The organism is Salipiger sp. PrR002, from assembly GCF_010500775.1.
In the GTDB taxonomy this organism is placed as follows: Bacteria; Pseudomonadota; Alphaproteobacteria; order Rhodobacterales; family Rhodobacteraceae; genus Salipiger.
The window spans coordinates 1-54,270 of the sequence record NZ_JAAGOU010000030.1; the positions used below are offsets into that span (position 1 = coordinate 1).

Here is a 54,270-nt window from a genome sequence, read left to right on the forward strand (position 1 = left end):
CGGGCGCGGGCGGCACTTCCTGCGGTGCGGGCGGGGTCTCCGGCGCGGGCGCGGGCGGCGTCTCGGGCACCGGCGGCGGCACATCCGGGCCCGGCGACGGCGGGGTCGGCGCGGGCGTCTCGGGAACGACCGGCGTTTGCGGGGGTTCGGGCGTTTCGGGGGCGTCTTCCGAGCCCCCCTCTTGGACGATCGCGTCCAGCCCTTCCTCGAGTTTCGAGGAGGATTTGAAAAGCTTGTTCTTGAGCTTGCCGAAGAAGGACATGGCTGGACCTCTCGCTGCCTTTTCCTTCACCTAATACGCGCCGCGCCGGGATAAAAGTGTGAGTTGACCTTTGCCGCGCCCGCAGCGTTGATGGGGCCATGTGGCGCGCCCTGCTTCTTCTCCTGCTTTGCCTTGCCGCAGCGCCGCTGCGGGCCGAACGCGGGCAGCCCGAACCCGGCACGCTCTGCTCGGCTGGGGCCTTCGGGCCGGTGCAATGCATAAGGCCCTCGCAGACGGTCTATGACACCTGTCAGGCAATCGAGCATTTCGCCCGCCGCAATGGGCTGTCGCCGGGGTTCTTTGCACGGCTGCTTTGGCAGGAAAGCCGGTTCGACCCGCATGCGCTCAGCCCGGCGAACGCGCAGGGCATCGCGCAGTTCATCCCCTCCACCGCCAAGCTGCGCGGCCTCAAGGACCCCTACAACCCCGCCGAAGCGCTGGAATATTCGGCGCAATACCTTGGCGAGCTGGCCCGGCACTACGGCAATCAGGGGCTCGCGGCGGTGGCCTATAATGGCGGCGAGGCGCGGGCCGACGGGCTGATCGCCCGCACCGGCGGACTGGCGCTGGAGACAATCAACTATGTCGCCATCATCACCGGGCTCGCCGCCGAGACATGGCGCGACACGCCGCCCGAGGATCATGACTTCCGCCTGCAGGGCGACATGCCCTTCCAGCAGGCCTGCTTCGAGTTGGCCCGCCACCGCAAGCTGACCAAATACCCCGAGGCGAGGCCCCCGCTGCACCCATGGGGCGTGCAGATGGCCTTCGGCACCACGCAGGACCGCGCGCTGTCGCAGTTCAACCGCCGCGCCAAATCCTGCGCCGCGGCAGTGGGCGGAGAGACCCCGGAAATGATCTGGCAGAAAAGCCGCGCCAGCCCCCGCGGCGGCTATTGGATGGCCCGCCTCGGGCGCGACGGACGCGGCGAGGCGCAGCAGCTTTGCGCAAAACTGAGGCAATCGGGATGTATCTGCGCGGTTTACAAGAACCGCTAGGCCCGCAGACGGCTTGCCCTAAAGCGATCACCAACGCAAATTTTCGCCATCATAGCGGCCAACCTCTGACACATTCACAACATTCACCGCCACATCCCCGCAATCCGCCACCCGCGCGGCCTTCGGCAACGGTCAGCCGAACAGGCCGCCCGACCCTTCCCCCGGCCGCCGCGCTCTGGCAGGCTGCTCACATGATCCGTCTCGCATGCCTCCTCGCCCTGCTGGCCAGCCCGCTCGCCGCCGCCCAACCGATGACCGGCGCCGAGTTCGAAGCCTATGTCACCGGCAAAACGCTCTACTTCGGGCGCGGCGGCACCGCCTATGGGGTGGAGGAATATCTGCCGGGCAGGCAGGTGCGCTGGTCCTTTCTCGACGGTCAGTGCAAGGACGGCAGCTGGTATCAGGAGGGGCAGATGATCTGCTTCGTCTATGAGGACGCGCCCATGCCGCAATGCTGGAGCTTCTACCGAGAAGGCAGCGGGCTGCGCGCGGTGTTCGAGAACGACCCCGGCAATACGGTGCTCTACGAGGCGCAGCAGAACGACGAGCCGATGCTCTGCCTCGGCCCCGACGTCGGCGCCTGACCCCCGCCGCTTCTTCTCTTTGAAAATACGCCGGGCCAAATACGCCGGGGGTGAGCCGCGCAGCGGCGAGGGGGCAGCGCCCCCTCTTGCTTGGGTTCAGAGCGCGCGCCAGCCGATATCGCGGCGACAGAAGCCCTCGGGCCAGTCGACCGCATCCACCAGCGCATAGGCGCGGGCCTGCGCCTCTGCCAGCGTCGCGCCGCGCGCGGTGGCGTTGAGCACACGCCCGCCGGTGGCGACAATCGCGCCATCTTTCTCGGCGGTGCCCGCGTGGAACATCTGGGTAAAGCTGTCCTCGGTGAGCCCTTCGAGCCCGCCAATCACCGTGCCCTTCTTGTAGCTGCCGGGATAGCCTTCGGCGGCCATCACCACGGTCATCGCGTGGTCTTCGGCCCAGGTCACCTGCGCTTCGGCCAGACGGCCCTCAGCGCAGGCATGGATCAGGTCGAGCGCCTGCGCGCCGAGCCGCATCATCAGCACCTGACATTCGGGATCGCCGAAGCGCACGTTGTATTCCACCAGCCGCGGCTGACCGTTCTCGATCATCAGCCCGACGTAGAGCACGCCTTGATAGGGCGTGCCGCGGCGGGCCATCTCGGCCATGGTCGGCTTGACGATCTCGTCGAGCGCCTTTTGCGCCACCGCGTCGGACAGCACCGGGGCGGGGGAATAGGCCCCCATGCCGCCGGTGTTGGGGCCGGTGTCGCCTTCGCCGACGCGCTTGTGATCCTGCGCGGTGCCGATGGGCAGCACGTCGATGCCATCGACCAGCACAAAGTAAGACGCTTCCTCGCCGGTCATGAACTCTTCGATCACCACCTCGGCGCCCGCACCGCCGAAGGCGCCGCCGAACATGTCGTCGATGGCCTCTTCGGCCTGCGCGACGGTCTCGGCGATGATCACGCCCTTGCCCGCGGCCAGCCCGTCAGCCTTGACCACGATCGGCGCGCCCTCGGCCCGCACATGCGCCTTGGCGCTTTCCGCGTCGGTGAAGTGGCCATAGCCCGCGGTGGGCGCCTTGGCGGCGTCGCAGATCTCCTTGGTGAAGCTCTTTGACGCCTCGAGACGCGCAGCTGCCTGACTGGGGCCGAACACCAGCAGACCCGCGTCGCGCAGCCGGTCGGCGACGCCAGCAGCCAGCGGCGCTTCGGGGCCGATGATCACCAGATCGATGGCATTGTCGCCCGCAAACTCGGCCACCGCGCCGCCGTCCTCGATGTCGAGCGTGGCGCATTCGGCGATCTGCGCGATCCCGGCGTTGCCCGGCGCGACGATCAGCTTGTCGCACTTGGGGTTCTGCATGACCGCCCAGGCCAGGGCATGTTCGCGACCGCCGCCGCCGAGGATGAGGATATTCATGAGCACCGCTCTGCTGTTTGAGGATCGCGGCTGTCCTAGCGGCGGCAGGGAGTTCTGGCAAGACGTGAGGGCAGGCTCGCGCGATGATCCTCCTTGCGTTGATCCCCCTACGTTGATCCCCGTCACTCCGGTGGCACTCCGCAGGTGCTAGCCTGCCTCTCCATCACGGCGGTCAGAGGTGGCGATCATGCGCAGGCTGGCAAAACATCGGTGGACCATGGCGCTTGCGCTCGGGGTGTCGGCGCTGCTGCCCATCACGCTCTGGGCCGAGCCCAAGCCCTGCAAAGATGCCGGATTCCGGGTCGAGGCCGAAACTGCGGCCACGCGCGCGCTGCTCTGCGAGCTCGCCGTCGCGGCGCGAGCGCAGCTTGGCACCTGCGGGCTGAGGCAGTCCCGGCCCATCGATCTCGTCACGGTCCCCACGCTCGAGCATGAGATCGGGCGCTGCCTTGCCTCCTACGATTGCGCGCAGGAGCGCATTCGGATCATCGAGCCCGACCTCTTGCGCGCGAACCTGCTGCCGGATGATCCCTATGCCGGGCTGCCCGACGATGTGATCTTCCGCTCACTGCTGACCCATGAGCTGGCCCATGCGCTGGTCGAGCAGCACACCTCAGGGCGCAAGATCGCGCTGGTCGATCACGAATATATCGCCAATGCGCTGGAGCTGATGGCGCTGCCGCCCGAGCATCGCGCAACGCTGCTGAACGCTGCGGGGCTCACGCCGCCGGTGACCGCGGGCGTCATCGACATCCTGATCTACGGGCTGGCGCCCCGCCGCTTCGCCGCCGCCGCGTACCTCTATCTCGAAGAGCACGGCTGCGAGACCGTCGGGGCGATCCTCGACGGCAGCGCCTCCTTCGACCGTGAGCCCTAGCTTCTCGCCGAGCATCGGGCAGCGGCTTTCCCTCGGCGGCGCGGGCCGTTACTCTGCGCCCAAGACGAGCAGGACGAGCAGCATGGATCTTTTCGAGGACGACGGCCCCGCGGGCACCCCGGGGGGCGACGGCGAGGGCAATACGCCGGAATTCACCGTTTCCGAGCTTTCGGGGGCGGTCAAACGGGTGATCGAGGGCGAGTTCGGCTTCGTCCGCGTGCGCGGCGAGTTGGGGCGAATCTCGCGCCCAAGGTCTGGGCATCTCTATCTCGACCTCAAGGACGACAAATCGGTGATCTCGGGGATCGTCTGGCGCGGCGTCGCCAGCAAGCTCGACATGCAGCCCGAGGAAGGCATGGAGGTCATCGCCACCGGGCGGCTGACCACCTACCCCGGCCAGTCGCGCTATCAGATCATCATCGAAGACATGCGGCCGGCAGGCCTTGGCGCTCTGATGGCCATGCTGGAAAAGCGCAAGGCGCAACTGCAGGCCGAGGGGCTCTTTGCCCCCGAGCGCAAGCGCCCGCTGCCCTTCCTGCCCGAGATCATCGGTGTGGTGACCTCGCCCTCGGGGGCGGTGATCCGCGACATCCTGCACCGCCTGCGCGAGCGTTTCCCGCGCAAGGTGCTGATCTGGCCGGTCGCGGTGCAGGGCAAAAACTGCGCGCCCGAGGTGGCCCGCGCCATCGAGGGCTTCAACGCGCTCACCCCCGGCGGCGCGCTGCCGCGGCCCGACCTGCTGATCGTGGCGCGTGGGGGCGGCTCGGTCGAGGATCTCTGGGGGTTCAACGAAGAGATCGTGGCGCGCGCCGCCGCCGCCTCGCAGATCCCGCTGATCTCCGCCGTGGGGCATGAGACCGACACCACACTGATCGATTTCGTCTCGGACAAGCGCGCGCCGACCCCCACCGCCGCCGCCGAGATCGCCGTGCCGGTGCGGATGGACCTTCTGGCCCGTGCCGCCGAGGCGCAGCTGCGGCTGACCCGGGCGCAGACCCACCGGCTGGAGGTGCGCGGCCAGCGGCTGCGCGATCTGGCACGCGGCCTGCCACGCCCCGAGATGCTGCTCGATCAGCCGCGCCAGAGGCTCGATCTGCTGGCCGACCGGCTGCCGCAGGCGCTGATCCGCGGCGTCGACCGGCGCCGTCTGGCGCTGTCGCAGCCCGCCGGGGCGCTGCGCCCCGGGCTGCTCACGCGGATGATGGCGACACGGGCCGAGGCGCTGGGGCGCCGCGCCGACCGGCTGTCGCTCCGGCCCATTCAGCGCGAGATCGCCCTGGGGGGCGACCGGCTCAAGGCTCTGGGCAAGCGGCTCGAAGATGCCGGTGCGCGCCGGGTCGAGGAGCCGCGGGCCAAGCTCGACGGGCTCGAGCGGCTGCTGCAGACGCTGAGCTACAAAGGCACGCTTGCGCGCGGCTACGCGGTGGTGCGCGGCGAGGGCGGGCAGGTGCTGACAACCTCCGCCGCCGCCAAAGAAGCCGCCGGGCTGGAGATCGAATTTGCCGACGGTCGGATGAAGATCGGCGGCGGCGCGGCCACGCCCGCCAAGGCCAAGAAAGCGGCGCAGAAGAAACCGGAGCAGGGCAGCCTGTTCTGAGGGCGTCAGGGGGCGCTGCCCCCTCGCCCTTCGGGCTCACTCCCAGTGTATTTGGCCCGGCGTATTTTCAAAGAGAAGAAGAAGAAGAAGAAGAAGAAGAAGAAGAAGAAGAAGAAGAAGCCATCAGGGCGTGACGGTCCTGCCTTCTTCTCTTTGAAAATACGCGCGCCGCAGGCGCTCACGGCGCAGCCGTGAATTTGCAGGCGTCACTCCGCGCTCAGGCTGACCGCGGCGTGATCACCTCCATCGGGGTGACAATCATGTCGAGCGGCGCGTCGGTGGGTTCGAGCGGGATGTCCTCGGCCTCTTGTTCGGCATAGGCAAAGCCAAGCGCGAAGGTCGGGCGCGCGGCGCGCAGCAGCGCCAGCGTGCGGTCATAAAAGCCGCCGCCATAGCCCAGCCGGTGGCCCGCGCGGGTGAAGGCCAGCAGCGGCACGATGAGGATCTCGGGCGTGATAAACTCGGGATCTGCCGGGATCGCAGCGCCGAAACGGCCCTCGACCAGCGCCATCTCGGGCTCCCAGCGGGCAAAGCGCAGCGGCTGGTGCAGATCGTCGATCACCGGGATCGCCACGGGCCCATGCGCCGCCGCCTCGGCCATCGCCGGGATCGGGTCGATCTCGGAGCGGATCGGCATGTAGCCCGCCAGCGGCACGCCGCGGTAGCCCGCCAGAACCGAGCTCAGCTGCCCTGCCCCGGCGCCGCTGTCGGCGGCATGGGCGGCCTTGCGCCGCGCGCTGGCGGCGGCCCGCGCCGCGCGTTTGGCCTCGGCAAGAGAGCCTGCCGCGCTCACAACAGCACCGCCTGCGCCAGTCCGAGGAAGGCGAAGAAGCCCACCACATCGGTCACCGTGGTGACGAATGTGCCCGAGGCCAGCGCCGGGTCGATCTTGAACTTGTCGAGCACCACCGGCACCGCGATGCCCGCGAGCCCCGCCACCACGAGGTTGATCACCATCGCCGCGGCGATCACCAGCGCCAGCATGTGACTGCCGAACCAGACGTATTCCAGCAGCCCCATCACCACGGCAAAGCTCGCGCCATTGATCAGCCCGACCATCAGTTCCCGGCGGATAACCCGCCAGACGTTGGAACTGGTCAGATCGCGCGTCGCCAGCGCCCGCACCGCAACGGTCAGCGACTGGGTGCCCGCGTTGCCGCCCATGGAGGCCACGATGGGCATCAGCACCGCCAGCGCCACCAGCGCGCCGATCGTCTCTTCGAACTGCGCGATCACCAGCGAGGCCAGCACCGCGGTCAGCAGGTTCACCCCAAGCCACGGCAGGCGCTGGCGCGTGGTTTCCAGCACGCTGTCGGAGATATGGCTGTCGTCACCGACACCTGCGAGGCGCAGGATGTCTTCTTCGTGCTCTTCGTCGAGCACGGTCATCGCGTCGTCGATGGTGATGACACCCACCAGCCGCTCGTTCTCGTCGACCACCGGCGCCGAGATCAGGTGGTACTGGTTGAACATATAGGCGACCTCGGCCTCGGGGCGGGTCACCGGGATCACGTTGAAGGTCTCTTCCACCAGCGACTTCAGCAACACCTCGCGGCGCGAGGCCATCAGCTTGCCCAAGGTGACATTGCCCACCGGGCGCAGCTTCGGATCGACCAAGATGATGTGATAGAACTGCTCGGGCAGATCCTCGGTGCTGCGCAGATAGTCGATGGCCTCCCCGACGTTCCAATATTCGGGCGCCATGACCACTTCGCGCTGCATCAGGCGGCCCGCGGAATACTCCGGGTAGGTCAGCGATTTCTCGACCGCGATCCGGTCGCTGTCCTCGAGCACCTCAAGGATCGCCGCCTGCTGGTCTTCCTCGAGATCCTCGAGCAGGTCGACCACATCGTCGCTGTCCAGCTCGCGCACGGCCTCGGCCAGAACCTCCGGCTTCAGCGCGCGGATCACCTCTTCGCGGATCGACTCGTCAAGCTCCGACAGGATGTCGCCGTCGAACTCCTTGTCGTAGAGCTTGATCAGCCGCATCCGGTCGAAGGCGTTGATCTGTTCGAGAAGGTCCGCGATGTCAGCCGGGTGCAAGGGCTCCATCAACTCGACGAGCTGTTCGCGGTCGCCCACGTCCACCGCGTAGAGGATCGAAGTCACCACCTTGCGCTCGAGCGGGTTGGTGTCGTCGTCCTGGGTCTCTTCCGCCGCCGGGTTTCCGGTCTCTTCGGTCATGCCCTGCCCCATTGAATGCCGTTCGCGCAGACTCTAGGGGATTGCGGGAACGAGCAACAGAGGCGCATTGCGCTTGACCCCGGCCCTCCGCATCCTAGGGCGGCCCTATCCACGAGGATCCGCATGGCAAGCACGCTTCATCTTGGTCAAACCCTGAGCTTCTCCGCCTCGCCTTTCAGCGAAGGCCCCGCTGCGGCCCGCCATGACAGCACCGGGGCGCTGCTGGTCGAGGGCGGCGTGATTCGCGAGATCGGCAGCGCCGAGGCGCTGCGCGCGGCGCATCCGGCGGCGCAGGTGGTGGATCATGGCAAGGCGCTGATCGTGCCGGGATTTGTCGACGCCCACGCGCATTACCCGCAGACCCCGATGATCGCCAGCTGGGGCAAGCGGCTGATCGACTGGCTGAACCACTACACCTTCCCCACCGAGGCGCGCTTTGAAGACCGCGCCTATGCCGATGAGATCGCCGGGCGCTACCTCGACCTTCTGCTCGCGCATGGCACCACATCGGTCTGCTCCTATTGCACAATCCATCCCGCATCGGTCGAGGCGCTGTTCGCCGCCGCCGAGGCGCGCGGCATGCGGGTCTTCGCAGGCAAGACCTGCATGGACCGCGACACCGCCCCCGAGTTCCTGCGCGACAGCGCGCAATCGGCCTATGACGACAGCAAGGCGCTGCTGGAGCGTTGGCACGGCAAGGGCCGCGCCGAATATGTGATCACCCCGCGCTTCTCGCCCACCTCCACGCCCGAGCAGCTGCAGGCGCTCGGCGCGCTTTGGGCGGAACACCCCGAGGTGCTGATGCAGACCCATCTGTCCGAGCAGACCGACGAGATCGCCTGGGTCAAATCGCTCTACCCGCAGGCGCGCGACTACCTCGACACCTACGAGGCCTACGGGCTGCTCGGGGAGCGCGGTCTTTACGGCCACGCCATCCATCTGGAGCCGCGCGAACATGCACGACTGAAAGAGGTGAACGCGGCGCTGGTGCATTGCCCGACCTCGAACACCTTCATCGGCTCGGGGCTATTCGACATGGACGGGCTGACCAAGGCCGGGATGCGCGTCGGGCTCGCCACCGACACCGGCGGCGGCTCGTCTTTCTCCATGCTGCGCACCATGGCGGCGGCCTATGAGGTCGCGCAACTGCGCCACCGCCCGCTGCATCCGGCGGAACTGCTGTGGCTGGCGACGCAGGGCTCGGCGATCGCGCTCATGGCTGAGGACCGGATCGGCAACCTCGCGCCCGGACTGGAGGCGGATTTCACCGTGCTCGATCTGGCCTCCACCCCCGCCATCGCGCAGCGCACGGTGAGTGCCGAGGATATCTGGGAGGCGCTCTTTCCCACCATCATGATGGGCGACGACCGTGCGATCACCGCCACCTATGTGGCCGGAACGCGCGCGCTCTGAGCGCGCGCGCCATAGCTGTTACTCGTGCCAGTTACTTGCGCAGACCGATTTACTTGCGCAGTCGCGTTTACTTGCGCAGTCCCATGACCAGCGTCCAATAGCGGCCGTTCTGCGCGAGGCCAAACTCGCGCAGGTCGCTGCGCGACATGGCGGCACGGTGCGAGGGGGATTTCGCCCAAAGCTCCATGGCGCTGTCGATGCCGAGCGGGGTCATGGCGACGTTTTCGGCCACCTCGCGATAGTCATAGCCCGCGGCGCGGGTCCGGGCACCGACGCGGCTGCCGTCGCTGCCCACGTGGCTCATCTTGTTCATCCGCGCCATGTCGTCCGAATGGGCCTGCGCGGCGCGCTGCAATTGCCCGGAGCGCGAAAGCGGTGCGAGCCCCTGCGCACGGCGCCAACTGTTGAGCGCGGCTGCCGCCTCGGACCCCGAGCTTTGCACCACCTGCCCCGGCGCGCGACGCAGTTCGACGATGCTGGCCCCCTCGATCTGGCCGCCGCTGCTACCGACCGTCTGCACCGTACTGCGCTGCACCGTACTACGCTCAACCGTGCTACGCTCAACCGTGCTGCGGCTGACGGACTGCGCGGTACTGGCGGTCGGCGTGCTGCGCACGTCGACGCAGGCGCTCAGCGACAGCGCGGCGATGGTTAGGCTCAAGGCGACAGGGGTGAGGCGCATGGGGGCAAAGCGCATGGGAAACTCCGTGAAAGAACGTATCCCCACGGTAAATGGCGCGATGGCACCATTTCGGCAAGGCAGATGATTTCGGCAAGGCAGATGCGCGGCCCAAGGCGGGTCACCGCCGCCGCCTCACTTGGTGCGCGCCACCACCATCGCCCAGTAATTGCCGCTTTGGGCCAGCCCGTATTCGGTGACGTCGCGCATCAGCATGTTGGACCGGTGCGGCGGCGAGTTGGTCCAGATCTCCATCGCCCCGTCGAGCCCGCGGCGGGTGACCGCGATATTCTCGGCCCCGCGCCGCAGATCATAGCCCGTGCGCTGGATGCGGTCGCCGATCTGGCTGCCGTCGCTGCCGGTGTGGGTCATCTTCTGCATCCGCGCCATGTCGCGCGCATGGCGCCGCGCCACCTTTTGCAACACCGGAGAATAGCTCAGCGGTGCCAGCCCGTTGCGCTGGCGCAGCGCGTTCAGCTGCGCGCCCTTGGGGTTTTCAACGAATTGCGCGGGCTGGCCGCCGCTGTCCTGTTGCGGCAGCGGCACCACCACGCAGGCTGAAAGCGCGGTGCAAAGGGCAAGCGGCAGGAGGCGGGTCAAAAAGAGGCGTCTCATGTCGGGCTCCGGTCGTGTCGGATATAGGCGGCGTCGGCTCAAACGAGCGTCGGCTGAAGGATAGCCAGACCACCCAAGAGATCAGCCCAGCCCCGCCAGCGTACGCGCCATTTCTTGATGACGTGTCAACGCAGCAACAATGTCTATGGTTGCAATCTGACCGTCACGCACAACCTGCCGCCCCTCCACAAACAGGTGGCGCACCTTCTGCGGCCCCGCCAGCAGCAGCGCCGCCGGATCCCAGCTGCCCGCGCTTTCCAGCCCGGTCACATCCCACAGCGCCAGATCCGCGCGCAGTCCCACGGCCACCTGCCCGCAATCGAAGCGGCCCAGCACCTCGGCCCCGCCGCGCGTCGCCACGCGCAGCGCCTCGCGGGCGCTCATCGCGTCGGCACCGTTCTGCACCCGCTGCAGCAGCATCGCCTGCCGCGCCTCGCCGATCAGGCTGGCCATGTCGTTGCTCGCCGAGCCGTCGACGCCGAGCCCCACGTTCACCCCCGCATCCAGCATGCCGCGCACCGGCGCGATGCCGGAGCCGAGGCGGCAGTTGGAACAGGGGCAATGTGCCACGCCGGTGCGTGTCGCGGCGAACAGGTCGATCTCCTGCCCGTCGAGCTTCACGCAATGGGCGTGCCAGACATCTGGGCCGGTCCAGCCCAGGTCCTCGGCGTATTGCCCCGGACGGCAGCCGAATTTCTCCAGCGAATAGGCGACATCCTCGTCGTTCTCGGCAAGGTGGGTGTGCATCATCACCCCCTTGTCGCGGGCAAGAATGGCGCTGTCGCGCATCAGCTCGCGGCTCACCGAGAAGGGCGAACAGGGCGCAACGCCGACACGCACCATGGCACCCTCCGAGGGGTCGTGGAATGCGTCGATCACCCGGATGCAATCTTCGAGGATGGCGCCCTCGTCCTCGACCAGCGAGTCCGGCGGCAGCCCGCCGTTCGACACGCCAATGCTCATGCTGCCGCGGGTGGCGTGGAAGCGCAGACCGATGTCCTGCGCCGCGGCGATTGTGTCATCAAGCCGCGCGCCATTGGGGTAGAGATAGAGGTGATCCGAGCTCATCGTGCAGCCCGAGAGCGCCAGTTCCGCCAGCCCGACCTGCGCTGAGATATAGAACTCCTCAGGGCCGAAGCGCTCCCAGATCGGATAGAGCGTCTGCAGCCAGCCAAAGAGCAGCGCATCCTGCCCGCCCGGCACCGCCTTGGTCAGACCTTGGTAGAGATGGTGGTGGGTGTTCACCAGACCGGGCGTCACCACGCAGCCGCGCGCATCGACCACCTCGCCGGTGGTCTCCAGCCGCGGCCCGATGCCCGCGATCACCCCGTCACGCAGCAGGATATCGGCATCCGAAAGCTCGGTGCCCGCGTCATCCATGGTCAGGACGGTGCGCGCGTTGCGGATCAGGATTTCGCTCATATGGGGGCTCCTCGGGTGGTGCCCCCACCCTGCCCTTACGGGCAGCCGAAGGAAAGACCGCCCGGATTTAGGGTGTTTCGGGTTTTACCGAAGAATGCGCCAGAATGCGCCGGGGGCTCCGCCGCTCCCTGCCCGGCTCAGCCCTGCAGCAGCGCCAGCGCCGCGGCGTGGATCTCGGGATTGGCGGCGGCCAGAACCTGCCCGCCCTCATGCGCCTTGCCGCCCTGCCAGTCGGTGACCACGCCGCCCGCGGCTTCGATCACCGCGATCGGCGCCTGAACGTCATAAGCCTGCAACCCCGCCTCGATCACCAGATCGATCTGACCGGCGGCCAGCAGCGCATAGGCGTAGCAATCCATGCCATAGCGGGTCAGCCGCGCCTCGGCAGCAACCCGGCGGAAGGCCGCGCCCTCGGCCTCGGTGCCAACCTCGGGGAATGTGGTGAAAAGGATCGCCTCGGACAGCGGACGCGCCGGGCGCACGGCAAGCTGGCGCTGGCCCAGCGGCCCCGACCATTCAGCGCGGCCAAGCCCGCCTTCGAAACGCTCGCCGGTATAGGGCTGATCGATGACACCCAGAACCGGGCCGGTGGCGTCGGAGAGCGCGATCAGCACCCCCCATGTGGGCGTGCCGGACAGAAAGCCCCGGGTGCCGTCGATCGGATCGAGCACCCATGTCAGCCCGCTGTCCCCCGCCTCATGGCCGTATTCCTCGCCAAGGATCGCATCCATCGGGCGGCGCGCGGCCAACACCTCGCGCATCGCCTGCTCGGCGGCGCGGTCGGCCACGGTGACCGGATCAAAGCCTTCGGAGAGTTTGTTGTCCGCGCCAAGACCCTCGGCGCGGAAATGCGGCAGGATCGCTGCGCGCGCCGCTTCGGCCATTTCGCCAGCGGTGCGCCAGAGCTCGTCTGCCAATGCTGCGGAAATCCCCGTCTTGGAAGTGCCGGTCTTGGAATTGCCGGTCCCGGAAGTTCCCGTCTCGAACGTCTCGCTCATGGCTGCCCCCTGCTGCGCGCTCCTCGAAGGATCAGCTAGCGCAGGGAGCGCCGAGGCTCAAGCGACGTCCGAAAGAACGCGCGCCAGTTCGAACAGGCGGCGGCGCTGGTTCTCGGGGATCGCGTAATAGGAGCGGACCAGATCGAGCGCTTCTTTGTCGCCAAGAATGTCGGCGGGCATGGCCGGGGTCGCCGCGGCGGTCTCCTCGGTGTCCTGCTCGCTTTCGATACCTTCGAAGAAGAAGCTCACCGGCACTTCGAGCGCATCGGCGATGTCCCACAGGCGGGAGGCGCTGACGCGGTTCGCACCGGTCTCGTATTTTTGGATCTGCTGAAACTTGATGCCCACATGCTCTGCGAGCTGCTGCTGGGTCATCCCAACAAGCCAGCGACGGTGACGAATGCGTTTCCCGACATGAACGTCCACGGGATGAGTCATCGTGTTTTCCTTTTCACTCGCCCTGCTCAAACCCAGAGCACTAACAAAAACCAACCGCTCACAGCTGCGGCCGGAGCTACACCTTTAAGACGAACCGAAGCTACCGCGGTTCCGCTCTTCAAATCAAGGGAGTTGCGGCCCTATCGCTGAGCGCGGTTAATGGGTTGCACTTGTCGGTTGTAAATCCAAACAATGACTTAAGGTCGCTTCACGGGATTTCATAATTTTGACAAGATTTCTGGGGGCTGAGGAATTACGGGTAGTTACCTATACGAAGGGATATTTCATGCGCGCTTACCTGCAAGAGAGCCGCGGGGCGGAGCCGAATCTGCAAGAGATTCCCCGGCCAGATCCGGGCCCCGGTCAGCTGCGCCTGAAGATCGCGGCCTGCGGTCTCAACTTCGCCGATCTGCTGATGATCGAGGGCCGGTATCAGGACACGCCACCAACGCCCTTCGTGCTTGGGATGGAGGTCGCCGGAACCATTGATGCTGTAGGCCCTGATGTGACCGATTTCCAGCCCGGAGAGCGCGTCGCGGTTTTCGGCGGTCAGGGCGGTCTGGCGGAATTTGGCGTGTTCGATGCCCACCGGGCGGTGCATCTGCCGGACACCATGAGCTTCACCGAAGCGGCCGGATTTCAGATTGCTTATGGTACCAGTCACCTCGCCTTGGATCACCGCGCCCGGCTGCAGCCCGGCGAGACGCTGCTGGTGCTCGGCGCTGCGGGCGGCGTCGGGCTGACCGCCGTCGAGATCGGCAAGCTCATGGGCGCAAAGGTCATCGCCTGCGCCCGCGGCCCCGAGAAACTCGAGGTGGCGCGCCGCGCCGGGGCCGACCATCTGATCGACGCGCGCGAGGCCGACCTGCGCGCCGAGGTGAAGGCGCTTGGCGGGGCCGATGTGGTCTATGACGCGGTGGGGGGCGAGCAGTTCACCGCCGCCTTCCGCGCCTGCAACCCCGAGGCGCGCATTCTCACCATCGGCTTTGCCAGCGGTGAGGTGCCGCAGATCAAGGCCAATCACCTTCTGGTCAAGAACCTGACGGTGATGGGTCTCTACTGGGGCGGCTACCTGACGTTCCGCCCCGAGGCGCTGACCGGCTCGCTGGCGCAGCTCTTTGCATGGCACGGCGAAGGCAGACTGCATCCGCATGTGAGCCACGTCCTGCCGCTCGCGCGGGTCGCAGAGGGCCTCGATCTGCTGCGCAGCCGCAAATCCACCGGCAAGGTGGTCATCGAGATCCCCGGCTGACCGAGCGGCCCTTACTCCGCCGCCAATTCCGGACGGCGGCGCAGAGTGCAGAACTCAGACCGAAGCATCTCCTGCAGCGGCTCGATGATCTGCGGCTTGGCGCCCGAGCCGTAGAGACAGATCTTCTGCAGCCCAAGGTCGGGCAGCACCCCCTGCGGGATCATCTCGAAATGCTGCGGCGCGTGGCCTTCGAGGATCGGCGTCACCGCGAGGTCGGCAGAGACCGAAACCTCGATGGTCCGATCCATCTCGGAATCCACCGCCAATTCCCAATCCAGCCCCTCGCGCTCCATCTGCGCGATGGCGACGGGCCGGAACCCGCAGCGGCGCGAGAAAGCGATGCGCAGCGGCTTGCTGCGCCACGCGGTGCCATCGGGCGCGCCGAACCAGCGCAGCGGCACCTCCAGCAGCGCCTCGCCGCCCTCGCCCGGCTCGCTTTCGGTGGTGAGGATCACGTCGATCGCCCCCCGCGCGAACTGGTCCTTGAGATCGGCGGTGTAAGAGCTGATCAGCTGCACCCGCACCCGCGGGTAATCGCGCTGCATGCGCTTCATGATGCGCGGGATCACCGGGTAGACGATGTCATGCGGCACCCCCAGCACGATCTCGCCCTCCCAGTCCTGCCGGGTCAGCCGCGCATAGATCTCGTCGTTCATCTCCACCATGCGGCGGGCGTATTTCAGCAGTTGCTCGCCCGCGGGGGTCAGCGCCACGCCGCGCCCCGAGCGATCCAGCAGCGCCAGCCCCAGCATCTCTTCCAGCCGCTTGAGCTGCATCGAGACCGCGGATTGCGTCAGATTGAGAAAGCCCGCCGCGCGGGTCACGCCGCCAGCATCGGCCACCGCCACGAACGAGCGCAGGGTCGTCAGGTCGAGATTTCGCATACATCAGCCCTCGTGATGAATCCCTTCAGGAACATTCGTTTTACGAATTGACGTCCCGAGAGCATAACCGATCACACAGCAACATGGAAACAACGCAACACATCAAGATATGTGAAGGATAGCCTCATGCCCCGTGATATCGTCCCCTCCGCATCCCTGCCCCGCGGCCTCGCCCGTGCCCGCGTCACGCGCCGCCGCGCCACGCTGCCCGCCCGCCTTCTGAGTCTCATCGGCCTCGCGCGCCAGCGCCGCCATCTGGCCGAGCTTGACGCGCACCTGCTGCAGGACGTCGGCCTCACCCGCAGCGAGGCCGAGCGGGAAGCGGGCCGCGCCTTCTGGGACGCCCCAAGCCACTGGCGCGGCTGACCCCGGCACAGCAACCTTAACGATTTGACTTAAAACCTTACCGCACAGTGATTTGGCCCGGATTTCGGCCCGGCCCCCCGGCGGGTCGCCCTGCCCTCTCCGCCGCGCGCCGCGCGGACCTCCCGGAGAGGGCATTTTTAGTTCATAAACAGCGCTTTTTGCGCATCGCTCTTCTTGAAAACAACATCCAGACTGCCAATATCGGAGCAGAACAGTTATCTTTTGACTGCAGATTTTCAACTCGGAGGACAGGACCCGATGGCAGACTTCAACACAATCCGGACCCACGGCGCGGCCGGCGCACGCGCGGCCCAGATTGACGCGGGGCTCCGCGCGCACATGAACAAGGTCTATGCGACCATGTCCGTGGGCATGCTGCTGACCTTCGCAGTCGCCTGGGCCGTGGGCACCAGCCCCAACCTGCTCGCCGTGTTCCGCGACCCGATGACGCTGAGCCCGAACATCCTCGGCTGGATCGTCATGTTCGCCCCGCTGATCATGGTCTTTGCCTTCGGCGCGGCGCTCAACCGCCTCTCCGCCGCTGGCGCGCAGCTGTTCTTCTACGCCTTCGCGGCGGTGATGGGCCTGTCGCTGAGCTGGATCTTCGTGGCCTTCACCGGCTTCTCGATCGCCCAGGTCTTCCTGGTCACCGCGATCGCCTTCGCCGGTCTCTCGCTCTGGGGCTACACCACCAAGAAGGACATCTCCGGCTGGGGTTCGTTCCTGATCATGGGTGTGATCGGCATTCTGGTCGCCTCGATCATCAACATCTTCCTCGGCTCGCCGGCGATCTACTTCGCCATCTCGATCCTCGGTGTGCTGATCTTCGCGGGCCTCACCGCCTATGACACCCAGAACATCAAGAACACCTACCTCCAGCACGCCGCACACGGCGACAGCGAGTGGCTCGCGAAATCGGCCATCGTCGGCGCGCTGAACCTCTACATGGACTTCATCAACATGTTCATGTTCCTGCTGCAGCTGCTCGGCAACCGCGAGTAATCGCATCGCCAGCACCGGCTTACCGGCCCCGCCAGACCCCAGGGTTTGGCGGGGCTTTTCTTTGGGCAGCGCACGGGCGTCTCAGCGCGGATCCGGCAGTTCTCCGGGCAACAGCTCGGCCCCCATCAGCCCGCGCAGCGAATTGCCGATCCAGAGCCGCTTGGCCCTTTGCAGATCAGCAAGGGGCACCGTGGCCTCGGCAAAGGCCCCCTCCTCCAGAAGCTGCTCGCGCAGGACCCCCGGCAAAAGGCCGGATGAGAGCGCCGGGGTCACCCGCGCGCCGTCTTCACGCTCCAGAAAAACGTTTGTGTAAGCCCCCTCACAAAGCGCGCCCTCGGTGTTGAGGAACAGAAGCTCCGCCACGCCCTCGGGCCGCGCCTTCAGCGCCGCATCATAAAGCACCCGCGCCGTGGTCTTATGGCGCAGCAGCGCGTCCTTAGGATCGAGCCGCGCCGCGCACAGCTGCACCTTTGTCCCCGCGGGGACGGTGGCAGGCTCAAACGGGGCAGACGTGATCTCCACATCCCCCGCGCGCCCCACCGTCAGACGCAGCCGCTGCGGCGTCTCCGCGTGAAAGCTCTCTAGGGCCTCCGCCAAAGCCTCGGGGCCCACATCGAACCCCAGCGCCGCGCAACTGCGCAGGCAGCGCGCCAGATGCCGTTCGCCCCGCAGGGCGCCGCTGCCGGGCTCCCAGCGCAGCGTCTCGATCAGCCTCAGGCCGTCATCAATCCGGTCACGAAACGGGCTTTCCACAGCGCCTCCTCATATTCCGCGTCGCAGGTGCTATCGTGCACGATGCCGCCGCCAACCCCCATCAGCGCGCGCCCCGGCGCGGTGACATTCAGCGTGCGGATCGCCACGTTGAACTCCGCCCGGCCATCGGGCGCCGCCCAGCCCAGCGAGCCGCAGTAAACCCCTCGCCGCCAACGCTCCAGCGCGTGAATCGCGCGCATGGCGGCGATCTTCGGCGCGCCGGTGATCGAGCCGCACGGGAAGAGCGCCTGCATCAACCCCGGCAGCGTTGGCGCCGCGTCCAGTTCCGCCACCACGCGCGAGATCATCTGATGCACCGTGGCGTAGCGCTCGACCTTCAAAAGCTCGGGCACTTTGACCGAGCCGGGACGCGCCAGCCGTGACAGATCGTTGCGCATCAGATCGACGATCATCACATTCTCGGCGCGGTTCTTTTCATCCTGCCCCAGCGCGTCGCGCAGCGCATCATCCTCGGCAGGCGTGGCGCCCCGCGGGGCGGTGCCTTTCATCGGCGCCACCTCGATCCGGCGGTCGGCCCCGAGACGGAAGAACAGCTCGGGCGAGCGCGACAGGATCACCTCCTCGCCCAGCCGGGCAAAGCCGCCGTGGCCCACCGGCTGATAGGCGCGCAGCGCCGACCAGAGCGCCTCTGGCGTGCCCTCGAAGTTCACCTCCACCGGCATGGTCAGATTGACCTGATAGAGATCGCCCGCCGCGATCATCTCTTTCACCGCGTGAAAGCTCTCGGCATAGCGCGCGCGGCTCCAGAGCGGCGTCACCCCGGTGACGCGGGCCGGCCCCTCCTCCGCCGCCGGGCCTACTGGCCGGGGCGCATCGAAGACGCCGAAATGCAGCAAGGGCGCGCCGGGCTGCCAGAGGTCCGCCAGCGCGGGCTCCAGCGCGAAGCCCAGCTCATAGGCGGCATATCCGGCGATCCAGAACCCCGCGGCGCGGGCCTGTTCAAGCCGCGCCAGCGCCAGTTGCGCGCCCGCCGGGGTGCTGGCGGTGACAAGCTCGCGCGGGCGCTCGAACAGCACCGGCAGCCCGTCCGGGCCCGCCTCCAGCACTACGCGCTCGTCCTGCATCGCCGCTCTCCATCGCGTTCCGGCGATGCCCCTAGCAGAGCTCTCGCCCGCTGGCGAGATGCCGCAGCGGAAAAACCCGCGGGGACGCAGTCCGCCACAGACGCAAAAGGCCGTCCCCGCGGGGACGGCCCTGGCAGTCAGGCGCGTGACAGGGTCAGTTCAGCGCAAGCTCGGTCTTGGTCGGCGCGCTGGTGACGGTCACCACGCCCGCGGTGCGCTCGAAGCGGTAGGACACGCCCGAGATGCCCGGCAGGCCAAATGTGGTGCTGTCGCCATCCTCAAGCTGCATGGCAAGGCGCAGCGGCTCTGCGCCCGCGCGTTCGGTGTAGAAGGCCACGACCTCGCTGGCGGTCTCGCCTTTGGGCAGCGTGTAGACCGACATGTCGACGGTGCCTTCGCGCAGCGTGCCCCCGGCCATCGGCTCGGAGAGCGTCAGAACCTCGGCCTGTGCGAGAACGGGAAGCGCGGCGGCCAGCGTGGCCAGAAGAGCGGATTTGATCATTGCGATATCTTTCGGGTCTGGGCGCAGCGCGCCGGTCTGTCTGATCGCGAGTCGCCTCGGCATCCCGCGGGAAGATTTCTGCAGTGCAGAATTTCACGAAGACGCGAGCCGGAAAACCCGCAAGACGGAAGACCCGTTATGCAGTCAAATCAATGCGTTAGATGTATACCAAAGCCCACCAAAGCACACCGTTTGGCGCAAGCCATTCCAGCAAAACAAGAAATGGCGCCGAAAGCGCCACAACACCCCCACCCGCAGAAGGCCAAAAATATCAGAGGCTGAAACGACAAGAGCCGCGCGGGTTGCCCCGTGCGGCTCTCGTTGATCCGAAACCGGAAGGCTTACTTGATTTTGCCTTCCTTGTATTCCACGTGCTTGCGCGCAACCGGATCGTACTTACGCACGGTCATTTTTTCGGTCATCGTGCGCGCGTTCTTCTTGGTCACGTAGAAATGGCCCGTCCCGGCGGTCGAGTTCAGGCGGATCTTGATGGTGGTCGGCTTCGCCATTCTTCTTCTCCTGCAACGGGGGCGAGCGCCGCCCGTGAAATCTCTTGAAGCCCGCCTTTTACTCAGCCGCGGCCCGGAGTCAACAGCTCTTGGCCCGAGAATCTCGGACTAGGCGCATTTTCCCCAAGGTCACAGCCAAGCGGGCGCGGAAATCTTTGCGTGGAGGGCCTATAAGCCGGATTTTGTCCAGAGCGGGTTGCCCCGCCCCTGTGCGACCATTCCTCTAGGCCGCGCGTTGCCACGCGGCTCAAGCTGCCAACCCGGACCCCTCGGGCTGAAGCGGCCCTGCGGCGATATCCCCGAAGGGATCATGCCCCGCGCGGGGTCCCTATTTGGCATTGCTCCCGGTGGGGCTTGCCATGCGGGGACTGTTGCCAGCCCCCCGGTGGTCTCTTACTCCACCGTTTCACCCTTACCGCCCCGAAAGGCGGCGGTCTGTTCTCTGTGGCGCTTTCCGTCAGGTTGCCCTGCCCGGGCATTACCCGGCACCGATGCTTCAGCGAGTCCGGACTTTCCTCTCCGGCGGTTGCCCACCGCAGCGGCCGCCCGGCCCTCCACGCCCGGCGCTCATAGGCGGCGCAGCGCGCACGGTCAAGCGCGGGTGGTGGGCAACGGCTGGCTCAGCGTGGCTGCGGCAGGGCCAGCCATTCGCGGATCGCGGCGCTGACGCTGTCGGGGTCTTCGAGCATCGGCAGATGCCCGGTGCCGGGAATCATCCGCAGCACCGCGCCGGGGATCAGTTCCGCCAGAAAGCTCTGGCGCTTTTCGGGATAGAGCGAATCCTGCGTGCCTGCGAGCACCATGGTGGGGATGCGCAGCTTGCGCACCGCCGCCTGCTGGTCGCGCCGCCGCTGCAACGCGCGGGCCTGCCGCACAAAGACATCGGGACCAAAACCCTCGGCCATCTCCTGCAGCATCTCCATGATCTCGGCGCGATAGGGGCCGTCGGCAAGGCTGTCCTCGGGGATGAGACTGCGCATCGCCTCGGCGAGCTTGCCGGACCGGGCTTTGATCACCAGCGCCTCGCGGTCGGTGGCTTGCTGCGGCGTATCGGCGAGGGGCGAGCTGCCGATCAGCATCAGGCGCGACACGCGGTCGGGCGCGCGGCGCTGCAATTCCATCGCCACCATGCCGCCAAAGCCGCTGCCCGCCAGCGCCACGCGGCGCGGCAGCACGTCGAGCAGGCTCGAGGCGATCTCTTCGATGCGGTCGCCAAGATGCACCGGCGCGACCATCACCGCCATCTCGCGCGAGAGGTCGGCGATCTGCGGCCCATAGAGACGGGCGTCACACATGGATTCGGGCAGCAGCACCAGCGTGTCAGCCATGGTGCACCTGCCGTTCGTCCGTCATTTCAAATCGTCCTGTAATTCTTGCGGCCTGCGTAATGCGACCTGCGTTATGCGACCAGCAGCCACCAGCACCTTGGGGCGCGACTCGCCGCCCGGTGTGGCACTCTCTGCACCGCCAGATAGCGTAGCGAGAGGCCATTCCCAGTGAAAGCGGGAAACTCCTGCGCAGGCGGGCACTTGCCGGTCGCATTTGGGGGGCTTTTGCGCGTGTGGACCTGTTGGACGGGCGGGCCTGATGCGCATGCCGTGTCTGATGCACGGGCCGGGCCTGTTGCGTGGGCGGGTGAGATCGACGGCTGTGATCGGCAGCGGATACCCGGTGCCTAACCGGCCAGTGCCAGCCCCGGCTGCCGTGCCTCGGCAAGGCCGGTGGCGAGGTGGATCTGCATCCAGACCGCCGCCTCGTCGTAGAGCGACCATTCACGGCGCAGCCCGCCCGGTCCGAACTCCGCCTGACTGAGCCCCATGACATGCACCCGCGCCCCAGTGGGCCGCCCGAAGGCGCCCCAGCCCTCGTGCCGCCCGGTGAGCGACCAGCGCAGCGCGGCGCGCGGCGGCATCAGCGCCACCTCTTCGCCGAGGCAATGGTGCAGCTCGAACCGGGCCGAGGGGAAGGACGCGCGCAGGCCAAGCCAGAAGCGCTCGGCCCCCTGCGGTCCGCGCAACGCCTGCCCGCCCGGACAGTCCAGCCGCGCCGCCGGATCATACTGCGCCGCCGCGCCGGAAAAGCCGCCGTCCATCATCTGCGCCAGCAGCGCGGCAAACCCCTGCCCCCAATGGTTGTCGTTGCCCCGCGCGCTATAGGGGCCCTGCACGTCGACCTCGGGGCGGAAGGGCTGCGTCTCGGGGTCATGGCCCGCGATGCGAAAGCGCGCCCAGTCCCGCACCGACAGACTAAGCTGGCGCAGGAGCGCGCCGGTGTCGCGCACCGCCCAGAGATCGGCGACGCGGTTGTCCTTGGCGTGCAACTCGGCCAGCGCACGGAACCGCAGCCGCCGCCCGCTGGGGGTGCCAAAGACCCCCTCGCCCGCGTGGGTGGCGCTGAAGAGCAGCCGCTGCGCGCCCAGAAGCCCGCTTTTTGGCGCGCCGGAGCAAAGCACATCCTCGGTCTGGACCGAGAGGTCCGGCAGCGCAGAGGCAAGCTCCAGCACCTCGGCGCGCAGCGCTTCGGGGCCAAAGCCAATGCCTTGCGGACGGCGCAGGATCACCTGTGGGTGCCAATGCGCCGCGAGCCCTCGCTCATTACCTGCGTCACCACTCGCGCCGAGATCAAGGCTGCGCCGGGTCCAGACGCCCGCGGCAAGCTTGCGCAGGTAATCCGGGAAATCCCGAAATTGCTGATCGAACCCCTGCATGCGGCCTCCTTCGTGCTGGCCGCATCCTGCGGAAAAGCGGTGAAGAAAGCGTTGCCGCCAGAGAGTTGCCGCCGAAGAAAAGTTCAGTAGCCGCGCCAGCGGAACGCGCCATCCTCGGCGCGCAGCGGCGAGAAGGGGTTGTGGGCGATTTCCCAGACGTGCCCTTCGGGATCGGCGAAATAGCCAATATGACCGCCCCAATGCACCTTGCCCGCGGCGCGCAGCACCTTGGCGCCCGCCGCCTCGGCCCGCGCCATCAGCGCCTCGACCTCCTCGGCGCTGCCGACGTTATGCGCGAGCGTCATGGCGCCATGGCCAAGCGCCTCTTCGGGCACGCCCATGTCTTCGGCCAGCGAGGCGCGGGCATAAATGCCCACCGCCTGCCCCAGCAGGTCATAGACCACCATGCCGGGCATGGCGTCGATGCGCTGCCATCCCAGCGCATCGTAGAACTCCGCCAGCGCCTCGGGATCGGCGGCGGCAAGGGTGATCAGGCTGATGCGCTGTTGCATGGGGGTTTGGGTCATGAGTTTCAGGGCCCTCCTCAGCCGCCGACGTCGATGATGCTGGCCTCGATCTGGGCAAGGTTGTCCGGCTCGGAAAAGCGGTGGTCGGCGCCCTTCACCAAGCTGAGGCGCAGATCGGGGCTGTCGATATGGTCGAGCAGGCGCAGCGCGGTCTCGCGGGTCACCGCCTCATCCTGCGTGCCCTGCACCAGCCGCACCGGCCACGGCATCGGCAGCGGGCTGCGCAGCACGAGGTTCTCGCGCCCGTCTTCGATCAGCTTGCGGGTCACCGCATAGGGCTCGCCATAGTCCGACGGCAGGTAGAGCACGCCTTTTTCCATCACCTCGGCACGCTGCGCCTCGGAGAACCCAACCCAGAAACTGTCTTCCGAGAAATCCGGCGCGGCGGCGATGCCGACAAAGCCGCGCACATCCGCCAGCCGCTGGCTCAGCAGACAGGCGATCCAGCCGCCCATGGACGAGCCCACAAGGATCAGCGGCCCGGAGGTGGCATGTTCGATCACCGCCTGCGCATCCGCCGCCCAATCGCCGATACAGCCCTCCTCGAAGGCGCCGCCGGACTGGCCGTGGCCGGAATAGTCGAGTCGCAGGAAGGCACGGCCACGGGCCTTGGCCCAAGCCTCGAGATGCACCGCCTTGGTGCCTTCCATGTCCGACTTATAGCCCGAGAGGAACACCACCGTGGGCCCGTCTCCGGGGGTGTGCACATAGGCAAGGCGCGCGCGGGGCGTTTCGAGATATTGGGTCTGGGTCATGGTGTTTATGGATCGTCCGACGTCTGAGGCATTGCTGGTCTTGCGGGTCTTTGCTTGGCGCCAAACTGACGCGCGGGCGGCAGCGACGCAAGCCCGGCCACAGGGCATTTGAGAGGGGTTTGAGAGGGCGCTTTCGGGCCCGTTTGCCTGCCTTATTTTTGCACTTGCGAAATCTTGCCGATCCTTGCGCCGCACCGCAGCTTACATCGCACCCGGCAGGGCCCTGAGAACGCTGGGAAAATTCGAAAGAATGTAAATTCGCAAGCACAGTTTCCAAAGGTCTTCTTGTCGCTAGGGCAGCTTGCACAAACCACGCATGGACAGGCCCCGAAAATCCTTCAAACTTTGCGGGCGTATTTGACCACTTTTTCTTTTTTCACCGGAGCATTCCCATGACTGGAGCTGTTGCTACAGCCACCCCCACTTCCGCACCGCATCTTCCTTCCGTCGAGATCGCGGGTCACCACATCCTCGACGCCTATAGCGCGCTGCGCCACGATCTTGATGATCTGCTGGCCGGACATCCCGCGCAACGGGTCGAATTTGTGCTCGCCAATGACACCGACCTCGACTGGCACCGGCTGGGCAGCGCGCTCTTTGCCGGCGACTGGGCCGAGGGCGCGAGCCTGTCGGAGCGCATGCGGGCGCATCGCGCCATCGGCGGCGCAATCGAGAACACCGGCGGCACCGGCGCCGCGCTTGGCTTCAGCTGCAGCCTGCACGACGATATGGCGGGCGAGCTGATCGCCTTCTTCGTGCTGCTGGGCTGCACCTCTGCCAGCGGCGAGCCGCAGGTCGAGCTTTACGCCGACGTGATGCCGCGCGCGGCCTTCGAGGGGATTGCCCGCGACGAGGAAGAGATCGTGCACCGCATCGCCGACAAGCTCGAATCCCGCGATGTCCGCCGCGACGCGGCGCATCTGCATCTGGGCTTCGGCAAGCTTGATCTGGCGCTGACCGCCACCCATTCCGGGGGCGCCAAGGGCGTCGTCGAACTGGCGATCAGCTACGCCTGAGCCACGGCTCCATTCCCGGGGGCGCAGAACGAGAAAGGGCGGGAGTGATCTCCCGCCCTTCGCATGTCTGGTCTCTGACCGGTTTCATGTCGCGCTCAGAGCTGCGACATGACCTCTTCGGAGGCTTCGAAGTTGGTGGTGACGCGCTGCACGTCATCATCGTCTTCCAGCGCATCCACCAGCTTCATCAGCGTCTGCATGGAATCGAGATCAAGCTCGGTAGTGGTGGTCGGCTTCCAGATCAGCTTGGTCGATTCCGATTCGCCAAGCTCGGCCTCAAGCGCCGTCGCCACCTCGTTGAGATCGGTGTCAGCGCAGTAGATCACATGCTCTTCGGCGTCGCTTTCGACATCCTCGGCGCCCGCCTCGATGGCGGCCATCATGATGGTGTCGGCGTCACCGGCCTCGGCCTTGTAGATGACCTCGCCCTTACGCTCGAACATGAAGGCAACCGAGCCGGTCTCGCCGAGGTTGCCACCGTTCTTGGTGAAGGTCGAGCGCACGTTCGAGGCGGTGCGGTTGCGGTTGTCGGTCATCGCCTCGACGATCACCGCCACGCCGTTCGGGCCGTAGCCTTCGTAGCGGATTTCTTCGTAATCCTCGCCGTCGCCACCGATGGCCTTCTTGATGGCGCGCTCGATGTTGTCCTTGGGCATGGACTGGCTCTTGGCTTCCTTGACGGCAAGCCGCAGGCGCGGGTTCTTTTCAGGATCGGGATCGCCCATCTTGGCGGCGATGGTGATCTCTTTGGAGAATTTCGAGAAGAGCTTGGCGCGCACCGCGTCCTGACGGCCCTTGCGGTGCTGGATGTTTGCCCATTTGGAGTGGCCGGCCATGGGGACCTCTTGCCTCGTCTATGTAGTGAATGTGGAATATCGCGGTCTCATACCGCACAGCCCCCTGCCCCCGCAAGCCCGCTGGCCCTGTTTTGCTGGGATATAAGCCGCGACGGGCGCCGCGATGGGCGCCCCCGGCTCAGAGCGGGAAGAAGAGCGGGATCAGCGCCGAGGCAAGAATGCCGATTGTGAGGTTCAGCGGCACCCCGACCTTCAGGAAGTCCGAGAAGCGATAGCCGCCCGGGCCGTAGACCAGCGTGTTGGTCTGATAGCCGATGGGCGTGGCAAAGCTGCAGGACGCCGCCACCATCACCGCCACGACCAGCGGACGCGGGTCGATCCCGAGGTGATGCGCAAGGCCGATGGCGATCGGCGTCACCACCACGGCCACGGCATTGTTGCTCACCGCCTCGGTCAGCACCGAGGTCATCAGGAACACCGCCCAGACCAGCAGCGGCCCCGGCAAGGTCTCGAGCAGCGGCGCGATGGCTCCGACGATCAGTTGCACCGCCCCCGAGGCCTCCAGCGCCGCGCCGATGGCCAGCATGGCAAAGACCAGCGCCAAGAGCTGGCCTTCGACAAAGGAAAACGCCTCGTCGCTGTCAATACAGCGGGTAAAGAGCACCACCGCCACGGCAATCACCGCCAGCGCGAGGATCGGCGCGACGCCAAGCGCCGCCAAAACCACGATGCCGCCCATGGCGCCGATCGCCACCGGCGCATGGCCGCGGCGGAAGGCCCGGGCGGAAGGGCGCGCGACATCGACCAGCGCCATTTCTTCGGCGAGGCGCTTGATGTCCTCGGGCGCGCCTTCGAGCAGCAGCGTGTCGCCGACCCGCACCACCAGCTCGTCGATCTTGCGCCCGATGTTCTGGTTCCGGCGGTGCACCGCCAGCGGGTAGACGCCGAAGCGGCGGCGCAGGCGCAGCGCGCCAAGGCTGCGGCCCACCATCTTGCAGCCCGGCGAGATCAGCACCTCGACCGTGGTGGTCTCTTTCGCCGACAACTGGTCGACCCGGCGCAGCGACTTGTTGCGCTGCAGCGACAGAAGCTCGGTCATCTGCGTGCGCAGCACCACCCGGTCGCCGACCTGCAACTCCACGCCCTCGAGGTTGCGGCGCAGCGACTCGTCGCCGCGCACCACGTCCACAAGGCGCACGCCCTCGCGTTTGAAAAGATTGACCCCCAGCACCTCGCGGCCCACGAGGTCGCTGTCGGGCGGGATCACCGCCTCGGTAAAGAACTTCATGCGCGAACGGTCCGACAGCATCCCCGCCATCGAGTGCCGGTCGGGCAGCAGGAAGCGCCCCACCACGGTCAGGTAAAGCATCCCCCACGCCACGAGGATAATCGCCAGCGGCGTCACTTCGAAGATGCTGAACGGCTCCAGCCCCTGCGCCCGCGCCACACCGTCGACCAGCAGGTTGGTCGAGGTGCCGATGAGCGTGGTGGTGCCGCCGAGGATCGCCGCATAGCTGAGCGGGATCAGCAGCTTCGAGGGTTGCAGCCCCAGCGATTTGGAGATCTGCACGAAGACCGGCAGCATCAGTACCACCACCGGCGTGTTGTTCATGAAGGCCGATGCGAGGATCACCACTGCCATGATCACCGCCATGGCCTTCTTCGGGCGCTGCTGCACCTGCGCCTGAGCATAGGTGGCGAATGTATCAAGCGCCCCGGTGCGCACCAGCGCCCCCATCACCACGAACATCGCCGCGATGGTCCATGGCGCCGGGTTCGACAGCACCGACAGCGCGTCCTGATAGGGCAGCACACCGGTCGCCAGCAGGAAGGCGGTGCCACCGATGGCCACAACCTCGGTGGGATAGGTCTCGCGGATGAACAGGACGAACATGGCCAGCACCGTGGCGATCGTCACCCAGGCCTGGGCGGTCTGGCTCAGCTCAAAAATAGTCATGCGGATATGTTGCCTGTACCTGCGCGCTCGGCGCCATTCTTAACGTCTGTTCCGGCGCTTACAAGAAAGCCCCGAGGCCGCGGCTGCACCAGCGCCATCCCTGCCAACATCATGAGCAGCGCGCCCCAGATCGCCCCGGTGTAGCTCTCGCCAAGAAAGAGCATGGCCCAGCAAAGCCCGAAAAGGGTTACCAGATAGGCCACCTGCACCGCAAACACCGCGCCTGCCGCGGCGACCACCGCCACATAGCCCGCATAAGCCAGCGCATGCAGCGCCGAGCCTGCGAGGATCGCCAGATCGGGGGCGCCCCACGGCGGGCGCGGGTCGATGAACTGGCCGGTGATCAGCGCCAGCGGCAGGGCGATCCCCGCCCCCAGCGCCGAGGCCCCGGCCAGCAGCTTCACCGGATCGAGCCCGCGCATGCCCCAGCGGCCCACCACATTGCCTTCGAGCGCGTAGAACAGCGACGAGATCAGCGCCACCGGCACCCAGCGCGCCATGCCCGGCTCGGGCAGGCTGGCCTGCGGCAGCACCAGCAGCAGCACCGCGCCCAGCCCCAGCGCCAGACCGATGAGGCGCCGCCACGAAAAGCGATCATTGCCGAACAGCAGCGCCATCGGAAAGGCGAACATCGGCACGGCGGAGAGCAGGATCGAGATCAGCCCCGAGGGCAGATGCACCGCCGCAGTGTAGGAGGAGATGCCGGGCAGCACCGTGCCCGCCAGCGCCACGAAGAGCAGCAGCGGCAGATCGCCGCGCGCAAAGCGCAGGCTCTGTCCGCGCGCCAGCGTCACCGCGCCCAGCAGCAGCGCGCCGAGCGCCAGCTGCCAGAACAGGATGCCCACATGGCGATAGCCTTCGGAGACCGCGGTCTTGGCGAACGGCTGCCCCGCGCCCCAGAGCGCCCCCACCGCGATCAGCGCGAAAAAGGGCCAGGCCCGGCGCATCAGGGTCCGGCCTGCTCCAGCCGCCCGCCCTGGCGCACCATATGCACCGCGGTGGCTTTGCCGGTGCGGTCATCGGTCTCGACCACCACGCCCGACAGCGTCGCCTCGCCAAGCGCGGGCTGGAAGCGGGTCTTGCCCATGCCGGTGACGAAGCGGCGCATGGGCTCGGCCTTGTCCATGCCGATGACCGAATTGTAGTCGCCGCACATGCCCGCGTCGGTCAGATAGCCGGTGCCGCCGGGCAGGATCTGCGCGTCGCCGGTGGGCACATGGGTGTGGGTGCCGACGACGAGGCTGGCGCGCCCGTCGCAGAAATGCCCCATGCCCATCTTCTCCGAGGTCGCCTCGCAATGCACGTCCACGAGGATCATCTGCGCCTGCCCGCCCAGCGGGTGGCGCCGCAGCACCTCATCCACCGCCGAGAAGGGATCGGCGAAGGCGCGCTTCATGAAGACCTGCCCCAGCACCTGCAGCACCAGCACCTTGCGCCCGCGGCGGTCGGTGAAGAGCGCGGCACCGCGGCCCGGCGCCTGCTTGGCGAAGTTCAGAGGGCGGATGATGCGCGGCTCGCTCTCGATGAAGGTCAGCATTTCCTTCTGGTCGAAGGCGTGATCGCCCAGCGTCACCACATCGGCCCCGGCTTCAAGCAGGAGCTTGGCGTGGGCGCCGGTGATGCCGGTCCCGCTGGAGGCGTTCTCGCCATTGACCACGACGAAATCGAGCTTCCAGTCGTCGCGCAGTTTCGGGAGGGTCTCGGCGATGGCGGCGCGCCCGGCGCGGCCCATCACGTCCCCAAGAAAGAGTGTTCTCATGCCGCCATGGGTACGCCGCGCGGGCGTGAAAGCAAAGCCCCTTTTGGCGCGGCGCGCTGCCCCGGCGGCGCGCGGGCGGCACGGGTCGGCACGCCTCCGGCGGGCGTATTTGGAAAGAGAAGAAGCGGCGGCGCCGGGCGCGAGGCGCTTTCATTGTTCCGCAAATACGCGGCTGCCCCCTCAGCGGCAGCGCAGCGCCATCTCAGACGCGTCCAGCGACCACGGGCCAAGATCGCGCAGCGTGATCGCCCCGCCCTGCAGCCGCGCCGCGACGAGCCGGTCGAAGCCGCCGTCCGCGAGCACCATCTCGGGGCCCGCACCGCAGTCGCGCAGGCCGCCGGCGATGAAGCTCCAGCCGATGCGGTGATTGCTGAGGCCGGGCTGCGCCGCCACCTCGCGCAGCTGGGGATCGCCCGGCAGGTAGCGCACCACGCGCAGGGTTTTGACCAGATGCGGCCGGTCCACATAGGCCAGTTCCAGCGCGCCATCGCCGTCGAGATCGGCACCGCCAAGCGGCGCGAGCCAGCGGTGGCTCTGGCCAATGAAAGGCGTGGCGGCGCGCAGGCCCTTTGACGTGTAGAGCGCCAGCCGCGCGCCCTTGGCGAGATCGCTTTCGACCACCAGCGCCGCCCAGCCGCCCTCTGGCAGGGCGATCACCCGCGGCGCGATGTCTTCGAAGACGCGGTGCTGCGGCAGGCGGATCAGCGCGGATCCCTGCGGCCCATCGAGGCGCAGCGCGCCCCATTCCACCGCATCGCCGAGCACGCCATGATCGTAGCGCGTCGTCGGTTCGGCATAGGCGGCGGTCAGGCGCTCTGCCGCATGGGCCGCGCCAAGGGGGAGGCTTAGCGCCAGCCCCCATAGCAGGGCCAGCGCCGCACCAAAGGCGCGGCTCCTGCCGCGCCGGGGTCCGAAGCTGCGGCTCAGATCTGCTTTTCCGGCATCTGCACGACCAGCCCGTCGAGCGCGTCGGTGACCTTGAGCTGGCAGGTCAGACGCGAGCGCGAGGGATCGGGCTCGAAGGCGAAATCGAGCATGTCTTCTTCCATGTCATCCTTCGCGGGCAGCTTCTCGACCCAGTCGGGATGCACATACACATGGCAGGTCGAGCAGGCGCAGGCGCCGCCGCAATCGGCCTCGATGCCCGGGATGCCATTGTCGCGGGCGCCTTCCATCACGGTCATGCCGGTCGCAACCTCGACGACATGCTCGGTGCCGCCAAACTCGATATAGGTGATCTTCGCCATCGGCCTTGTCTCCATCATTCGTTCGGCGCGTTGTAGCGCCCTGCCGGGGCTTGGGTCCAGAGCCCACGGCACGACATTCCGCGCAGACACATGCAGAGCTCTGTGATGCCCGTGGCGCGGGCACCTCGGGTCGGGCGCAAAGCGACGCGTCCGGCTTTCGCGCGCTTGGGCGGCTTGCTAGGGTCTGCGGCAAAAGACCCCCTAAAGACCCCAGTGAGACCCGAGCCAATGCCCCCGATCCCTCCGCGCCGCGCGGCCCCCGCCCTTCTGGCGCTGCTTGCCGCCTGCGCCGCGCCCGCACCGGAGGCAGGATCCGCCCTTGAGGCGCCGCTGCCCACCGAGACCGCGCCGGACGGCACCTGCTGGGCGCGCGAGCATGTGCCGGCGATCTACGAGCAGGTCACCGGCGAGGTGCAGGTGGTGCAGGCCGAGATCGCCGAGGATGGCACGGTGATCCGCCCGCCGGTCTATCGCCGCACCAAAGTGCCCAAGCTGGTGCGCCCGCGCGGCGAGATGCGGTTCGAGGCGCCCTGCCCGGCGCAGATGACGCCGGAGTTCATCTCTTCGGTGCAGCGGGCGCTAGACGCGCGGGGCTATTTTCACGGTGCGATCACCGGCGAGATGGATGGGGCCACCCGCGAGGCGGTGGCGCGCTACCAAAAGGAGCGCGGGCTAGAGAGCGCGCAGCTGTCGCTGGAGACCGCAAAGGCGCTGGGGCTGATCGCGGTGGACCTCAGCGAATTGGAGGATTCGGGCGGCTGACTCGGGTTTTGTCTCGCCCCGTCTCTCGCCTGGACACGCGCCCGTGACGCGCCTCCACCCCCAATCTGCCCAGTTTTTAGTCAGGATTTGATCAGATCAGGGCAAGGCCGGCGCCGCAAAGCGGAACATAAAAAGAACGGGTGAGCGGATTTTCGCCGGTTCCAAAGTGATCACATTTTCTTCGATTTGTTACAAACATTCGGTTTACCATTCTGCACGAGGCCGCCGCGGCAACAGTGGCGCTGAGCAGACAACAAAAAGACCGAGGGACATATGCGCGTGACAGACGCCACCCCGAAGGCGCGGGCCTTACCGCTCGCCTGCGCACTTCTTCTGATGCTGACCGCTGCCTGCGCGCAGAAACCCGAGGTTCAGCGTCTTTCCGACATCCAGCTTGATCCGTCCCGCCAAGACCTCGCGCTGCGCGAAGTGGCGGAACTGCAATCGAAGGGCCAACGCGTCTGGTGCGTGCCCTACGCGCGCAACCTCAGCGGCATCAACATCCGCGGCAATGCCGAGACGTGGTGGGGCCAGGCCAAGGACCTCTACAACCGCGGCAAGCAGCCGGCGGTCGGTGCGGTGATGGCGTTCAGCTCCTCGCGCAAGATCCCCATGGGCCATGTGGCGGTGGTCGCCGATGTGGTCTCGCCGCGCGAAGTGCTGGTCGATCACGCCAATTGGCACCGCAACGAAGTCTCGCTGAAGATGGCGGTGCAGGACGTGTCACCGAACAACGACTGGTCGCAGGTGCGGCTGGAGAGCAACCCGGGCACCTTCGGCAGCCCCTATGCGGTCAGCGGCTTCATCTACCCCCACAAGGTGAACTGAGCCAATTTCGGCATTTCCCGAAAAGACAAAAAGCGCGAGGCCCTGCCCCGCGCTTTTGTTTTTCTAGCGCGCGTCTTGCTGGCGGCAGCCCCGAAGCGCTGCCCGCCTATACTTAGTCGTCAGCGACGCAGATCTGCTTTTGGGTGCCGAGCTTTTCGATGCCCAGTTCCACCGTATCGCCAGCCTTCAGATAGCGCGGCGGCTTGAAGCCGAGGCCGACGCCCGGAGGCGTGCCGGTCGAGATGATGTCGCCCGGCTCGAGCGTGAAGAACTGCGACAGGTAGGACACGAGGAAGGGCACGCGGTAGACCATCGTCGCGGTCGAGCCGTCCTGCACGCGCTCGCCGTTCACTTCGAGCCACATGCCGAGGTTGTCGAAATCGCCCACTTCGTCCGGGGTCACCAGCCACGGGCCGGTCGGGCCGAAGTTGTCAGACGACTTGCCCTTCACCCATTGGCCCGCGCGCTCGGCCTGAAACTCGCGCTCGGACACGTCGTTGATCAGGCAAAAGCCCGCGACGTGATCCATCGCGTCCTCTTCCTTGACGTATTTGGCGGTCTTGCCGATGACGAAGCCCAGCTCGACCTCCCAGTCGGTCTTGACCGAATTGCGCGGGATTATGATCGGATCGTTCGGGCCGCAGATCGCCGAGGTGAATTTGGCGAAAATCACCGGCTCGGGCGGCACATCCATGCCGCTTTCGGCGGCGTGGTCGGCGTAGTTGAGGCCGATGCAGATGAACTTGCGGGTGCCGCCGACGCAGGCGCCATAGCGCTGCTCGCCTTCGACCAGCGGCAGCGAGGCCGGGTCGATCGACTTGAACTTGTCCAAGTCGGTCAGCACCTCGCCGGAGAGGTCGGAGACATGCGCCGAAAGGTCACGCAGGTTGCCATCGGCGTCGATCAGGGCGGGTTTCTCGGCGCCGCGGGCGCCGTAACGTGCAAATTTCATGAGGAGGTCCTTCTAAGGTCTTAAGTGGTCCAGCCGCCGTCGATGACGTGCGCCTGACCGGTGGTGAAACCGGATTCGTCGGATGCAAGATAGGCGACCAGCGCGGCCACCTCATTGGGATCGCCCACCCGGCCCATCGGCTGGCGGCCGATGAAGGCCTTGAGCGCGCCCTCGTAATCGCCGGTGTCGCGCAGGCGCTGGTGCAGCGAGGGGCTGTCGACCGTGCCCGGGCAGATGGCGTTGCAGCGGATGCCCTTGGTCACATAATCGGCGGCCACGCCTTTGGTCAGGCCGACGACGGCGGCCTTGGAGGCCGAATAGACCAGACGGTTGACCGGCCCGGTGATCGGCCCCGCCACCGACGACATGTTGATGATCGAGCCGCCGCCGTTCTCCAGCATCCCCGGCAGGAAGGCGCGGAGCATGCGGAACTGCGCCTTGGCGTTGAGGTCGAAGGCAAAATCCCACTCGTCCTCACTTGCCTCGAGCAAGGTGCCCGCGTGCACGATACCGGCGCAGTTGAACAGCACGTTGACGGTGCCGATCTCGGCGGCGAAGGCCTTGATCGCCTCGCCATCCAGCACGTTGAGCTTCTTGGCGGTGATGCCGTCGATCTTGCCAAGCTCTTCGAGCGCCGCGTCATTGATGTCGGTGGCGATCACCTCGGCGCCTTCGGCGGCGAAACGCTCGGCCGTCGCGCGACCGATGCCCTGACCGGCGGCGGTGATCACCGCACGCTTTCCGGCCAGTCTTTGCTGCAGATTCATGACTCCTCCTTTTGCGTCATGCGGCCGGCAGGCAGGCCGGCCCGATAGGTTCGAAACTCTTGTAGGTCAGGATGAACTCCCGATGCCCCAGCGCCTCGGACTTGGTCTGCGCGCCGCCTGCCACGCGGCCCACAAGTTCGAAAATCTCGCGCCCCACCTGCTCGATGCTGCGCTTCCCTTCTATGATGTCTCCGGCGTTGACGTCCATGTCATCAGACAAGTTTCTGTAGGTCTCGGGGTTGGCGCAAATCTTGATGACCGGAGAAATGGCGGATCCGACCACCGAGCCGCGCCCGGTGACAAAGAGCGACAGATGCGCCCCGCTGGCGATCATCTCGACAATTTCGGCATTGTCCGAAATGTTGGGAAAGCCGAAACGCACCTCTCCGTCGGGCACCACATCCATCAGATAGAGCCCGCCGCGCGGCGGCACATCCCCGGGCTTGATCAGCCCAGCGATCGGGCTGTCGCCGGATTTGACATAGGCGCCGAGGCTCTTTTCCTCGATGGTCGAAAGCCCGCCCGCCGCATTGCCTGCGGCAAAGCTGCCGTAGCCCAGCGTCGCGTAATAGCGCTCGGCCTTCTGCACGCTCTCGCGCAGCAGCTGGCCCAGTTCCGGCGTCGCAGCACGTTCGGCCATGATCTCTTCGCAGCCGATCAGCTCGCCGGTCTCTTCGAAGATGCAGGCTGCGCCCGCATCGACCAGCAGGTCAAAAGCCTTGCCCGCCGCCGGATTGCCCGAAATCCCCGAGGTGCCGTCGGAGCCGCCGCAGACCGTGCCGATGATCAGCTCGTCCATGCCCATGGGCACCTGCGGCACCTCAGCCACCTGCGCCAGCGCGCCGCGCACCCAGTCGCGGCCCATGGAGACGGTCGAAGCGGTGCCCCCCGCCTTCTGGATCACCAGCGTCTTGACCGGACGGCCCGAGTCCGCCACCGCCTTCGAGGCCCGCACCTTGTCGAAGCTCTCGCAGCCCAAGCTGACAAAAAGCACCGCGCCCACATTGGGATGGGTGCACAGGCGCTCCATCATCGTCGCCGCGTATTCATTGGGGTAGCAGCCGGGAAAACCGATCAGCTGCACGTCGTCATCGGGAAACCCCGCGACCACCTTGGAGGCTACGAAATGCGCGCATTCCACCAGATAGGCGACGACGACCGTGTTGCGGATGCCCTTGCGCCCGTCCTGTCTGAGCCAGCCGTTCATTGCGCCACCCCCGCCGAGAGACCGTCGGCATCCTGCAGCATATGGGTCGGCGTATAGGCCGAGCGGATGTTGTGCACATGCACATGCGCCCCGGCGGGGATCGCTTCGGTCGCGATGCCGATGGGCATGCCGTATTTCAGGATCCGCGCGCCCTCGGCGATGTCGTGGCGGGCGATCTTATGCGCCAGCGGGATCGGGCGAGAGAGCGTGATCTCACCGCCTTCGAGCGGGACGGCGCTGCCCTCTTCCACCGCCGCGCGGGCGACCAGCACATTGTCCGCCGGGCTGAGCAGCAGAAACGCGCCAAACATGGTGCTGCCGGATTTAGTCATGGTGAAACACCTCCTCGGCCTCGGCCCACCATTCGCCCTCTGCACGGGTCTCGAGCGGGCGCTGCAGCGGCATGCATTTCGACCACCAGTCCTGCGTAACCGGATCGGCGGCCATCTTCGCCATATCCGCGTCGAAGTCATTTCCGACATACTCGAAATAGGCAAAGAGCAGGTTTTCCGGCTCCTTCAGAAAGATCGAGTAGTTGCGGATGTTGCAGGCGGAAATCATCTCCAGAACCTGCGGCCATGCGGCGGCATGCAGGCGCTTGTACTCGGCGATCCCCTCTGGATCGACGGCGATGATCTGGCCGTGACGTTGAACGCTCATCTGGGTCCTCGGCGGCTGGGGCTGACGGAAAGTCCGGGTCTGATCACTCGTGATATTCATATCCGGACATTCTCTTCATATCTAAACTTCAGCCGGTGAGCCTGTCAACGTAAGGCGAAAGGAGGAAAGGCGCGCCGCCCCGCAGGGCGACGCGCGGCTTTGTCAGCGGTAAAGCAGCGTCGGCAGCCACATAGTGATGCCCGGCACGAAGGTGACGAGCAGCAGCACGATCACCAGCGGGATCAGGAAGGGCGCGGTGCCCGACAGCGCCCGCTCGAACGGGATGTTGGCCACCCGGCTCAGCACGTAGAGCACCATGCCCACCGGCGGCGTCAGCAGCCCCAGCATCAGGTTAAGCACCACGATCACCCCGAAGTGCACCGGATCGACCCCGAGATGCACCGCCACCGGCAGAAGCACCGGCACGAGGATGGTGATCGCCGCCACCGTTTCCATGAAGCAGCCGACGATCAGCAGGATCAGGTTGATCAGCAGCAGGATCACCCACGGATTGTCCGACGCGCCAAGCAGCAGGTTCGCCGCCATCTCGGGCACCCGGTTCGAGGTGAGGATCCACGCGAAGATCGACGCCGCCCCAACCACCAGCAGCACCACCGAGGTGGTCTCGATCGTGTCGTAGCTGACGCGGATCAGCCGGCGCAGGGTGAGCGTGCGATAGACCACCGCGCCAAGGAACATGGCATAGGCGCAGGCGGCCACGGCGGCCTCGGTCGGGGTGAAGGCGCCCGACAGGATGCCTCCGACGATGATCACCGGGGTCATCAGCGACAGGAAGGCACGCTTGAAGCTGTGGCCGAGGATCTTCATCGCGAAGGGCTGGTCCCGCGGGAAGCCGCGACGCCGGGCGAAGAAGGCCACCATCAGCATCAGCGCCACCGCCATGACGAGGCCGGGGATGAAGCCCGCGGCGAACAGCTGGCCGATCGAGGCCCCGGCGACGACGCCATAGATCACCATCGGCAGCGACGGCGGAATGATCGGCCCGATGGTCGAGGAGGCCGCGGTGATGCCGACCGCAAAGTCGGTCTTATAGCCCGCGTCGCGCATCGCCTTGATCTCGATAGCGCCCAGCCCGCCCGCGTCGGCCACCGCCGCGCCGGACATGCCCGCGAAGATCACCGAGGCGCCGACGTTCACATGACCGAGGCCGCCGCGCATCCAGCCGACCAGCGCCAGCGCAAAGTTGAAAATCCGCTCGGTGATCCCGGCGGTGTTCATCAGGTTGCCCGCAAGAATGAAGAAGGGCACGGCAAGCAGCGGGAAGCTGTCGACCCCGTTCACCATGCGGTGCGCCACCACCATCGGCGGCACGGTGCCCGACAGGATGAAGGCAAGCGACGCGCCCGCCAGCGCGATGGCCACCGGCACGCCCAGCACGATGAGCACCAGCAGCAGCACGAAAAGAAGTGTGATGGTCATGGTGGATCCTAGTCGATGGCGCGGACGTCGTCCGCATGGGCTTCGGGGTCGATGAGCCGGCTGGTGCCGCTCGACAGGTGCCGCAGACCGTTGATCGCGGAAAAGAGGGCCATCCCGGCAAAACAGACCGCGACAAACCAGTAGACATAGGCCTTGGGCACATCGATCGAGACCATCATGCCGCCGGTGCGCGTGGCCAGTTGTCCCGACAGATAGGCGAGCGTGGCAAAGAAGCCGGTGGTGATCAGGTCAATCACCCCCTGCATCACCCGCCGCAGCGGACGCGGCGCCCAGCGGTAGATGAATTCCACCGCGATATGGCTGTTCTTGCGCGCCGCCATGACCGATCCGGCGAAGGTCACGCCGATCAGCAGGTAGCGGGCGATCTCTTCGGTCCAGCCCAGCGAGTCGTTCAGCACGTAGCGGGTGAAGAACTGCAGGAAGACCACCAGCCCCAGCACCCAGAACAGGCCCAGCACCAGCGCGTCCTGCCAGCGGATGTCGGACAGGTCGATCTCTGCCGCGTCCTCGTCGGCGAGGTGGAGGCTGTGATCCTCGGGGCCGGGCTCTGCCGGTTTTGTGTCGTCATACATCAAAAGCGCCTCGAAATATGAGGGGCGCCCGACCGGCGGCTGCCGGCCGGGCCTTTGCATCGGATCGGATCAGCCGCCGATGGCCTGCAGGCGGTCGTAGGTCTCCTGATCCCAGGTCGCCATGTCGCCGTTGTGCATGACCTTCACCGCTTCGATGAACGGGCCGCGATCCACTTCGTTGACCGTCACGCCCTGCTCGGTGAACCAGTCCTGAAGGCTGTTCTCGGCGTCGATCACCTGCTCGGTGGCGCAATCCGCCGCGTCGTCGAGCACGGTCTCGAGCGCGCCCTGATCCTCTTCGGAAATGCTGGTCCAGGTCGGCCCGCCGACGATGGTCAGCAGCGCATCTGTGATGTGGCCGGTGAGGTTGATGTTGGACTGCACCTCGTAGAACTTCTTGGCCTGAATGGTCGGCAGCGGGTTCTCCTGCGCGTCCACCGTGCCCTGCTGCAGCGCCAGATAGACCTCGGCAAAGGCGATCGGCGTCGGGTTCGCGCCAGTGGCTTTCGGGAACATCATGTAGAGCGGCGCATTGGGCACGCGGATCTTCAGTCCGTCCATGTCCTCAGGCTTGGTGATCGGCGTGTTCGAGGTGACATGGCGCAGCCCGTAATAGGTGAGCGAGGTCACATGGTTGCCGGTGGCGTCGGTGTAGCCTTGGGTCAGCTCCGAGAAGAGGTCGGAATTGCGGAAAGCGTCCCAATGTTCGTAGTCGCGGAACATGAAGGGCGCGCCGCCGATCGCCAGCGGGCCGTAATAGCGCCCGGCGAACAGCTGGCCGGTGTAGATGATGTCGACCGTGCCGAGGCTGAGGCCCTCGTTGATGTCCGACTCCTTGCCCAGCGTCGAAGCCGGGAAGACCTCGATGCCGAGGCGATTGTCGGTGGCCGCCATCAGCGCGTCATTCGCCGCCACGGCGCAGGTGTGATAGGGCTCGGACGCCTCGTAGACATGCGCGAACTTGAGCACGCGCTCGGCCTGCTGCGCGGTTGCGGGCAGCGCCGCGGTGAGGGCCGCCGCAGCGGTCGTCAGTAGTGCCACCGTCTTGGTGATCCGGGTCATTTGGTTCTCCTCCCTAAATTCCCAAAATGTCGGTCCGCTTGCGACACGGACCCTTTTCAGCCGCCCACCACCTCCAATGGCGGGATGCCTTTCTCGGCGGCGAAGCGCCCCAGCGCCTCGACCGCGGTCTGATCGAGCGTCATGCCATGCAGCTTGCGCCGCGCAGCCTCGGCCCACTCCCGGTCGCCCGCCGCCATGACCTCGGCGCCCTGCGCGGCTTTCGAGCCGCGAATGGCGTCGCGGTAGCGACGGATGGTGCCGGTGAAGATGTCGAGCCCGGCAAACGCCGCCGGGTCAAACGCCATGACGAAGGCACCAAGCCCCCGCGGCGTTTCCATGTCGTCGGAAATCATGCCGGGCAGTTCGAAGCTCAGCGGCGCGCCCGACAGGGCGGTGCTGAGGATCTCGGAAATGCCCGCAAGCCCCGCGCCCTTGTAGCCGAACTCACCACCAAGCGGCGCCAGCATGGCGGCCTGCTCGGGGTCGGTGACATTCTCGCCCCGCCCGTTCGAGGCGGTGTCCGCAGGCAGCTCGATCCCCAAAGCGCGGCTCAGCTGCACCTTGTTGAAGGGGATCGCACTGGTCGCCATGTCAAAGAGCCACGGGTCCTGCCCTTCCCCCGCCGGTCCGGCCATAGAGATGGGGTTGGTGCCGTGAAAGGTCTCTGCGCCGCCATGAAGCCGGACAAAACTGTCGGAATTGCAAAAGCAGAACCCCAGCAGCCCGGCGTCGGCGATGGCCTTGGCATAGGCGCCCGCCGCCCCGAAGTGCGAGCTGCCGCGGATCGCCACTGCCCCCGAGCCCGAGGCGCGGGCCAGCGCAATCGCCTTGTCGACAGCAGCATAGGTTGCCCGCGCGCCATGGGCGTCATCACCATCGAGCAGCGCCGCCCCGGCGCTTTCGGACACGAAGCGCAGGTTCGGCGCGGGATTGAGGCGGCCCTTGCTGAAGCCTTCGAGGTAATGCGGCAGCAACCGATAGCCGTGGGTGTCCACCCCCAGCGCCGAAGCATGGCTCAGCGCGCGGATCACCGCAGCGCGGGTCTCGGCATCGCAGCCCGCAGCCTCCATGGCGGCCCCCGCAAAACCCTCCATCTGCGCCTGCATCACCCGCGCTGGCGGGCGCGGCGCGGCGCTGGCCCCTTCCTGCGCAAGGTAGTTCTGCGTGGTGTCGCGGATATGGCTGCGTAGCAGCGCTGCGGCCTCGTCGGTCTGGCCCGCGGCGATCAGGTCGATCAGTTGCTCATGTTCGGCAAAAGAGCGTTCGTTGAGCTCGGGCTCGCGGCTCAGCTTGTTGCGCAGCGCCTGAATGCGGAACGACAGCATGTGATGCGTCTTTTCCAGATAGACGTTGCCGCAGTCGGCAAAGATCGCGTGGTGAAACTCATTGTCGAGCGCCTTGTAGCTGCGTGCGTCCTGCGCCGAGAGCGCGTCGCGCATCCGGGCGGCGATCTCGCGCAGACGCCCCGAAAGCGGCAGCGCCCGCCGCGCAATGGCCAGCCGCAACGCCTCAAGCTCCAGCATTTCGCGCAGCTCGCCAAGGCTGCGGATATCGTCCAGAGACATCTCAAACACCCGTGGGCTGCGGTTCGGGCTGAGGGTGATCATCCCCTCGCATTCAAGCTGCACCAGTGCCTCGCGCACCGGGATTTTCGACATGCCGAGCGTCGCCGCCATTTCGCTCTCGCGCAGCACCGCCCCCATGGGCAGGTCTCCGGCGATGATCTGGTCACGAATGGCGTCGCGGGCACGGTCGGACAGCTTCTGCGCGGGATCGCGCTGAACGGTTGCATCCACGGTCAAGTCTCCTCCACTTGGCCAAACGGTATATGGTATACCAAAGCTGCGTCAACTGTGATCTTACGCCGCGGCAACACATTGCCCGCCCCTGCCCCCTGAGGCGGCCCTTGCCCGACGGCGCAAAAGAAAATGCCCCACCGAAACGGCAGGGCGCTGCAAAAAGGCGCACACAGGCCACACACAAGGCGCAGGGCCAAGCCCGTCCCCGCGGGGACAGGCGGTGTCAGATCTCGCCCGCGGCGGCCTTGCGCATTTCCTCTTCAAACTGGCGGCGCAGTTTCTTGCGCATTCCGGCGGCGTGGTGGCGCTTTTTCTCCAGCTCGTTTTCGACCTTCAGATCCGGCACTTCGGCCGGTTTGCCGTCGTCATCCACCGCCACCATGGTGAAGTAGCAAGAGTTCGTGTGGCGGCGGGTGCCCTTGCGGATATCCTCGGCCTCGACCCGAATGCCGATCTCCATCGAGGTGCGCCCGGCATGGTTCACGCTGGCGCGGAAGGTGACCAACTCGCCCACGTTGATCGGCTGTTTGAAGGTCACCTGATCAACCGAGAGCGTCACCGCGTAGCGCCCGGAAAACCGCGAGGCGCAGGAAAAGGCGACGCGGTCGAGCAGGTTGAGCAAAGCCCCGCCGTGCACCTTGCCGCTGAAATTCGCCATGTCGGGCGTCATCAACACGGTCATCTCTAGTTTGCGCGGGTCCATCGCTTGCTCCGTCACTGGCCTGAACTTCCTGAATTTCCTGAATTTCCTGAACTTGGCGGAGATAGTCCCAAAAGGGCTCCGAAGCACAGGGCTATCATGGACGCGAGGGCAGCTGCCGCAATATTCCGAAACGGGCGATGGAATTGTGCCGCGCTGTGGCATGGGAAGACACAGGGGCCAACAGGCGTGCACCCCCTGACGCCAAGCGCCGCGAAGTTGACCAAGGGTGCCGATTACGTAAACCTGTTGACGCATCCGTAAGGCAGCGCTACCAAGAACCACGGACTTCAGAAATCCGATCGTTTTTAGGGAGGAGCGATCAATGTCTGAATGCGTGAAGCATTCCGCTATTGTGGCGGCGGGAGCGCTATGTGCGTTACTGCCATTAACGGATCGGGCAAATGCAGCCGGGTTCCAATTACGTGAAATGAGCGCCGAAGGCGTGGGCTCTGCCTTTTCCGGATCGACCGCCAAGGCGAGCGATCTTTCGACCATCTACAGCAACCCTGCCGGGATGATGCGTATTCCGGGGGCGCAGGCACAGTTCGATCTGAACTATGTCGCGCCAACCATCGAGTTTTCGGGCGATGCTGGTATGGCCGGCTTCCAATACTCGGGCGGCAACGGCGGCAATGCGGGCGAAGGCACGTTCGTGCCAGCGTTTTACGGGCTGTTCGACATCAGCCCGACGGTCAAGGCGGGCATTTCGCTGACCGTGCCTTTCGGCCTGTCGACGAAATATGACGACGACTGGAAAGGCCGCTATTTCGCCATCGACAGCGAGATTCAGAACCTCGTTCTGACCCCGAGCATCGCATGGCAGGCGACCGAGCAACTGTCGCTGGGCGCCGGTATCCAGATCGGCCATGCCGAGGCGACGCTGTCTCGGGCGATCAACCTGTCGCAGCTTGGAGTTGGGGACGGCCATACCGAGCTGACCGGCGACGGTTGGGGCTATGGCTTCACGCTGGGCATGCTCTACGAGCTCTCGCCGACATCGCGCGTCGGCCTGAGCTATCGCTCGCAGGCGAAATACACGCTTGAAGGCACCGCCAAGATCTCGGATGTGCCGGCTGCGATCGCGGGGATGGTCCCGACGCTGAACAGCTCGGATGCCGAGGCCGATGTCACCATGCCCGACATCGTCTCGATCGGCGGCTATCACGAGATCAACCCGCAATGGGCGGTGATGGGCGATGTGTCGTGGACCAATTGGTCGACCTTCGAAGAACTGCGTGTGAAGTTTGACGATGGCCGCCCCGACGACGTGACCGAAGAGAAATGGCACGATTCCTGGTTCGTCTCGCTGGGGGCCGACTACAAGCCGCGCGAGAACCACACGATCCACTTCGGTGTTGCCTACGATCAGAGCCCGGTGCCGGACTCGCACAGAACGGCGCGCATCCCCGATGCCGACCGTTACTGGGCGTCGCTGGGCTACAGCTATGAGTTCGCGCCGGATCGGGTGATCAACGTCGGCTACACGCGTATCTTCTTCGACAAAGCGGATATCGAGGAAACGACGGACTCCGGGACGCTCAGCGGCACCTATGAAGGCCATGCCGATATCCTGAGTGCCAGCCTGACCTACCGGTTCTGAGCCGCCACCGGGCCCCGCGCAGGCGCACTTGAGGCGTAGCGCGGGACCCGGAAGGCGCCAGCCGATCCACAGAATTGAGACGTGTCTTGGACCTCAAGACATGCCCCCGAAGTCCGCGCCCCGAAAGCGCCGGACCTGCTGCCCTGTACCCGGAGCCCATGCTCATGTGTCCAAATGCCATCGCGCCTGACGAACTGATGCCGACCGGAGAGGCTGGCGCTGCGCCTGCCCCCTCTCGGCACGCCACGGCGCTTGCGGGCGCCTATGCCCGCCCCATCCCCGCGCTGCTCGACGAGGCCGTGCGTCTGCATGGCGACCGCCCGGCCATGCATTTCCTCGGACGCCGCTACAGCTATCGCGAGCTTGGCGCGCTGGTCGACCGCGCCGCAGCGGGCTTTGCCGATCAGGGCGTCACCAAGGGCGTCCGTGTCGGGCTGTGCCTGCCGAATGTGCCCGCCTTCGTGATCTGCTATTTCGCCGTGCTGAAAGCGGGCGGAACGGTGGTGAACTTCAACCCGCTCTACGCTCCGCGCGAATTGCAGCATCAGGTCGAGGACTCGGGCGTCACGCTCATGGTGACCACCGATCTGGCCGCGATTTATCCCAAGGTGGCGGCGCAGCTGGGGCGCGGGTCGCTGAAGCGGCTGGTGATCTGCCCGATGGCCGAAATGCTGCCGCCCCTCAAAGGCCTGCTGTTCCCGCTGCTCAAACGCCGCGATCTTGCGCGGGTGCCGAAGGATGCGCGCCATGTCCGGTTCCGGGATCTGATCCGCAGCGAAGGCCCGGTGCGCGCCGCCCCGATCACCCCCGAGACCGACCTTGCGACGCTGCAATACACCGGCGGCACGACGGGCCTCTCCAAAGGCGCGATGCTGACCCACGCCAATATCGTCGCCAACGCCGAGCAGATCTTTCAGCGGCTGCCGGACCCCAAAATGGGCGAAGAGCGCGTGCTCGCGGTGCTGCCGCTGTTCCATGTCTTCGGCATGACCGTGGCGATGAACCTCGCCGTCCGCATCGCCGCCGAGATCATTCTGGTGCCGCGCTTTGACATCAATGGCACCATCGAGGTGATCGAGCGCCAGAAGCCGACGCTGTTTCCCGGCGTGCCGACCATCTACACCGCGATCAACCACGCGCTGGAAAAGCGCGCGGCCAATCTTTCGTCGCTGCGCTGCTGCATCTCGGGAGGCGCCCCCCTGCCCGGCGAAGTGCGCCGAAAGTTCGAGACGCTGAGCGGCTGCCGCCTCGGCGAAGGCTATGGGCTTTCGGAAAGCTCTCCGGTGGTCTGCTGCAACCCGCTCGACGGCAGCGCGCGCGACGGGTCCATCGGCAGGCCGCTGGCGGACACGCAGGTGGAGATCCGCGACCTCGACGATCCTTCCCGGATTTGCGGCCCGCATGAAAAGGGCGAGCTTTGCGTGCGCGGCCCGCAGGTCATGCAGGGCTATTGGAACAAGCCCGAGGCCACCCGCGACACATTCATCGAAGGTGCGCTGCGCACCGGCGATGTGGGATATGTTGATGAGGACGGCTTTTACTTCATCGTCGACCGGATCAAAGACATGATCCTTTGCAGCGGCTACAACGTCTATCCTCGGGCCATCGAGGAAGCGCTCTACCAGCATCCGGCGGTCGCCGAGGCGGTGGTGATCGGCGTGCCGGACGACTATCGCGGCAGCGCGCCCAAGGCCTTCGTCGTGCTGAAGACGCCGCTCGACGCGCCCGAAGACGCGCTGCACGGCTTCCTGAAGGATTACCTCTCGCCCATCGAGATGCCCAAGCAGATCGAGATTTGCGAGAGCCTGCCCAAGACCCTCGTCGGCAAGCTGTCCAAGAAAGAGCTTGTCGAAGCCGAACGTCTGCGCGCCGAAACCGCCCAATCCGGCGGCACGGTGGCGTCATGAGCTACGTAAACGAGATGACGCGCGCGGAAAAGCCTATCCACGGCCCGCTCCACGGTGGTAGAATCCTTGGTGAGGTGCGGGCAGCGCTTTCGCCTAACCCTTTGCTGCGACAGGTTTCAGATGGACAAGCTCTACTCGATCTCGGAACTTTCGAAAGAGCTTGGCGTGACGCCGCGCACCATCCGCTTCTACGAGGAGCAGGGGCTCGTGCTGCCGCAGCGTGTGGGCACCAATCGGATCTACACCTCGCGGGACCGCGGGCGGCTGATCCTGATCCTGCGCGGGAAGCGGCTTGGCTTCACGCTGAAGGACATCCGGGAATATCTCGATCTCTACGACGCCGACCCGACCCAGCGCGAGCAGATCGACGCGCTTCTGGCCAAGGTCCGTCAGCGCATCCACGAACTCGACGAACAGTTCGAGACGTTGCGCGTGACCCTCAAGGAACTGCGCGAGATCGAGCAGATGTCGCTGGACGCCCTCGAGCGCCACGAGACAGAAACCGCGCCGAAGACCGCGCGGACGTCCTGAACACCCACGGAACCCGCAGGGTTTCGCGCTTCCAAATTCCTCATGCAACTCCGGAGAGTTACCGATGACACGTGTCGTTGTCGCGGGCTACATGCGCTCGCCTTTCACCCTGGCCCGCAAGGGCGCTCTGGCCAAGGTCCGGCCCGATGATATGGCCGCGCAGGTGGTCCGGGCGCTGGTCGCCCGCACCGGGGTCGACCCCGAGGGGATCGAGGATCTGCTGCTCGGTTGCGCCTTCCCCGAAGGCGAGCAGGGCCTCAACCTCGCGCGGCTTGTGGGCCTGATGAGCGGGCTGCCGCAATCGGTGGGCGCGGCCACGATCAACCGTTTCTGCGGCTCGTCGATGACCTCGGTGCATGTGGCCGCAGGCTCGATCGCCATGGGTGCCGGCGACGCCTTCGTCTGCGCCGGTGTCGAGAATATGAGCCGGGTGCCGATGATGGGCTTCAACCCGATGCCCCACCCCGAGTTCGCCCGCAGCCATCCCGAGGCCTATATGGGCATGGGTGAGACCGCAGAGAATGTCGCCCGGCGCTGGCAGATCTCGCGGGCCGAGCAGGAAGAATTCGCCCTCCGCTCGCAGGAGAAGGCCGCCGCGGCGCTGCAGAAGGGTCTGTTTGCCGATGAGATCGTGCCGATCACCGGGCGCGATGGCGTGGTCGAGACCGACGGCTGCCTGCGACCGGAGACGACGCTTCAGGGTCTTGCCGATCTCAAGCCCGCCTTCGACGCCGAAGGTGTGGTGACGGCGGGCACCTCGTCGCCGCTGACCGATGGCTGCGCGGCACTGCTGGTCTGCTCGGACAGCTTTGCCGAAGCGCAGGGGCTGCCGATTATCGCCTATGTGAAATCCGTGGCGGTGAAGGGCTGCGCGCCCGACGTCATGGGGATCGGCCCGGTTGCCGCGACCCGCGCGGCGCTGCAGCGCGCCGAGCTTTCCGCCAGCGATCTCGACGTGATCGAGCTCAACGAGGCTTTCGCCAGCCAGTCCATCGCCTGCATCCGTGATCTCGACCTCGATCCGGCGCGGGTCAATCTCGACGGCGGCGCCATCGCGCTCGGCCACCCGCTGGGGGCGACCGGCGCGCGGATCGTCGGCAAGGCGGCGAGCCTGCTGAAGCGCGAAGGGGGCCGCTACGCGCTGGCCACGCAGTGCATCGGCGGCGGTCAGGGCATCGCCACCATTCTGGAGGCCGCATGATGGCCGGTATCGAAAAAGTCGCCGTCATCGGCGCCGGGGTCATGGGGGCCGCGATTGCGGCGCATGTGGCCAATGCCGGGGTGAAGGTGCTGCTGCTCGACATCGTGCCCGAGGGCGCGGCCAGCCGCAACGCGCTGGCCGAAGGGGCCGTGGCGCGGATGCAGAAGGCCGACCCGGCGCCCTTCATGGGGCGCAAGGCGGCCCGGCTGGTGGAGACCGGCAACCTTGAGGACGATCTGGAGCGTCTTGCCGAGGCCGATTGGATCATCGAGGCGGTGATCGAGCGGCTCGACATCAAGCAAGACCTCTATCGCAAGATCGAGGGCGCGCGGAAGCGTGGCAGCATCGTGTCGTCCAACACCTCGACCATCCCGCTGGCGACGCTGGTGGGCGGGCTTCCCGAGGGTTTTGCGCAGGACTTCCTGATCACGCATTTCTTCAACCCGCCCCGCTATATGCGGCTTATGGAACTGGTCACCGGCGCCGCCACGCGCGCCGATGCGGCAGAGCTCATCGCCGATTTCGCCGACCGGCGGCTTGGCAAGACGGTGGTCCGGGCCAAGGACACGCCAAGCTTCATCGGCAACCGCCTCGGCGTCTACTGGCTGCAGAAAGCGGTGATCGAGGCCGCCGAGCGTGGCATCCCGGTCGAACAGGCCGACGCGCTCATCGGCAAGCCCTTCGGCATTCCCAAGACCGGGGTCTTCGGGCTGCTCGATCTGGTCGGGCTCGACCTCATGCCGCATGTGAACGCGAGCCTCGCCGCAGCCCTGCCGCAGAGCGACGCCTTCCACACCGCCAACCGGCCGCTGCCGGTCGTGCAGAAAATGATCGCCGAGGGCTACACCGGCCGGAAGGGCAAGGGCGGCTTCTATCGCCTGAACCGCGACGGCGGCAACAAGGTGAAAGAGGCGGTCAACCTATCGAGCGGGCATTACGCAACCGCCCGCAAGCCGCGATCCGAGGCCATGGAAGAGGCCGGGCGCAGCCCGCGCGCGCTGATGGCGCATGACAGTGCCGAGGGGCGCTATGCCGCCGAGGTGATGGGCGCGACGCTGCGCTATGCCGCCGGGCTGGCGGGCGAAGTGGCCGATACGATCGCCGACATCGACGAGGCCATGTGCCTTGGTTATGGCTGGAAGGACGGCCCCTTTGCGCTGATGGACAAGATCGGCCCGGACTGGCTGGCCGAGCGGCTGGAGGCCGAGGGCGAGACGGTGCCGCCGATCCTGCAACTGGCGCGCGGGCGCAGTTTCTATCGCGTCGAGGCGGGCAAGCTCGAACAGCTGGGCCTCGATGGCGCCTACCATCCGGTGACCCGCCCCGAGGGTGTGCTGCTGCTTTCCGACATCAAGCGCGGCGCAAAGCCGGTGCTCAAGAACGGGTCCGCCGCGGTCTGGGACATCGGGGACGGCGTTCTGTGCTTCGAGTTCACCTCCAAGATGAATTCGATGGACGACCAGATCATGGCGCTTCTGGGCAAGACGCTGAAGCTGGTGGAGGCTGAGTATAAGGCGCTGGTGATCCATAACGAGGGCACCAATTTCTCGGTCGGCGCCAACCTCGGCCTCGCCTTCTTTGCTGCCAATATCGCCGCGTGGGACCAGATCGAGGGGCTGGTGGCCTTGGGTCAAAAGACCTTTCAGGACATGCGCTCGGCCCCCTTCCCCGTCGTCGGCGCGCCCTCGGGCATCGCGCTTGGCGGCGGCTGCGAGGTGCTGCTGCATTGCGATGCGGTGCAGGCCCATGCGGAAAGCTACATCGGCCTTGTCGAGGTCGGCGTGGGGCTGATCCCCGGCTGGGGCGGCTGCACCGAGATGCTGCACCGCTGGCAGCGCTTCGGGCGTCTGCCCAAGGGGCCGATGCCGGTGCCCTCGAAGGTTTTCGAGATCCTCAGCACCGCGACGGTGGCGAAATCCGCCGCCGAGGCAAAGGAGCTGCTGTTCCTGCGCCCCGAGGATGGCATCACCATGAACCGCGCCCGGCTTCTGGCCGATGCCAAGGCACGCGCGCTCGCTATGGTCGAGGGCTACGCCGCCCCCGAGACCCGCGAGTACACGCTGCCCGGCCCGTCGGGCCTCGTTGCCATGGAGATGGCGGTGCAGCAATTTCGCAAGATGGGCAAGGCCACCCCCTATGACGAGATCGTCTCGGTCGCGCTGGCCGAGGTGCTGTCGGGCGGGGGCACCGATCCGATCGAGACCCTCACCGATGCGGACCTGCTGGCCCTCGAACGCGAGCGGTTCTTCACGCTGGTCAAGCGGCCCGGCACGCTCGACCGCATCGAAACCATGCTGATGACCGGTAAGCCGCTCCGGAACTGAACCCCGGCCTTGGGCCGCACAGAACAGGGACATCGCGACGATGGCCAATTACACACCCCCCCTGCGCGACATGCGCTTTGTCTATCACGAGTTGCTGGGCTGCGACGAGCTGGCAGAGCTTCCGGGTTTCGAAGAGTTCACCTTGGATCTGATCGATCCGATCCTCGAAGAAGCCGGCAAGATCTGCGCCGAAGTGCTGTACCCGATCAACCGCTCGGGCGACGAGGAAGGATGCACTCTGGAAAACGGCGTGGTGCGCACCCCCGCTGGCTTCCCCGAGGCCTATCGCCAGTTCCGCGAAGGCGGCTGGACAGCGATGACCTGCGATCCCGCCTATGGCGGACAGGGGCTGCCCGCCGCCGCCGACGTGCTGGTGACCGAGATGATCTGCTCGGCGAACCTGTCGTTCGGCATGTACCCCGGCCTCTCGCATGGCGCTTATCTGGCGCTGCACAGCCATGGCTCGGAGGAGCTGAAGCAGGCGTATCTGCCCAAGCTGGTCGATGGCACATGGTCCGGCACCATGTGCCTGACCGAGCCGCATTGCGGCACCGATCTGGGGCTTCTGCGCACCAAGGCGCTGCCGCAGGAGGATGGCAGCTTTAGCATCACCGGGACCAAGATTTTCATCTCGGCGGGCGAGCATGACCTGACCGAGAACATCATCCATCTGGTTCTGGCCCGGCTGCCGGATGCGCCCAAGGGCTCGCGCGGGATCAGCCTGTTCCTCGTGCCGAAATTCCTGCCCACCGCGGAAGGCGCACCGGGTGCGCGCAACGGCGTGCAATGCTCGAGCATCGAGCACAAGATGGGGATCAAGGCCTCGTCGACCTGCGTGATGAATTTCGACGGTGCACAGGGCTGGCTCGTCGGCGCGCCGCACAAGGGCCTGCAGGCGATGTTCACCATGATGAACAACGAACGCCTCGCGGTTGGTGGTCAGGGGCTGGGGCTGGCCGAGGCCGCCTATCAGGGCTCGGTCGCCTATGCGCGCGAGCGTCTGCAGGGGCGGTCGCTGACCGGCACCAAAGCGCCCGACAAGCCCGCCGACCCGATCATCGTGCATCCCGACGTGCGGCGGATGCTGCTGCTGCAGCGGGCGGCGACCGAAGGCTGCCGCGCGATGGCGGTCTGGGTGGCCAAGGAGCTTGATAAGCAGACCCATCACCCCGACCCGGAGGTGCGCAAGACCTCGGAGGATTTCGTGGCGCTGATGACGCCGATCGTGAAGGCGCTCTTCACCGATCTTGGCTTCGAGAACGCCAACCTCGGGATGCAGGTGCTGGGCGGCCATGGCTACATCCGCGAGCACGGTATGGAGCAATACGTCCGCGACGCGCGCATCACGCAGATTTACGAGGGCACGAACGGCATTCAGGCGCTCGATCTGGTGGGCCGCAAGCTGGGCGCCAATGGCGGGCGCTTGCTGCGCCGGTTCTTCCATCCGGTGTCGGAGTATATCGAGCAGCACGCGCAGACCCCCGAGATGGCCCGCTATATCGCGCCGCTCGCCAAGGCCTTTGGCCGCCTGCAGACCGCTTCGGCCACCGTCGCCCGGCGCGGGCTTGCCAACCCGGACGAAGCCGGGGCGGCGGCCACGGATTACCTGCGGCTCTTTGGTCTGACCGCCATGGGCTATCTCTGGGCGCGCATGGCAGAGACCGCGATGACGCAGAGCCGCGAGACCGGCGATCCGGATGGGTTCTACGCCACCAAGCAGGTGACCGCGCGCTTCTACATGGAGCGGATGCTGCCGCAGACCGGCACGCTGCTGTCGCAGATCATGGCCGGTGGCGAGACTCTCATGGCGCTGGACGAGGCGGCATTCTGAACGCAACACCGCTCCGGCGCTCGCGCCCCGGAGCCGTACCCCGGCGTGGACCAGATCAAGAAGGAACGGGCCAGATGACCGATCTCGGCGGCAAGACACTCTTCATCAGCGGCGGCAGCCGCGGCATCGGCCGGGCCATCGCGCTGCGCGCCGCGCGCGATGGGGCCAATGTGGTGCTGGCGGCAAAGACCGTCACCCCGCACCCCCGCCTGCCCGGCACCATCGAGGACGCCGCGGCAGAGGTCGAGGCACAGGGCGGGCGCGCCCTGCCCCTCATGCTCGATATCCGCGACGAGGCGGCTGTGACTGATGCCGTGCGCAAGGCCGAGGACCACTTCGGCGGCATCGACATCGTGGTCAACAACGCCAGCGCAATCTCTCTGACGCCCACCGCCGAGACCGAGATGAAGCGCTTTGATCTGATGATGTCGGTCAATATGCGCGGCACTTTCGCGGTTACCCGCGCCTGCCTGCCCGCACTGAAGCAAGCGCAGAACCCGCATATTCTCACGCTCTCGCCCCCGCCCTCGCTCGACCCGGCGTGGTACGGGCCGCATGTGGCCTATACGATCTCGAAGATGGGGATGAGCCTGTGCGTGCTCGGCTGGGCCGAAGAGTTCCGCCCGCTTGGCATCGCCGCCAACGCGCTCTGGCCCCGCACGGTCATCGACACGGCGGCGCTGGCCATGCTCGGCGGGGCGGTCCAGCCCAAGAACTGCCGAACACCGCAGATCGTCGCCGATGCCGCCCATGCCATCCTCACCCGCCCCGCGAAAAGCTGCAGCGGCAATTTCTTCATCGACGAGGAGGTGCTGCGCGAAGAGGGCACCGTGGATTTCTCGGGCTATGCCGTCGATCCCGGCGAGCCGCTCTTACCCGACCTCTTCGTCACCCCCGAAAGCTGAGCGCGACAGGACGATTGCCCTCGCCGCCGGCCTGCAAAGTGAAACGTGGCAGCCTCTTCTGGCCGCAGGTGTCGCAGAGCAAATGGTGCTCCTGCGATAAACTACCGGCAATGGGGCGGTGGCCTCTATCGGGCGCGGCTTGGTCGAACTGAAAGCGTCTCGCCGGACGCGCAGAGAAACCGGCGGGGCCTTTCCATCGACAAGGCGCGCTGAATTGTCGGGTTCCCTGCTGCCGCTCTTTCGGACCCGCGCTGCGTGCGCTCATCCAAATCAGAAGCGCGATCGCCGCACGACAGTCACCGCCCGAAAATGACAGAACTTGTGTCACTTTCTGTGTGAACAGCTGTGAAATCCGCGACCCCGAACCGCCCCTGAGCGATTTCCGAAGTCACTGACATCATGTCACTTTGTGATGTTCGGTTAAGATTGGAATCTGACACGTTCTCAAGTGATTGATCCAGAATCTTTTTCCATTTGGCATCACAATCAACTTGGAACTTTTTTCGGGGAAGACTGAAACCTCCGCGCTATGGCTCTTCAAAGCCCATGAAACTGTGGCTCAGATCGCAGTCTTGCCCGAATAACACTGACTCGGCGCAAAGGTGGATCAAAGTCCCTGACAGGGTACCTCGCGCAGCCCTGCATCTCCCCCTATCGTACTACCAGAAATGCCTTCGCCCTGCCGCGGAAGCGACAGGGCGAGATTTCACTTGTATTCACGTTGGATAAGGCGGACAGGTCTATTGACCTGATGAGCACGGGACCAACCTAGTAGTGCCCGCGAAAGCCTTTGAAGTTTAGAGACTTAGAATGTTCTCCCGGTCGTACACCCGTGCATCGCTTCCTGAAATCACGGGGCTAAGCTGCGAAGCTATGACCAGCGCCGTCACTTCTCTGGGCGTTCGCCCGAGGTATTGGGCAGCAGTCTTTGGCGTTTGGAACCTCTCCAGGAAGGCCTCGTAATCGTCGCAGGTTATGAACTCCGCAGCGTTTCGAAGCCCATTGGGTCGCCGACGATCTACATGGAGCAACCCAGCTGCAACCACTTGACGAAGTTCTCGGCTGCTTAGGGCCAAACGCTTACGCACCTCCTCCAGTGTCAAATCGGCACGCTGTTGACGGCGTATCGCAGCGAGCAGCTCTTTATGACTAATTCTCAGCCCAGCGAGTCCGATCTCGGTTGTCTTGATGTAGGAACCGGGCAGCTCGCCCGCCTCAAGAAAGCGCAGAATTTGGCCTGCTGGGCACCGCAGCACAAATGATGCATGCGAGAGGCTGATCATATCTTTGCGGATGGCATGATCGGGTTGGAGGATCGCACGAGCTTTCATTCGGTTGAGGAGATCATCCAGCATATCGGCGCTGAAACGCGGTTTCTTGAAGGCTTTGGTCGTAATCGGTGTAATCACCCTTTCAGAGACGAGGCCTTCGAACAACGTGATGCCGACACCCAGGAAGTTTGCGCCCTGCTCTGCCCCGAAGCTCTCGGCCAGCGCTTTTATGTGCATGGTGCACGCTTTGAGGCGTACCCTGACATCAAGGCCGACCGGAACTCTTCCGTTGGGCAAAAGGTCATCAAGGATCAAGGTGCGCCTGACCCATTTGCGGGATCGGTCCGTGGTCTCGGCGATCTTCTTGATGCACGCATTAACCTGCACTTCGGGCGGGGCGTACTGGTGTCTGGACAATAGGCAGTAGTCGCCTTGATCCTTAATGAGGCCGAGCATGATGTCGCGAAACGCCCGCCGCTCGTCCTGCATCGAGGCCTGCAGCGCCCAACCATGAAACCATGTCTTGCTGAGCCGCGTCGAATGCCGTCCGAGCGCTTGATCGACCTCATCAAGCAGCTTCGCGTGCCCAGCACGGGTGACCGAGAAGCCCAGATCGATAAGTTCGCGCCGTGTTGCGAGCGGCGAGGCATCGGGGCGTAAGGTGCCTTCTGCGATAAACGCGCCCAGCCCCAGACACCAACGTTCCAAGGTGTCGATCTGAATATCAGGCAACCAGTCCACCATCTGGGTGTTCTGCTCAAGCCGCTCAAGAGCCACGTTTTCAAAGACCGACAAGGCTTGCTGTTGGACCCGCTCCTCCAGGCTATGTAGCCATCCTTCAGCCAGTTCAGCACGAAGCACATGGTCATAGCAGGTCGTGTAATCCGCGTAAGGTAGCTCAATCAGTGCGATTTTATGGCGACTGCAACAACTCATGAAGCGGGGCAACCATTCCCATCGGATCGCGCAGCCGTCCAAGTGGCCATCCGCCAACGACAGATCCTCCCGCCAGCAGATGGGGCAGATGGCAAGATCGTGTTTGCGGATGGACCGGCTCAGAAAACGATGCCCATGCAGCTCAGTATATTTCCCACTGATCTTGTAGGGACTGTTTAGGATCATGTCTGTGCCGGATGAGCCGGTGAGCGCCGCTAACGCTTTAAGTTGTTGCGGATCACCGGCGCAGACCGCCGCTTTGCCGAGCCCCATTGCAGTACAAAACTCGGCAGTGGACCTTGAAGCGTTTGCCGAAGCGTTACGCGACAGGGTCGAGAATGCTGGCTCGCCCTCTTTGGCGGCCAAGGCGACGGGGAGCGCAGAGACCTTTTGTAGATAGTGCCCCCGCGCGTGGTGTAGGAGCGTCGACCTTCGGAGAGGTCCGGG

The 54,270-nt window shown here is 66.0% G+C and carries 53 protein-coding genes, 1 other RNA gene and 1 pseudogene; 19 read left to right on the plus strand and 36 right to left on the minus strand.

What is annotated here, in order from left to right; translation table 11 throughout:
• Positions 1 to 262, minus strand: a pseudogene (locus G0A00_RS20955) (signal recognition particle-docking protein FtsY); the annotation flags it as partial.
• 98 nt (positions 263 to 360) lie between these two features.
• Between G0A00_RS20955 and G0A00_RS20960 the strand changes: the two are divergent.
• Both G0A00_RS20960 and G0A00_RS20965 read left to right on the plus strand, forming a co-directional pair.
• On the plus strand, positions 361 to 1,260 hold the full coding sequence (locus G0A00_RS20960) for a lytic transglycosylase domain-containing protein (protein ID WP_164184357.1): 900 nt from the start codon (positions 361 to 363) through the stop codon (positions 1,258 to 1,260).
• A 191-nt stretch (positions 1,261 to 1,451) separates the two neighbouring features.
• Positions 1,452 to 1,844, plus strand: coding sequence for a hypothetical protein (locus G0A00_RS20965; protein ID WP_164184358.1), 393 nt, complete (start codon positions 1,452 to 1,454; stop codon positions 1,842 to 1,844).
• 96 nt (positions 1,845 to 1,940) lie between these two features.
• Here the strand turns inward: G0A00_RS20965 and purD are convergent, their stop codons facing one another.
• Complete coding sequence (gene purD / locus G0A00_RS20970) at positions 1,941 to 3,203, minus strand: phosphoribosylamine--glycine ligase (RefSeq protein WP_164184359.1); 1,263 nt, start codon at positions 3,201 to 3,203, stop codon at positions 1,941 to 1,943.
• 187 nt (positions 3,204 to 3,390) lie between these two features.
• Between purD and G0A00_RS20975 the strand changes: the two genes are divergently transcribed.
• From G0A00_RS20975 to G0A00_RS20985, 3 genes are all read left to right on the plus strand, one after another.
• A complete protein-coding gene (locus G0A00_RS20975; protein ID WP_164184360.1) occupies positions 3,391 to 4,080 on the plus strand; it encodes a DUF6639 family protein in 690 nt (229 codons plus the stop codon).
• An 82-nt stretch (positions 4,081 to 4,162) separates the two neighbouring features.
• Entirely contained in the window at positions 4,163 to 5,677 is a 1,515-nt protein-coding gene (gene xseA, locus G0A00_RS20980; protein WP_164184361.1) for an exodeoxyribonuclease VII large subunit, read from the plus strand.
• Between the two features lie 45 nt (positions 5,678 to 5,722).
• Positions 5,723 to 5,872: a hypothetical protein gene (locus G0A00_RS20985; RefSeq protein WP_164214276.1), complete on the plus strand. Its 150-nt coding sequence runs from the start codon at positions 5,723 to 5,725 to the stop codon at positions 5,870 to 5,872.
• Between the two features lie 22 nt (positions 5,873 to 5,894).
• On the opposite strand, the gene G0A00_RS20990 is transcribed toward G0A00_RS20985, so the two are convergent.
• Positions 5,895 to 6,470 carry a 5-formyltetrahydrofolate cyclo-ligase gene (locus G0A00_RS20990; RefSeq protein WP_164184363.1) on the minus strand — a complete coding sequence of 192 codons (576 nt, stop codon included), beginning with the start codon at positions 6,468 to 6,470 and terminating at the stop codon, positions 5,895 to 5,897.
• A complete protein-coding gene (gene mgtE / locus G0A00_RS20995; RefSeq protein WP_164184364.1) occupies positions 6,467 to 7,861 on the minus strand; it encodes a magnesium transporter in 1,395 nt (464 codons plus the stop codon). The genes G0A00_RS20990 and mgtE overlap by 4 nt, the downstream gene beginning before the upstream one ends.
• A 123-nt stretch (positions 7,862 to 7,984) precedes the next feature.
• Here mgtE and guaD point away from each other — a divergent pair, with 123 nt between their 5' ends.
• Entirely contained in the window at positions 7,985 to 9,274 is a 1,290-nt protein-coding gene (guaD, locus tag G0A00_RS21000; RefSeq protein ID WP_164184365.1) for a guanine deaminase, read from the plus strand.
• A gap of 67 nt (positions 9,275 to 9,341) precedes the next feature.
• On the opposite strand, the gene G0A00_RS21005 is transcribed toward guaD, so the two are convergent.
• From G0A00_RS21005 to G0A00_RS21025, 5 genes are all read right to left on the minus strand, one after another.
• Positions 9,342 to 9,971 carry a CAP domain-containing protein gene (locus tag G0A00_RS21005; protein WP_164184366.1) on the minus strand — a complete coding sequence of 210 codons (630 nt, stop codon included), beginning with the start codon at positions 9,969 to 9,971 and terminating at the stop codon, positions 9,342 to 9,344.
• A 117-nt stretch (positions 9,972 to 10,088) separates the two neighbouring features.
• Complete coding sequence (locus tag G0A00_RS21010) at positions 10,089 to 10,568, minus strand: CAP domain-containing protein (protein WP_164184367.1); 480 nt, start codon at positions 10,566 to 10,568, stop codon at positions 10,089 to 10,091.
• Positions 10,569 to 10,649: 81 nt separating this feature from the next.
• Positions 10,650 to 11,990 (minus strand): 8-oxoguanine deaminase, encoded by a 1,341-nt coding sequence (locus G0A00_RS21015; RefSeq protein ID WP_066105154.1) that lies wholly within the window; start codon positions 11,988 to 11,990, stop codon positions 10,650 to 10,652.
• A 137-nt stretch (positions 11,991 to 12,127) separates the two neighbouring features.
• Positions 12,128 to 12,988, minus strand: coding sequence for a histidinol-phosphatase (gene hisN / locus G0A00_RS21020; protein ID WP_164184368.1), 861 nt, complete (start codon positions 12,986 to 12,988; stop codon positions 12,128 to 12,130).
• Between the two features lie 57 nt (positions 12,989 to 13,045).
• A complete protein-coding gene (locus G0A00_RS21025) occupies positions 13,046 to 13,426 on the minus strand; it encodes a helix-turn-helix domain-containing protein (protein ID WP_164184369.1) in 381 nt (126 codons plus the stop codon).
• 286 nt (positions 13,427 to 13,712) lie between these two features.
• Here G0A00_RS21025 and G0A00_RS21030 point away from each other — a divergent pair, with 286 nt between their 5' ends.
• Positions 13,713 to 14,678, plus strand: coding sequence for an NADPH:quinone oxidoreductase family protein (locus G0A00_RS21030; protein ID WP_164184370.1), 966 nt, complete (start codon positions 13,713 to 13,715; stop codon positions 14,676 to 14,678).
• A gap of 11 nt (positions 14,679 to 14,689) precedes the next feature.
• Here G0A00_RS21030 and G0A00_RS21035 read toward each other — a convergent pair whose 3' ends face one another.
• Positions 14,690 to 15,562, minus strand: coding sequence for a LysR family transcriptional regulator (locus G0A00_RS21035; protein ID WP_164184371.1), 873 nt, complete (start codon positions 15,560 to 15,562; stop codon positions 14,690 to 14,692).
• A gap of 126 nt (positions 15,563 to 15,688) precedes the next feature.
• Here G0A00_RS21035 and G0A00_RS21040 point away from each other — a divergent pair, with 126 nt between their 5' ends.
• Both G0A00_RS21040 and G0A00_RS21045 read left to right on the plus strand, forming a co-directional pair.
• Complete coding sequence (locus G0A00_RS21040) at positions 15,689 to 15,928, plus strand: DUF1127 domain-containing protein (protein WP_164184372.1); 240 nt, start codon at positions 15,689 to 15,691, stop codon at positions 15,926 to 15,928.
• A 258-nt stretch (positions 15,929 to 16,186) separates the two neighbouring features.
• Positions 16,187 to 16,930 (plus strand): Bax inhibitor-1/YccA family protein, encoded by a 744-nt coding sequence (locus G0A00_RS21045; protein ID WP_164184373.1) that lies wholly within the window; start codon positions 16,187 to 16,189, stop codon positions 16,928 to 16,930.
• 81 nt (positions 16,931 to 17,011) lie between these two features.
• On the opposite strand, the gene G0A00_RS21050 is transcribed toward G0A00_RS21045, so the two are convergent.
• From G0A00_RS21050 to G0A00_RS21090, 9 genes are all read right to left on the minus strand, one after another.
• Positions 17,012 to 17,683, minus strand: a complete 672-nt coding sequence (locus G0A00_RS21050) for an aminotransferase class IV (RefSeq protein ID WP_164184374.1) — start codon at positions 17,681 to 17,683, stop codon at positions 17,012 to 17,014.
• Positions 17,644 to 18,768, minus strand: a complete 1,125-nt coding sequence (locus G0A00_RS21055) for an aminodeoxychorismate synthase component I (protein ID WP_164184375.1) — start codon at positions 18,766 to 18,768, stop codon at positions 17,644 to 17,646. Before G0A00_RS21055 ends, G0A00_RS21050 begins: the two co-directional genes overlap by 40 nt.
• Positions 18,769 to 18,922: 154 nt before the next feature.
• Positions 18,923 to 19,270, minus strand: a complete 348-nt coding sequence (locus G0A00_RS21060; protein WP_203595465.1) for a hypothetical protein — start codon at positions 19,268 to 19,270, stop codon at positions 18,923 to 18,925.
• Positions 19,271 to 19,611: 341 nt separating this feature from the next.
• Entirely contained in the window at positions 19,612 to 19,779 is a 168-nt protein-coding gene (gene rpmG, locus G0A00_RS21065; protein ID WP_005630270.1) for a 50S ribosomal protein L33, read from the minus strand.
• Positions 19,780 to 19,934: 155 nt separating this feature from the next.
• An RNA gene (gene rnpB, locus G0A00_RS21070) (RNase P RNA component class A) lies at positions 19,935 to 20,337 on the minus strand.
• Between the two features lie 62 nt (positions 20,338 to 20,399).
• The gene (locus G0A00_RS21075; protein ID WP_066105130.1) at positions 20,400 to 21,107 is read right to left on the minus strand and encodes an alpha/beta fold hydrolase; all 708 of its coding nucleotides are present in this window, start codon (positions 21,105 to 21,107) and stop codon (positions 20,400 to 20,402) included.
• A 347-nt stretch (positions 21,108 to 21,454) separates the two neighbouring features.
• Positions 21,455 to 22,486, minus strand: coding sequence for an ester cyclase (locus G0A00_RS21080; protein ID WP_164184376.1), 1,032 nt, complete (start codon positions 22,484 to 22,486; stop codon positions 21,455 to 21,457).
• Positions 22,487 to 22,569: 83 nt separating this feature from the next.
• Positions 22,570 to 22,998, minus strand: coding sequence for a VOC family protein (locus G0A00_RS21085; protein ID WP_066107003.1), 429 nt, complete (start codon positions 22,996 to 22,998; stop codon positions 22,570 to 22,572).
• Positions 22,999 to 23,030: 32 nt separating this feature from the next.
• The gene (locus tag G0A00_RS21090) at positions 23,031 to 23,768 is read right to left on the minus strand and encodes an alpha/beta fold hydrolase (protein ID WP_164184377.1); all 738 of its coding nucleotides are present in this window, start codon (positions 23,766 to 23,768) and stop codon (positions 23,031 to 23,033) included.
• Positions 23,769 to 24,160: 392 nt separating this feature from the next.
• On the opposite strand from G0A00_RS21090, the gene G0A00_RS21095 reads away from it, so the two are divergent.
• Entirely contained in the window at positions 24,161 to 24,784 is a 624-nt protein-coding gene (locus tag G0A00_RS21095) for a hypothetical protein (RefSeq protein WP_164184378.1), read from the plus strand.
• Between the two features lie 95 nt (positions 24,785 to 24,879).
• Here the strand turns inward: G0A00_RS21095 and G0A00_RS21100 are convergent, their stop codons facing one another.
• The 6 genes from G0A00_RS21100 to G0A00_RS21125 all read right to left on the minus strand — a co-directional run bounded on the left by G0A00_RS21100 (position 24,880) and on the right by G0A00_RS21125 (position 30,544).
• Positions 24,880 to 25,620: a YebC/PmpR family DNA-binding transcriptional regulator gene (locus G0A00_RS21100; protein ID WP_164184379.1), complete on the minus strand. Its 741-nt coding sequence runs from the start codon at positions 25,618 to 25,620 to the stop codon at positions 24,880 to 24,882.
• Between the two features lie 139 nt (positions 25,621 to 25,759).
• Positions 25,760 to 27,538 carry an SLC13 family permease gene (locus tag G0A00_RS21105; RefSeq protein WP_164184380.1) on the minus strand — a complete coding sequence of 593 codons (1,779 nt, stop codon included), beginning with the start codon at positions 27,536 to 27,538 and terminating at the stop codon, positions 25,760 to 25,762.
• Positions 27,535 to 28,485 (minus strand): DMT family transporter, encoded by a 951-nt coding sequence (locus G0A00_RS21110; protein ID WP_164184381.1) that lies wholly within the window; start codon positions 28,483 to 28,485, stop codon positions 27,535 to 27,537. The genes G0A00_RS21105 and G0A00_RS21110 overlap by 4 nt, the downstream gene beginning before the upstream one ends.
• Positions 28,485 to 29,297: a TIGR00282 family metallophosphoesterase gene (locus G0A00_RS21115; protein WP_066105111.1), complete on the minus strand. Its 813-nt coding sequence runs from the start codon at positions 29,295 to 29,297 to the stop codon at positions 28,485 to 28,487. The genes G0A00_RS21110 and G0A00_RS21115 overlap by 1 nt, the downstream gene beginning before the upstream one ends.
• 180 nt (positions 29,298 to 29,477) lie before the next feature.
• A complete protein-coding gene (locus tag G0A00_RS21120; protein WP_368667732.1) occupies positions 29,478 to 30,062 on the minus strand; it encodes a VCBS repeat-containing protein in 585 nt (194 codons plus the stop codon).
• Between the two features lie 158 nt (positions 30,063 to 30,220).
• Positions 30,221 to 30,544 carry a 2Fe-2S iron-sulfur cluster-binding protein gene (locus G0A00_RS21125; protein ID WP_066105104.1) on the minus strand — a complete coding sequence of 108 codons (324 nt, stop codon included), beginning with the start codon at positions 30,542 to 30,544 and terminating at the stop codon, positions 30,221 to 30,223.
• 228 nt (positions 30,545 to 30,772) lie between these two features.
• Here G0A00_RS21125 and G0A00_RS21130 point away from each other — a divergent pair, with 228 nt between their 5' ends.
• Both G0A00_RS21130 and G0A00_RS21135 read left to right on the plus strand, forming a co-directional pair.
• On the plus strand, positions 30,773 to 31,306 hold the full coding sequence (locus tag G0A00_RS21130; protein ID WP_164184382.1) for a peptidoglycan-binding protein: 534 nt from the start codon (positions 30,773 to 30,775) through the stop codon (positions 31,304 to 31,306).
• Positions 31,307 to 31,585: 279 nt separating this feature from the next.
• A complete protein-coding gene (locus G0A00_RS21135; RefSeq protein ID WP_368667733.1) occupies positions 31,586 to 32,134 on the plus strand; it encodes a CHAP domain-containing protein in 549 nt (182 codons plus the stop codon).
• A 112-nt stretch (positions 32,135 to 32,246) separates the two neighbouring features.
• Here G0A00_RS21135 and G0A00_RS21140 read toward each other — a convergent pair whose 3' ends face one another.
• The 10 genes from G0A00_RS21140 to G0A00_RS21185 all read right to left on the minus strand — a co-directional run bounded on the left by G0A00_RS21140 (position 32,247) and on the right by G0A00_RS21185 (position 41,317).
• A complete protein-coding gene (locus tag G0A00_RS21140; protein ID WP_066105097.1) occupies positions 32,247 to 33,086 on the minus strand; it encodes a fumarylacetoacetate hydrolase family protein in 840 nt (279 codons plus the stop codon).
• Between the two features lie 20 nt (positions 33,087 to 33,106).
• Complete coding sequence (locus tag G0A00_RS21145; protein WP_203595466.1) at positions 33,107 to 33,853, minus strand: SDR family oxidoreductase; 747 nt, start codon at positions 33,851 to 33,853, stop codon at positions 33,107 to 33,109.
• 16 nt (positions 33,854 to 33,869) lie between these two features.
• Positions 33,870 to 35,060 carry a UxaA family hydrolase gene (locus tag G0A00_RS21150; RefSeq protein WP_164184384.1) on the minus strand — a complete coding sequence of 397 codons (1,191 nt, stop codon included), beginning with the start codon at positions 35,058 to 35,060 and terminating at the stop codon, positions 33,870 to 33,872.
• Complete coding sequence (locus G0A00_RS21155) at positions 35,057 to 35,392, minus strand: UxaA family hydrolase (protein ID WP_164184385.1); 336 nt, start codon at positions 35,390 to 35,392, stop codon at positions 35,057 to 35,059. Before G0A00_RS21155 ends, G0A00_RS21150 begins: the two co-directional genes overlap by 4 nt.
• Entirely contained in the window at positions 35,385 to 35,720 is a 336-nt protein-coding gene (locus G0A00_RS21160; RefSeq protein ID WP_164184386.1) for an L-rhamnose mutarotase, read from the minus strand. The genes G0A00_RS21155 and G0A00_RS21160 overlap by 8 nt, the downstream gene beginning before the upstream one ends.
• 162 nt (positions 35,721 to 35,882) lie before the next feature.
• Complete coding sequence (locus G0A00_RS21165; protein ID WP_164184387.1) at positions 35,883 to 37,160, minus strand: TRAP transporter large permease; 1,278 nt, start codon at positions 37,158 to 37,160, stop codon at positions 35,883 to 35,885.
• An 8-nt stretch (positions 37,161 to 37,168) separates the two neighbouring features.
• Positions 37,169 to 37,753: a TRAP transporter small permease gene (locus G0A00_RS21170; protein ID WP_164184388.1), complete on the minus strand. Its 585-nt coding sequence runs from the start codon at positions 37,751 to 37,753 to the stop codon at positions 37,169 to 37,171.
• Positions 37,754 to 37,822: 69 nt separating this feature from the next.
• On the minus strand, positions 37,823 to 38,815 hold the full coding sequence (locus G0A00_RS21175; RefSeq protein WP_164184389.1) for a sialic acid TRAP transporter substrate-binding protein SiaP: 993 nt from the start codon (positions 38,813 to 38,815) through the stop codon (positions 37,823 to 37,825).
• A gap of 56 nt (positions 38,816 to 38,871) precedes the next feature.
• The gene (locus G0A00_RS21180; RefSeq protein WP_368667734.1) at positions 38,872 to 40,611 is read right to left on the minus strand and encodes an Ldh family oxidoreductase; all 1,740 of its coding nucleotides are present in this window, start codon (positions 40,609 to 40,611) and stop codon (positions 38,872 to 38,874) included.
• 226 nt (positions 40,612 to 40,837) lie between these two features.
• Complete coding sequence (locus G0A00_RS21185; protein WP_066105068.1) at positions 40,838 to 41,317, minus strand: acyl-CoA thioesterase; 480 nt, start codon at positions 41,315 to 41,317, stop codon at positions 40,838 to 40,840.
• A 322-nt stretch (positions 41,318 to 41,639) separates the two neighbouring features.
• Here G0A00_RS21185 and G0A00_RS21190 point away from each other — a divergent pair, with 322 nt between their 5' ends.
• From G0A00_RS21190 to G0A00_RS21220, 7 genes are all read left to right on the plus strand, one after another.
• Positions 41,640 to 42,917, plus strand: a complete 1,278-nt coding sequence (locus G0A00_RS21190) for an OmpP1/FadL family transporter (RefSeq protein ID WP_164184390.1) — start codon at positions 41,640 to 41,642, stop codon at positions 42,915 to 42,917.
• Between the two features lie 164 nt (positions 42,918 to 43,081).
• Positions 43,082 to 44,824 carry a long-chain fatty acid--CoA ligase gene (locus G0A00_RS21195; RefSeq protein WP_235953261.1) on the plus strand — a complete coding sequence of 581 codons (1,743 nt, stop codon included), beginning with the start codon at positions 43,082 to 43,084 and terminating at the stop codon, positions 44,822 to 44,824.
• A 120-nt stretch (positions 44,825 to 44,944) separates the two neighbouring features.
• On the plus strand, positions 44,945 to 45,355 hold the full coding sequence (locus tag G0A00_RS21200; protein ID WP_164184391.1) for a MerR family DNA-binding transcriptional regulator: 411 nt from the start codon (positions 44,945 to 44,947) through the stop codon (positions 45,353 to 45,355).
• A gap of 64 nt (positions 45,356 to 45,419) precedes the next feature.
• A complete protein-coding gene (locus G0A00_RS21205) occupies positions 45,420 to 46,556 on the plus strand; it encodes a thiolase family protein (RefSeq protein WP_066105061.1) in 1,137 nt (378 codons plus the stop codon).
• Positions 46,553 to 48,880: a 3-hydroxyacyl-CoA dehydrogenase/enoyl-CoA hydratase family protein gene (locus G0A00_RS21210; protein ID WP_203595468.1), complete on the plus strand. Its 2,328-nt coding sequence runs from the start codon at positions 46,553 to 46,555 to the stop codon at positions 48,878 to 48,880. Before G0A00_RS21205 ends, G0A00_RS21210 begins: the two co-directional genes overlap by 4 nt.
• A 40-nt stretch (positions 48,881 to 48,920) precedes the next feature.
• A complete protein-coding gene (locus G0A00_RS21215; RefSeq protein ID WP_164184392.1) occupies positions 48,921 to 50,711 on the plus strand; it encodes an acyl-CoA dehydrogenase C-terminal domain-containing protein in 1,791 nt (596 codons plus the stop codon).
• A 74-nt stretch (positions 50,712 to 50,785) separates the two neighbouring features.
• Entirely contained in the window at positions 50,786 to 51,616 is an 831-nt protein-coding gene (locus tag G0A00_RS21220; protein WP_164184393.1) for an NAD(P)-dependent oxidoreductase, read from the plus strand.
• Positions 51,617 to 52,413: 797 nt separating this feature from the next.
• On the opposite strand, the gene G0A00_RS21225 is transcribed toward G0A00_RS21220, so the two are convergent.
• A partial coding sequence (locus G0A00_RS21225) for a TniQ family protein (RefSeq protein ID WP_164184394.1) occupies positions 52,414 to 54,270 on the minus strand: 1,857 nt, incomplete at its 5' end.

Bases quoted from the DNA above. Each gene is read 5' to 3' on its own strand.
- G0A00_RS20960 (WP_164184357.1), top strand. From the start codon at position 361: ATGTGGCGCGCCCTGCTTCTTCTCCTGCTTTGCCTTGCCGCAGCGCCG.
- G0A00_RS20965 (WP_164184358.1), top strand. From the start codon at position 1,452: ATGATCCGTCTCGCATGCCTCCTCGCCCTGCTGGCCAGCCCGCTCGCC.
- purD (WP_164184359.1), bottom strand. From the start codon at position 3,203: ATGAATATCCTCATCCTCGGCGGCGGCGGTCGCGAACATGCCCTGGCC.
- G0A00_RS20975 (WP_164184360.1), top strand. From the start codon at position 3,391: ATGCGCAGGCTGGCAAAACATCGGTGGACCATGGCGCTTGCGCTCGGG.
- xseA (WP_164184361.1), top strand. From the start codon at position 4,163: ATGGATCTTTTCGAGGACGACGGCCCCGCGGGCACCCCGGGGGGCGAC.
- mgtE (WP_164184364.1), bottom strand. From the start codon at position 7,861: ATGACCGAAGAGACCGGAAACCCGGCGGCGGAAGAGACCCAGGACGAC.
- guaD (WP_164184365.1), top strand. From the start codon at position 7,985: ATGGCAAGCACGCTTCATCTTGGTCAAACCCTGAGCTTCTCCGCCTCG.
- G0A00_RS21005 (WP_164184366.1), bottom strand. From the start codon at position 9,971: ATGCGCTTTGCCCCCATGCGCCTCACCCCTGTCGCCTTGAGCCTAACC.
- G0A00_RS21010 (WP_164184367.1), bottom strand. From the start codon at position 10,568: ATGAGACGCCTCTTTTTGACCCGCCTCCTGCCGCTTGCCCTTTGCACC.
- G0A00_RS21015 (WP_066105154.1), bottom strand. From the start codon at position 11,990: ATGAGCGAAATCCTGATCCGCAACGCGCGCACCGTCCTGACCATGGAT.
- hisN (WP_164184368.1), bottom strand. From the start codon at position 12,988: ATGAGCGAGACGTTCGAGACGGGAACTTCCGGGACCGGCAATTCCAAG.
- G0A00_RS21025 (WP_164184369.1), bottom strand. From the start codon at position 13,426: ATGACTCATCCCGTGGACGTTCATGTCGGGAAACGCATTCGTCACCGT.
- G0A00_RS21030 (WP_164184370.1), top strand. From the start codon at position 13,713: ATGCGCGCTTACCTGCAAGAGAGCCGCGGGGCGGAGCCGAATCTGCAA.
- G0A00_RS21035 (WP_164184371.1), bottom strand. From the start codon at position 15,562: ATGCGAAATCTCGACCTGACGACCCTGCGCTCGTTCGTGGCGGTGGCC.
- G0A00_RS21040 (WP_164184372.1), top strand. From the start codon at position 15,689: ATGCCCCGTGATATCGTCCCCTCCGCATCCCTGCCCCGCGGCCTCGCC.
- G0A00_RS21045 (WP_164184373.1), top strand. From the start codon at position 16,187: ATGGCAGACTTCAACACAATCCGGACCCACGGCGCGGCCGGCGCACGC.
- G0A00_RS21055 (WP_164184375.1), bottom strand. From the start codon at position 18,768: ATGCAGGACGAGCGCGTAGTGCTGGAGGCGGGCCCGGACGGGCTGCCG.
- G0A00_RS21060 (WP_203595465.1), bottom strand. From the start codon at position 19,270: ATGATCAAATCCGCTCTTCTGGCCACGCTGGCCGCCGCGCTTCCCGTT.
- rpmG (WP_005630270.1), bottom strand. From the start codon at position 19,779: ATGGCGAAGCCGACCACCATCAAGATCCGCCTGAACTCGACCGCCGGG.
- G0A00_RS21075 (WP_066105130.1), bottom strand. From the start codon at position 21,107: ATGGCTGACACGCTGGTGCTGCTGCCCGAATCCATGTGTGACGCCCGT.
- G0A00_RS21080 (WP_164184376.1), bottom strand. From the start codon at position 22,486: ATGCAGGGGTTCGATCAGCAATTTCGGGATTTCCCGGATTACCTGCGC.
- G0A00_RS21085 (WP_066107003.1), bottom strand. From the start codon at position 22,998: ATGCAACAGCGCATCAGCCTGATCACCCTTGCCGCCGCCGATCCCGAG.
- G0A00_RS21090 (WP_164184377.1), bottom strand. From the start codon at position 23,768: ATGACCCAGACCCAATATCTCGAAACGCCCCGCGCGCGCCTTGCCTAT.
- G0A00_RS21095 (WP_164184378.1), top strand. From the start codon at position 24,161: ATGACTGGAGCTGTTGCTACAGCCACCCCCACTTCCGCACCGCATCTT.
- G0A00_RS21100 (WP_164184379.1), bottom strand. From the start codon at position 25,620: ATGGCCGGCCACTCCAAATGGGCAAACATCCAGCACCGCAAGGGCCGT.
- G0A00_RS21105 (WP_164184380.1), bottom strand. From the start codon at position 27,538: ATGACTATTTTTGAGCTGAGCCAGACCGCCCAGGCCTGGGTGACGATC.
- G0A00_RS21110 (WP_164184381.1), bottom strand. From the start codon at position 28,485: ATGCGCCGGGCCTGGCCCTTTTTCGCGCTGATCGCGGTGGGGGCGCTC.
- G0A00_RS21115 (WP_066105111.1), bottom strand. From the start codon at position 29,297: ATGAGAACACTCTTTCTTGGGGACGTGATGGGCCGCGCCGGGCGCGCC.
- G0A00_RS21125 (WP_066105104.1), bottom strand. From the start codon at position 30,544: ATGGCGAAGATCACCTATATCGAGTTTGGCGGCACCGAGCATGTCGTC.
- G0A00_RS21130 (WP_164184382.1), top strand. From the start codon at position 30,773: ATGCCCCCGATCCCTCCGCGCCGCGCGGCCCCCGCCCTTCTGGCGCTG.
- G0A00_RS21140 (WP_066105097.1), bottom strand. From the start codon at position 33,086: ATGAAATTTGCACGTTACGGCGCCCGCGGCGCCGAGAAACCCGCCCTG.
- G0A00_RS21145 (WP_203595466.1), bottom strand. From the start codon at position 33,853: ATGAATCTGCAGCAAAGACTGGCCGGAAAGCGTGCGGTGATCACCGCC.
- G0A00_RS21150 (WP_164184384.1), bottom strand. From the start codon at position 35,060: ATGAACGGCTGGCTCAGACAGGACGGGCGCAAGGGCATCCGCAACACG.
- G0A00_RS21155 (WP_164184385.1), bottom strand. From the start codon at position 35,392: ATGACTAAATCCGGCAGCACCATGTTTGGCGCGTTTCTGCTGCTCAGC.
- G0A00_RS21160 (WP_164184386.1), bottom strand. From the start codon at position 35,720: ATGAGCGTTCAACGTCACGGCCAGATCATCGCCGTCGATCCAGAGGGG.
- G0A00_RS21165 (WP_164184387.1), bottom strand. From the start codon at position 37,160: ATGACCATCACACTTCTTTTCGTGCTGCTGCTGGTGCTCATCGTGCTG.
- G0A00_RS21170 (WP_164184388.1), bottom strand. From the start codon at position 37,753: ATGTATGACGACACAAAACCGGCAGAGCCCGGCCCCGAGGATCACAGC.
- G0A00_RS21175 (WP_164184389.1), bottom strand. From the start codon at position 38,815: ATGACCCGGATCACCAAGACGGTGGCACTACTGACGACCGCTGCGGCG.
- G0A00_RS21185 (WP_066105068.1), bottom strand. From the start codon at position 41,317: ATGGACCCGCGCAAACTAGAGATGACCGTGTTGATGACGCCCGACATG.
- G0A00_RS21190 (WP_164184390.1), top strand. From the start codon at position 41,640: ATGTCTGAATGCGTGAAGCATTCCGCTATTGTGGCGGCGGGAGCGCTA.
- G0A00_RS21195 (WP_235953261.1), top strand. From the start codon at position 43,082: ATGTGTCCAAATGCCATCGCGCCTGACGAACTGATGCCGACCGGAGAG.
- G0A00_RS21200 (WP_164184391.1), top strand. From the start codon at position 44,945: ATGGACAAGCTCTACTCGATCTCGGAACTTTCGAAAGAGCTTGGCGTG.
- G0A00_RS21205 (WP_066105061.1), top strand. From the start codon at position 45,420: ATGACACGTGTCGTTGTCGCGGGCTACATGCGCTCGCCTTTCACCCTG.
- G0A00_RS21210 (WP_203595468.1), top strand. From the start codon at position 46,553: ATGATGGCCGGTATCGAAAAAGTCGCCGTCATCGGCGCCGGGGTCATG.
- G0A00_RS21215 (WP_164184392.1), top strand. From the start codon at position 48,921: ATGGCCAATTACACACCCCCCCTGCGCGACATGCGCTTTGTCTATCAC.
- G0A00_RS21220 (WP_164184393.1), top strand. From the start codon at position 50,786: ATGACCGATCTCGGCGGCAAGACACTCTTCATCAGCGGCGGCAGCCGC.